This is a genomic window from Nocardioides alpinus (assembly GCF_900112035.1).
Taxonomy (GTDB): domain Bacteria; phylum Actinomycetota; class Actinomycetes; order Propionibacteriales; family Nocardioidaceae; genus Nocardioides; species Nocardioides alpinus.
In genome coordinates this window covers 1-57,671 of record NZ_FOKC01000013.1, presented here as the reverse complement: position 1 = coordinate 57,671, position 57,671 = coordinate 1, and the positions used below count along the sequence as shown (strand labels likewise).

At 67.9% G+C, this 57,671-nt stretch carries 51 protein-coding genes (1 of these 51 running past the window's edge); 30 read left to right on the top strand and 21 right to left on the bottom strand.

Features of this window, described 5'->3' with window-relative positions; all coding sequences use genetic code 11:
- Positions 1 to 1,601, bottom strand: the 5' portion of a protein-coding gene (locus tag BM127_RS19340; RefSeq protein WP_091201340.1) for a LamG-like jellyroll fold domain-containing protein. The gene continues 2,779 nt to the left of window position 1, outside the view; only the first 1,601 of its 4,380 coding nucleotides appear in the window; its start codon is at positions 1,599 to 1,601; its stop codon lies off the left edge, out of view.
- Between the two features lie 191 nt (positions 1,602 to 1,792).
- On the opposite strand from BM127_RS19340, the gene BM127_RS22430 reads away from it, so the two are divergent.
- Positions 1,793 to 2,881 (top strand): hypothetical protein, encoded by a 1,089-nt coding sequence (locus BM127_RS22430; RefSeq protein WP_157829608.1) that lies wholly within the window; start codon positions 1,793 to 1,795, stop codon positions 2,879 to 2,881.
- Between the two features lie 75 nt (positions 2,882 to 2,956).
- Here BM127_RS22430 and BM127_RS19325 read toward each other — a convergent pair whose 3' ends face one another.
- Entirely contained in the window at positions 2,957 to 3,130 is a 174-nt protein-coding gene (locus BM127_RS19325; RefSeq protein ID WP_091201337.1) for a CsbD family protein, read from the bottom strand.
- Positions 3,131 to 3,278: 148 nt separating this feature from the next.
- Positions 3,279 to 3,464, bottom strand: a complete 186-nt coding sequence (locus tag BM127_RS22425; RefSeq protein ID WP_101228937.1) for a hypothetical protein — start codon at positions 3,462 to 3,464, stop codon at positions 3,279 to 3,281.
- Positions 3,465 to 3,629: 165 nt separating this feature from the next.
- Between BM127_RS22425 and BM127_RS22420 the strand changes: the two genes are divergently transcribed.
- Positions 3,630 to 4,478, top strand: a complete 849-nt coding sequence (locus BM127_RS22420; protein ID WP_175507459.1) for a DICT sensory domain-containing protein — start codon at positions 3,630 to 3,632, stop codon at positions 4,476 to 4,478.
- Positions 4,479 to 4,635: 157 nt separating this feature from the next.
- Positions 4,636 to 5,091 (top strand): DUF6328 family protein, encoded by a 456-nt coding sequence (locus BM127_RS19315; protein WP_231263412.1) that lies wholly within the window; start codon positions 4,636 to 4,638, stop codon positions 5,089 to 5,091.
- A 1-nt stretch (position 5,092) separates the two neighbouring features.
- Here the strand turns inward: BM127_RS19315 and BM127_RS19310 are convergent, their stop codons facing one another.
- Positions 5,093 to 5,530, bottom strand: coding sequence for an SRPBCC family protein (locus BM127_RS19310; RefSeq protein ID WP_091201332.1), 438 nt, complete (start codon positions 5,528 to 5,530; stop codon positions 5,093 to 5,095).
- 116 nt (positions 5,531 to 5,646) lie between these two features.
- Here BM127_RS19310 and BM127_RS19305 point away from each other — a divergent pair, with 116 nt between their 5' ends.
- The 4 genes from BM127_RS19305 to BM127_RS19290 are packed head-to-tail and all read left to right on the top strand — an operon-like array spanning position 5,647 to position 9,429.
- Positions 5,647 to 6,207, top strand: a complete 561-nt coding sequence (locus BM127_RS19305; protein ID WP_091201330.1) for a TetR/AcrR family transcriptional regulator — start codon at positions 5,647 to 5,649, stop codon at positions 6,205 to 6,207.
- Positions 6,204 to 7,685, top strand: coding sequence for an MFS transporter (locus BM127_RS19300; RefSeq protein ID WP_217642340.1), 1,482 nt, complete (start codon positions 6,204 to 6,206; stop codon positions 7,683 to 7,685). The genes BM127_RS19305 and BM127_RS19300 overlap by 4 nt, the downstream gene beginning before the upstream one ends.
- A 59-nt stretch (positions 7,686 to 7,744) precedes the next feature.
- Positions 7,745 to 8,320, top strand: coding sequence for a TetR/AcrR family transcriptional regulator (locus BM127_RS19295; protein ID WP_091201328.1), 576 nt, complete (start codon positions 7,745 to 7,747; stop codon positions 8,318 to 8,320).
- Entirely contained in the window at positions 8,317 to 9,429 is a 1,113-nt protein-coding gene (locus BM127_RS19290) for an SGNH/GDSL hydrolase family protein (protein ID WP_091201326.1), read from the top strand. Before BM127_RS19295 ends, BM127_RS19290 begins: the two co-directional genes overlap by 4 nt.
- Positions 9,430 to 9,432: 3 nt before the next feature.
- On the opposite strand, the gene BM127_RS19285 is transcribed toward BM127_RS19290, so the two are convergent.
- Positions 9,433 to 9,690 carry a hypothetical protein gene (locus tag BM127_RS19285; protein WP_091201324.1) on the bottom strand — a complete coding sequence of 86 codons (258 nt, stop codon included), beginning with the start codon at positions 9,688 to 9,690 and terminating at the stop codon, positions 9,433 to 9,435.
- A gap of 310 nt (positions 9,691 to 10,000) precedes the next feature.
- Between BM127_RS19285 and BM127_RS19280 the strand changes: the two genes are divergently transcribed.
- From BM127_RS19280 to BM127_RS19265, 4 genes are all read left to right on the top strand, one after another.
- The gene (locus BM127_RS19280) at positions 10,001 to 11,050 is read left to right on the top strand and encodes a sugar ABC transporter substrate-binding protein (RefSeq protein ID WP_198554397.1); all 1,050 of its coding nucleotides are present in this window, start codon (positions 10,001 to 10,003) and stop codon (positions 11,048 to 11,050) included.
- Between the two features lie 111 nt (positions 11,051 to 11,161).
- Positions 11,162 to 11,938, top strand: a complete 777-nt coding sequence (locus BM127_RS19275; RefSeq protein ID WP_091201320.1) for an ATP-binding cassette domain-containing protein — start codon at positions 11,162 to 11,164, stop codon at positions 11,936 to 11,938.
- A gap of 19 nt (positions 11,939 to 11,957) precedes the next feature.
- Entirely contained in the window at positions 11,958 to 13,238 is a 1,281-nt protein-coding gene (locus BM127_RS19270) for a sugar ABC transporter permease (protein ID WP_091201318.1), read from the top strand.
- 9 nt (positions 13,239 to 13,247) lie between these two features.
- Positions 13,248 to 14,477, top strand: coding sequence for an ROK family transcriptional regulator (locus BM127_RS19265; protein WP_091201316.1), 1,230 nt, complete (start codon positions 13,248 to 13,250; stop codon positions 14,475 to 14,477).
- 21 nt (positions 14,478 to 14,498) lie between these two features.
- Here the strand turns inward: BM127_RS19265 and BM127_RS19260 are convergent, their stop codons facing one another.
- The 3 genes from BM127_RS19260 to xylB are packed head-to-tail and all read right to left on the bottom strand — an operon-like array spanning position 14,499 to position 18,267.
- Entirely contained in the window at positions 14,499 to 15,662 is a 1,164-nt protein-coding gene (locus tag BM127_RS19260) for an ROK family transcriptional regulator (protein ID WP_157829607.1), read from the bottom strand.
- Between the two features lie 2 nt (positions 15,663 to 15,664).
- Positions 15,665 to 16,831, bottom strand: coding sequence for a xylose isomerase (gene xylA / locus BM127_RS19255; protein ID WP_091201312.1), 1,167 nt, complete (start codon positions 16,829 to 16,831; stop codon positions 15,665 to 15,667).
- Positions 16,828 to 18,267, bottom strand: a complete 1,440-nt coding sequence (gene xylB, locus BM127_RS19250; protein ID WP_091201310.1) for a xylulokinase — start codon at positions 18,265 to 18,267, stop codon at positions 16,828 to 16,830. Before xylB ends, xylA begins: the two co-directional genes overlap by 4 nt.
- A gap of 60 nt (positions 18,268 to 18,327) precedes the next feature.
- Here xylB and speB point away from each other — a divergent pair, with 60 nt between their 5' ends.
- The 4 genes from speB to BM127_RS19230 all read left to right on the top strand — a co-directional run bounded on the left by speB (position 18,328) and on the right by BM127_RS19230 (position 21,829).
- Entirely contained in the window at positions 18,328 to 19,338 is a 1,011-nt protein-coding gene (gene speB / locus BM127_RS19245; RefSeq protein WP_091201307.1) for an agmatinase, read from the top strand.
- A 175-nt stretch (positions 19,339 to 19,513) separates the two neighbouring features.
- On the top strand, positions 19,514 to 20,533 hold the full coding sequence (locus BM127_RS19240; protein ID WP_139227809.1) for a hypothetical protein: 1,020 nt from the start codon (positions 19,514 to 19,516) through the stop codon (positions 20,531 to 20,533).
- A gap of 88 nt (positions 20,534 to 20,621) precedes the next feature.
- On the top strand, positions 20,622 to 21,230 hold the full coding sequence (locus BM127_RS19235; protein ID WP_091201304.1) for a ClpP family protease: 609 nt from the start codon (positions 20,622 to 20,624) through the stop codon (positions 21,228 to 21,230).
- Positions 21,227 to 21,829: a ClpP family protease gene (locus tag BM127_RS19230; RefSeq protein ID WP_091201302.1), complete on the top strand. Its 603-nt coding sequence runs from the start codon at positions 21,227 to 21,229 to the stop codon at positions 21,827 to 21,829. The genes BM127_RS19235 and BM127_RS19230 overlap by 4 nt, the downstream gene beginning before the upstream one ends.
- Before the next feature lies 1 nt (position 21,830).
- On the opposite strand, the gene BM127_RS19225 is transcribed toward BM127_RS19230, so the two are convergent.
- From BM127_RS19225 to BM127_RS19210, 4 genes are all read right to left on the bottom strand, one after another.
- On the bottom strand, positions 21,831 to 22,130 hold the full coding sequence (locus BM127_RS19225; RefSeq protein WP_091201300.1) for a helix-turn-helix domain-containing protein: 300 nt from the start codon (positions 22,128 to 22,130) through the stop codon (positions 21,831 to 21,833).
- A gap of 66 nt (positions 22,131 to 22,196) precedes the next feature.
- On the bottom strand, positions 22,197 to 22,736 hold the full coding sequence (locus tag BM127_RS19220; RefSeq protein ID WP_091201298.1) for a hemerythrin domain-containing protein: 540 nt from the start codon (positions 22,734 to 22,736) through the stop codon (positions 22,197 to 22,199).
- Positions 22,737 to 22,793: 57 nt separating this feature from the next.
- Entirely contained in the window at positions 22,794 to 23,672 is an 879-nt protein-coding gene (locus BM127_RS19215) for a hypothetical protein (protein ID WP_091201295.1), read from the bottom strand.
- A gap of 12 nt (positions 23,673 to 23,684) precedes the next feature.
- A complete protein-coding gene (locus BM127_RS19210; protein ID WP_231263413.1) occupies positions 23,685 to 24,506 on the bottom strand; it encodes a L,D-transpeptidase in 822 nt (273 codons plus the stop codon).
- Between the two features lie 337 nt (positions 24,507 to 24,843).
- Between BM127_RS19210 and BM127_RS19205 the strand changes: the two genes are divergently transcribed.
- The 4 genes from BM127_RS19205 (at position 24,844) to BM127_RS19190 (ending at position 31,719) form a co-directional block, all read left to right on the top strand.
- Positions 24,844 to 26,349, top strand: a complete 1,506-nt coding sequence (locus BM127_RS19205; protein WP_091201291.1) for a hypothetical protein — start codon at positions 24,844 to 24,846, stop codon at positions 26,347 to 26,349.
- 970 nt (positions 26,350 to 27,319) lie between these two features.
- Positions 27,320 to 28,279: an IS481 family transposase gene (locus tag BM127_RS19200; RefSeq protein ID WP_101228931.1), complete on the top strand. Its 960-nt coding sequence runs from the start codon at positions 27,320 to 27,322 to the stop codon at positions 28,277 to 28,279.
- Between the two features lie 489 nt (positions 28,280 to 28,768).
- Positions 28,769 to 30,136 carry a DUF4407 domain-containing protein gene (locus tag BM127_RS19195; protein ID WP_091201287.1) on the top strand — a complete coding sequence of 456 codons (1,368 nt, stop codon included), beginning with the start codon at positions 28,769 to 28,771 and terminating at the stop codon, positions 30,134 to 30,136.
- The gene (locus tag BM127_RS19190) at positions 30,133 to 31,719 is read left to right on the top strand and encodes a hypothetical protein (protein ID WP_091201285.1); all 1,587 of its coding nucleotides are present in this window, start codon (positions 30,133 to 30,135) and stop codon (positions 31,717 to 31,719) included. Before BM127_RS19195 ends, BM127_RS19190 begins: the two co-directional genes overlap by 4 nt.
- Before the next feature lie 1,332 nt (positions 31,720 to 33,051).
- Here the strand turns inward: BM127_RS19190 and BM127_RS19185 are convergent.
- Together BM127_RS19185 and BM127_RS19180 are read right to left on the bottom strand one after the other, a co-directional pair.
- Positions 33,052 to 33,969: a protein phosphatase 2C domain-containing protein gene (locus BM127_RS19185; protein ID WP_091201283.1), complete on the bottom strand. Its 918-nt coding sequence runs from the start codon at positions 33,967 to 33,969 to the stop codon at positions 33,052 to 33,054.
- A gap of 62 nt (positions 33,970 to 34,031) precedes the next feature.
- A complete protein-coding gene (locus tag BM127_RS19180) occupies positions 34,032 to 34,772 on the bottom strand; it encodes a vWA domain-containing protein (RefSeq protein ID WP_091201282.1) in 741 nt (246 codons plus the stop codon).
- Between the two features lie 497 nt (positions 34,773 to 35,269).
- On the opposite strand from BM127_RS19180, the gene BM127_RS19170 reads away from it, so the two are divergent.
- Positions 35,270 to 36,712, top strand: coding sequence for a type IV secretory system conjugative DNA transfer family protein (locus BM127_RS19170; protein WP_091201278.1), 1,443 nt, complete (start codon positions 35,270 to 35,272; stop codon positions 36,710 to 36,712).
- A gap of 740 nt (positions 36,713 to 37,452) precedes the next feature.
- Here BM127_RS19170 and BM127_RS19160 read toward each other — a convergent pair.
- The 6 genes from BM127_RS19160 to BM127_RS22415 form a co-directional block, all read right to left on the bottom strand.
- Complete coding sequence (locus BM127_RS19160; RefSeq protein WP_091201274.1) at positions 37,453 to 38,700, bottom strand: vWA domain-containing protein; 1,248 nt, start codon at positions 38,698 to 38,700, stop codon at positions 37,453 to 37,455.
- Positions 38,700 to 39,830: an AAA family ATPase gene (locus BM127_RS19155; RefSeq protein ID WP_091201272.1), complete on the bottom strand. Its 1,131-nt coding sequence runs from the start codon at positions 39,828 to 39,830 to the stop codon at positions 38,700 to 38,702. Before BM127_RS19155 ends, BM127_RS19160 begins: the two co-directional genes overlap by 1 nt.
- Positions 39,808 to 40,908 (bottom strand): hypothetical protein, encoded by a 1,101-nt coding sequence (locus BM127_RS19150; protein WP_091201270.1) that lies wholly within the window; start codon positions 40,906 to 40,908, stop codon positions 39,808 to 39,810. The genes BM127_RS19155 and BM127_RS19150 overlap by 23 nt, the downstream gene beginning before the upstream one ends.
- Positions 40,898 to 42,322 (bottom strand): hypothetical protein, encoded by a 1,425-nt coding sequence (locus BM127_RS19145; RefSeq protein ID WP_139227807.1) that lies wholly within the window; start codon positions 42,320 to 42,322, stop codon positions 40,898 to 40,900. Before BM127_RS19145 ends, BM127_RS19150 begins: the two co-directional genes overlap by 11 nt.
- Before the next feature lie 444 nt (positions 42,323 to 42,766).
- Complete coding sequence (locus BM127_RS19140) at positions 42,767 to 44,080, bottom strand: hypothetical protein (RefSeq protein ID WP_091201266.1); 1,314 nt, start codon at positions 44,078 to 44,080, stop codon at positions 42,767 to 42,769.
- 59 nt (positions 44,081 to 44,139) lie between these two features.
- Entirely contained in the window at positions 44,140 to 45,582 is a 1,443-nt protein-coding gene (locus BM127_RS22415) for a hypothetical protein (RefSeq protein WP_101228927.1), read from the bottom strand.
- Positions 45,583 to 45,681: 99 nt separating this feature from the next.
- Between BM127_RS22415 and BM127_RS22410 the strand changes: the two genes are divergently transcribed.
- The 7 genes from BM127_RS22410 to BM127_RS19100 all read left to right on the top strand — a co-directional run bounded on the left by BM127_RS22410 (position 45,682) and on the right by BM127_RS19100 (position 52,519).
- On the top strand, positions 45,682 to 46,506 hold the full coding sequence (locus tag BM127_RS22410; protein ID WP_175507458.1) for a PucR family transcriptional regulator: 825 nt from the start codon (positions 45,682 to 45,684) through the stop codon (positions 46,504 to 46,506).
- A gap of 263 nt (positions 46,507 to 46,769) precedes the next feature.
- Positions 46,770 to 48,398: an ABC transporter substrate-binding protein gene (locus BM127_RS19125; RefSeq protein WP_091201260.1), complete on the top strand. Its 1,629-nt coding sequence runs from the start codon at positions 46,770 to 46,772 to the stop codon at positions 48,396 to 48,398.
- Positions 48,399 to 48,405: 7 nt separating this feature from the next.
- On the top strand, positions 48,406 to 49,350 hold the full coding sequence (locus BM127_RS19120; protein WP_091201424.1) for an ABC transporter permease: 945 nt from the start codon (positions 48,406 to 48,408) through the stop codon (positions 49,348 to 49,350).
- Positions 49,351 to 49,655: 305 nt separating this feature from the next.
- Positions 49,656 to 50,213 (top strand): ABC transporter permease, encoded by a 558-nt coding sequence (locus BM127_RS19115; protein WP_198554396.1) that lies wholly within the window; start codon positions 49,656 to 49,658, stop codon positions 50,211 to 50,213.
- A gap of 101 nt (positions 50,214 to 50,314) precedes the next feature.
- The gene (locus BM127_RS19110) at positions 50,315 to 51,271 is read left to right on the top strand and encodes an ABC transporter ATP-binding protein (RefSeq protein ID WP_198554395.1); all 957 of its coding nucleotides are present in this window, start codon (positions 50,315 to 50,317) and stop codon (positions 51,269 to 51,271) included.
- Positions 51,255 to 52,085, top strand: coding sequence for an ABC transporter ATP-binding protein (locus BM127_RS19105; protein WP_091201256.1), 831 nt, complete (start codon positions 51,255 to 51,257; stop codon positions 52,083 to 52,085). Before BM127_RS19110 ends, BM127_RS19105 begins: the two co-directional genes overlap by 17 nt.
- Complete coding sequence (locus BM127_RS19100) at positions 52,082 to 52,519, top strand: GlcG/HbpS family heme-binding protein (RefSeq protein WP_231263414.1); 438 nt, start codon at positions 52,082 to 52,084, stop codon at positions 52,517 to 52,519. Before BM127_RS19105 ends, BM127_RS19100 begins: the two co-directional genes overlap by 4 nt.
- A 518-nt stretch (positions 52,520 to 53,037) precedes the next feature.
- Here the strand turns inward: BM127_RS19100 and BM127_RS19095 are convergent.
- The gene (locus BM127_RS19095) at positions 53,038 to 53,919 is read right to left on the bottom strand and encodes a LysR family transcriptional regulator (RefSeq protein WP_091201252.1); all 882 of its coding nucleotides are present in this window, start codon (positions 53,917 to 53,919) and stop codon (positions 53,038 to 53,040) included.
- 75 nt (positions 53,920 to 53,994) lie between these two features.
- On the opposite strand from BM127_RS19095, the gene gabT reads away from it, so the two are divergent.
- The 3 genes from gabT to BM127_RS19080 all read left to right on the top strand — a co-directional run bounded on the left by gabT (position 53,995) and on the right by BM127_RS19080 (position 57,373).
- On the top strand, positions 53,995 to 55,350 hold the full coding sequence (gene gabT, locus BM127_RS19090; RefSeq protein ID WP_416143257.1) for a 4-aminobutyrate--2-oxoglutarate transaminase: 1,356 nt from the start codon (positions 53,995 to 53,997) through the stop codon (positions 55,348 to 55,350).
- A gap of 161 nt (positions 55,351 to 55,511) precedes the next feature.
- Positions 55,512 to 56,981: an NAD-dependent succinate-semialdehyde dehydrogenase gene (locus BM127_RS19085; RefSeq protein ID WP_091201250.1), complete on the top strand. Its 1,470-nt coding sequence runs from the start codon at positions 55,512 to 55,514 to the stop codon at positions 56,979 to 56,981.
- Entirely contained in the window at positions 56,978 to 57,373 is a 396-nt protein-coding gene (locus BM127_RS19080; RefSeq protein ID WP_129428253.1) for a hypothetical protein, read from the top strand. The genes BM127_RS19085 and BM127_RS19080 overlap by 4 nt, the downstream gene beginning before the upstream one ends.
- The last annotated feature ends 298 nt before the right edge of the window (positions 57,374 to 57,671 follow it).

Here is a 57,671-nt window from a genome sequence, read left to right as displayed (position 1 = left end):
GTGCCGCCGGTGGTGTAGGTCCAGGACGGGTTGACGGCCGTCGAGTCGTCGAAGGCGCCGTCGCCGTCGAGGTCCCAGGCGTACGAGATGCTGCTGCCGGCGTCGGGGTCGGCCGAGCCGCTGCCGTCGAACTGCACCGCCAGGGGCGTCTGACCGCTCGTCGGGTCGGCCTCGGCCACGGCGATCGGCGGCGTGTTCCCGCCGGCGTTGTAGCGGATGCGCTTGACCTGGCCGGTGGCGATGTCGACGGCGTACAGGTCGCCGCCGGGTCCTGCCTCGAGCTCGGCGGCGTACATCGTGCTGTCGAAGACGGTCGTGCTGCCGCCGACCACGTCGCCACCGCTGAGCTGGGCGAACCACACGCACCGCCGCGAGTAGTCGGCGAAGAAGACACCGTCGCGGTAGGACGCCGGGTAGGCCAGCGACTGGCTGCCGAACGCGACGGCGGAGACCGACGAGCCGCCGCTCGTGCACCCGGTGCCGAGCGGGGTTCCGTGGGCGTAGGCGAGGGACGGCGCCGTCACCGCGCCGGCGCCCTGGGAGTAGAGCGTCTCGCACGCAGGGGCGTCCGCGCCGTCGTAGCCGGGCTGGCGCCCCGTGCCCTCGTAGCAGGGCCAGCCGAAGTTCTCCGCCGTCCCGTCCACGGTGATCCTGTTGAGCTCCTCGAAACGGGTCCAGCCGACGTCGCCGACCCAGATCTCCGAGGTGCCGGGCCGCGCGGCGAACCGGAACGGGTTGCGCATCCCGTAGGCGACGACGCGCTTGCGCATCGGGTCGGGGTCGGAGATGAACGGGTTGCCCGGTGCCGGAGCGCCGGTGTCGGGGTCGATGCGCAGGATCGAGCCGTGCGGCACGACCGCCGTTCCCGCTGGCTGCCGGGGCGACTGCGAGCGGAGTGCGCCGCCCCAGCCGGTCACGTCCGCGCAGCGCTGCGAGCCGAGGTTGCCGGTGTCGACCTGGTTGTAGCTGGCAGCGTCACCGGAGCCGACGTAGAGGTAGCCGTCGGTGCCGAACTCCACTGTGCCGATGGTGTGGCTGCCGTACTGCTGGCACCACCCGCCGCCGAGGAGCACCGCCTCCTGTCCGGTCCACGTGCCGGTGGCCGGGTCGAGCGTGAGGCGCGTCAGCTCGGCCGACACCCGGCAGTCGTTGGCGCCGCCGTCGGTGGGGCACGGGTCGGTGTCGGACGTGGCGGTGCCGTACTTCGGCACCGTGCCGCCGGGTTCGGCGTCCTTCGTGTAGAGCGCCCAGAGGTAGGGACGGGTGGGGTACGCCGGGTCGAGCACCATGCCGAGCAGGCCGCGGTCGCCGTTGTTGTAGACCCGCAGCCGCAGGTCCGCGACCTGGCGGCTGCTCGCGTCGTTGAGGTTGTCGAAGACCTTGACGACGCCGCGGCGCTCGGCCACGAAGACCTGGCCCGTGGTGGCGAACTCCACGTTGGACGGCTGGTCGAGCCCGGTGAAGGGAAGGTTCTCGATCGCGAAGCCGGCCGGCGCTGCCTGTGACGGTGGGCTCCCTGCGACCAGCGCCGCCGTGGGCAGGAGAGGGACGAGGAGCGCGAGGAGGACCCATCTGGCGGCGTGACGTGCTGAGCTGACCATGGACCTCGCCCCTCGACCGAATGTGGCCGCGCCGCTCGTCGCGGCCCGGTTCCGAGTGCGTCGAGTGTGTGGTCCGGGTCGCAGCCCCCGGGTGTTGGCGATCCCGGGTTACCCCCAATGGGGGACGGCGCCGCCGGCCGGGGGTGGTGGGTGCGCTGGCCCGGACGGCCCGGGTCGGCGAGGATCGGTGCGTGGCCGGCGTACGGAGGGGGCGAGCGGTCCTCGTGCTGGCCACCGTCGCGACCTTCGCGCTCGCGTGCAGTGGTCCGGAGCCCGAGCCGTTCACCATCGAGTGGGTCGAGCAGGCCCTCCCCGCCCCCGACGGCGCACCGGGTCGCACCGTCGTGCGGGACGCGGTCGGGTGCGGCGACGGCTGGTGGGTCGTGGGCGCGGTCTTCCTCGACCGACCGTCCGAGACCCGCGACACCCGCCCGGCGGCGTGGTTCTCGCGGGACCGGGAGACCTGGACGTCCGTCCCCGTCGAGACCCGCACCTACTGGGGTCGTCGGGCGATCCTCAACTCGGTCGCCTGCTCGCGCGGCCGGATCGCCGCGGTCGGCGCCCGCTCCGGCGGCGCGCACGGCAACCCGCGGGTGACGACCTTCCGGACGGACGGCCAGGCGTTGGTGGACGTGCCGGCCCTCTTCACCCAGTACGGCGGCGTGAGCGCGACCAACGTCGGACCGATCGCCGGGAGCCCGACCGGGTGGCTGATCACCGGCAACCGCACCTCCGGCCCCGGGGTCTGGTTCACCGACGACCCGCGCGCGTTCACCCGCGTCGAGGCCGAGTCGGGGCTGACCGACGACGGCGACCTCGAGTCCCTCGCCCAGGGCGCGGGATGGTCGGGCGAGGAGTGGGTGGTGGTCGGGTCCGGCGCCCGCACCGGGCGGCACCTCGACCCCGACCCGCTCGCGTGGACCTCGCCGGACGGCCTGACGTGGACGCCCGAGGAGATGCCGGCCGCCGACGGCATCCAGGACGTGCACCGCGTGACACCGCTCGACGACGGGCGGCTGCTGGCCGTGGGCCGGAGCGGGACGGCTTCGCCGCGTGGGTGCGCGACGACGACGGCTGGGGCGGGTCAGTGTCCTTCGGCGCCATCGCTGAGGAGTGGCGCGGAGCGCCGTACGTCGCCTCGCTCGCGCCGACGCCGGCCGGCGTGCTGGCCACGATCAGCACCGGCAGCCGCTACGAGCTCTGGCAGACCGATGACGGTCGCGACTGGCAGCGGGTCGTCGTACCCCTCGAACCGCAGACCGCCGGCGACCACACACTGATGGCGGTCGCCGGCGATGACCTGCTGCTCGTCGCCGATGCGGGCGACGGAGGGCACGTCTGGGTGGGAGAGCGGGTCAGCCCTTGAAGACGTCCTTGACCTTCTCGCCGGCCTGCTTGAGGTTGGCGCCGGCCTGGTCGCCCTTGCCCTCGGCCTCGAGCTGCTCGTCGTCGGTCGCCTTGCCGGTGGTTTCCTTGGCCTTGCCCTTGAGCTCTTCGCCCTTGTTGCTGATCTTGTCGTCGAGACCCATGTCGTTCCTCCGAATATCGGTGGGGCTTGCGAGGTGCGGTGCGGGACCGGGATGGTCCACCTCGAACCTGCCACGCAGGTGGGCACGGAACGACACCCGTCAGGGTGGGACGCGCCCCGCCGGCCGGGGATGCCGACGGGACGCGAGATCAGGAGTCGATCGAGCGGGGCTGCGTCGAGCGCTGCTCGGCGCCGAGCGCGTGCCGCGGGGGGACGATCTGGGGGGTGGGGTGGTCGACCTCCTCGGCGCGCGCGGCGTCGAGCCTCCAGATGAAGAAGCACCCCACGACCGCGACGAGGATCGCCACCGTGCTGATGAGGATGACTGTGCCCATGAGGGCCTCCTGGTGAGTCGGGGGATCCGGAAGCAGATCTCTACAATCATGTATAAGTTATCTCCACAGGTTGTGCAAGACCTGTGGACAGGGCAGTATTTCCGACAGGCAACATCTCCGGGCGGCCAATCCCCCCGGCTGCGCAGTTCCGGAGGGGGTGGCGACATGACGAGCGGAGCGACCACGGGCTTCAGCATCGGCGTCCTCGCCTCGCGCACCGGCGTGACGCCGGGCGTCCTCCGCACGTGGGACACCCGCTTCGGCTTCCCCGCGGGCATGCGGTCCGACACCGGTCACCGTCGCTTCACCGATGCCGACGTCGACCTCGTCCGGCAGGTGCTGGAGGTCCGCGCCACGGGGCTGCCCCTGCAGATGGCGATCGACGCGGTGCGTGAGCGCCAGCAGCACGAACCCAGCGAGTCGGTGCACGCCGCGCTGGCGCGCGACTTCCCGCACCTGGCCGTCCAGCGGCTCGGCCGGCGGGCGCTCGTGGCGGTCTCGCACGCCGTCGAGGACGAGTCCATGGCGCGGGCGGAGCGCCCGGTCGTGATCGGCACCTTCCAGGAGGGGCACCGCTATACCGGCTCCCGCCACCGCTGGGACGAGCTCGCACGTACGTCGTCGTGGGCCGCCGTGGTGGCCGACTTCGACGACGCCCTGCCGGCGGACGTCTCGGCCAACCCGGCCCGGTGCCAGCTCCCGGAAGGGTCCCCGATGCGCCGCGAGTGGACCGTCGTGAGCATCAGCACGGCCCGCGCCGCGGTCGTCTCGGCCTGGGAGGTGCCGTCGCGTCCCGGCGAGGACGCGGTCTTCGAGTCGGTGATCAGCACCCACCGCCCGGTCGTGGTCGCCGCCGCCAAGGTCCTGGTCGACGTGGCCCGGGCCGCCGGCGCGACGCCGCCCCCGCACGTCGTACGACTCCTGGACGAGCAGTCCCGGCTGCCCGACACCTCGGCGGCCGATGCCGACCGCATGTGGTTGCGGGCCCTGGCCCGCCTCGATCAGCCGCGCTGACGCGCCCAACGGCGTCAGTGGTGGCGCAGGGCCTCGATCGGCTCGTCCCTCGACATCGGCGGCCTCGCCCCCGCGGCGTGGGTGCCTGCACACCCGTCGGGAGGTGGGCCCACGGGCGTGGCTGAGTAGCGTGCGGACGATGGTGCGGAGGATGGCCGTGGACGATCGCGACGAGACGCCTGACGAGCGGGCCGACCGCAACTGGAACGACCTGCTCCAGGAGCTCCGGGTCAGTCAGACGGGAGTCCAGCTGCTGGCCGGGTTCCTCGCCACGCTGCCGTTCCAGTCGCGGTTCACCGACCTCGACGCCTTCCAGCGCGGCTGGTACGTCGGGCTGCTGGCGCTCGCCTTCGCGACCGTCGGCGTGACCCTGGCGCCTGTGGCCATCCACCGTCGGGTCTTCCGGGCCGGCGTCAAGGAGGAGCTCGTCTCCGCCGGGCACCGGCTGACCGTTGCCGCGCTGGGGATGATCGCGGTGCTCCTCGGCGGGATCGTGTTCCTGGTCGTGGACGTCGTCTACGACCGTGCCGCCGCCTCGTGGTCAGCGGCGGGTGCCGTCGCGGTCCTCGCCGGTCTGCTGGTGGTCCTGCCCGCCCGCGTGGCGCGGCGGTAGATCAGCCGCGCTGGCGGTCCAGGCTCGAACGCAGCTCGTCGACGGTCTTCTTGGCGAGGAACGGGAGGTACGCCGACACGAGGGGCGAGGCCAGCCTGGCCAGGCCCGAGAAGGTCATGTCGGCCCGGTAGGTGACCTCCGAGCCACGGCCGGCAGCCCGGATCTCGAAGATGTCGTGGCCCTCGAACTGCTCGTTGGTGCCGCGCAGGTGCACGCGGGTCGGCGGGGCGAGCTCGGCCGTCGTGTAGATGATCTCGGTCGTGCGACCGAGGAACTTCGACACGTTGCGATAGGACGTCCCGACGCCACCGTCGCCACTCGTCCGCTCGCACGTCTGGGTGCCCGGGTCCCACTCCTCGGCGTTGGTGAAGTCGGCGAGGTAGGCGTACGCCACGTCGGGCAGGGCGGTCGTGGTGAAGGTGCGGGTGACAGAGGGCATCCGTCCACGCTAGCCAGCGCCCCCCTGCGCACGGGTCACCCCAACGGGTCGCACCGAGCGGTTTGAGACAATCATGTCTCACGTGAGACACTGTTGTCTCAACCGGAGGAGTGGGCATGGCTGATCGCAACGACGTGCTGGGTGCGGCCCAGCGGGTCCTCAATGCCGACCCGGGAGCCTCGATGACGGTCGTCGCGGAGGCGGCCGGCGTCAGCAGGGCCACGCTCAACCGCCACTTCGACTCACGCGAGACGCTCCTCGTCGAGCTCGGCACGCGCTCCCTCGACCAGTGGGCGCAGCGGCTCGACGCGGTCGACGTCGAGGCCGTCGCCGCGTCGGGCGATGCCGCCAGGATCCGCGCTGCGCTCGAGGACCTCGTGCTCGGCTACGTCGACGACTCCGACGCCTTCGGGTTCGCGCTGACCGACCACGTCATCCTCGCCAACGCAGCGCTCGAGGAGCGCACCCAGGCCCTCGCCGACCGCGAGGCCGTCCTCTTCGCGGCGGCCCAGGCCAGCGGGGTGCTCCGCGCGGACCTCCCCCTGCGCTGGTTCGGCCATGCGATCTACGGCCTGCTGGTCGCGGCCCGCGAAGCCGTCCGCATCGGCGACGTCGCCCGCCGCGACGCCGGCCACCTCGTCCTCTCGTCCCTCCTCGCCGGAGTGGTGCCCTCGTGACCGTCCTGCACGAGCGCTCCTCGCAGACCGCCGCCGACCCCCGCCGCTGGTGGGCCCTCGCCGTCCTCGCCGCCAGCCTGCTCGTGGTGGTGATGGACATGACCATCCTCAACGTGGCGCTGCCCGAGATGGCCGCTGAGCTGCACCTCACGTCCGTCTCGCAGCTGTGGGTCGTGGATGCGTACGCCCTCGCGCTCGCGGGACTGCTCGTGCCGATCACCGCGCTGGGTGACCGGTGGGGACGCAAGCGGATGCTCATCACCGGCTACGCCGTGTTCGCCGCCGGCTCCGTCGCGGTCCTGTGGGCCGACAGTGCGGCCGCCGTCATCGTGATCCGCGCCCTGCTCGGCATCGGCGGTGCGATGGTGATGCCCTCGACCCTGTCCCTCATCCGCTCGATCTTCGCCGACCCGCGTGAGCGCACCCTCGCCCTCAGTGTCTGGGGCGCCACCGCTGCCCTCGGCGCCGCGGTCGGGCCGGTCGTCGGTGGCGCGCTGCTCGAGGCCTTCAGCTGGCACGCCGCCTTCCTGGTCAACGTGCCGCTGATGCTCGTCGCCATCGCTGCTGCCGCCTGGCTCCTCCGGGAGAACCGCTCGCCGCGTCCCGGTCGGATCGACGCTGCCGGCATCCTGCTCTCCGCAGGCGGCATGACCGCCTTCGTCTACGCGGCCAAGCAGCTCGGCAAGCACGGGCCGTCGTTGCCCACCCTCGCCCTGCTCGTGGTCGGCGGCCTCGCGCTGGCCGTCTTCGTCAGGACGGCGCTGGCCTCGGACCGGCCGATGCTCGACGTGCGGCTCTTCGGCAACCCGGTGCTGCGGGCCGGCGTGGTCGCCGCCCTCGCCAGCAGCGCCGCGATGGTCGCGGTCCTCTTCGTCGGCAGCCAGTGGCTGCAGCTGGTCGAAGGGTGGAGCCCGCTGGAGTCCGGCATCGCCCTGCTCCCGCTGGCACTCGGCGCGATGATCGCCTCGCCGTTCGCGCCCGCGCTGGCGGCCCGGACGAGTCCGCGCATCGTCCTCACCGGCGGGTTGCTGGTGCTCTCGGCCGGCCTCGGCCTGCTGGCCGTCGTCCCGGCGACGTACCCGTGGATCGCCGTCGCGTTCACCGTCGTCGGTCTCGGTACCTCCGCCCTCGGCCTCGGGTCCGCGCTGATCATGGGCACGGCCACCGATGACCAGGCGGGGTCCGCAGCGGCTGTCGAGGAGATCACCTACGAGCTCGGTGCCGTCCTCGGCATCACGTTCCTGGGCAGCCTCGTCGGAGCGGTCTACCGGGCCGCGCTGCCGGACGGTGCCAGCGCCACCGTGCGCGAGTCGGTCGCCGGCGCCGTCGGCGGGCCGTCCTTCGACGATGCGGCCGACGCGTTCGTGCTGGCCTTCGCGTCGGTCGGGGCCGTGGGCGCCGTGCTGACCGCGCTCGCGGCGTACGCGGTCTGGCGCCTGGTGCCGGCCGACCTGTCCCTGGACGACGCGCACCACTGAGGCACTCTTTTCCTCATGCCCTAAGGTTTGATCCTCACGTCATGAGGAAAGGGGGCGCCATGCCTCGCGCAGGACTCTCGAGCGCCCGGGTCACCGATGCGGCCGCCGAGCTCGCCGACGAGGTCGGTCTCGACCGGGTCACCCTCACCGCGCTCGCGAAGAGCTTCGGAGTCGCCACGCCCAGCCTCTACAGCCACGTCCGCAGCAGCGACGACGTACGCATCCGGGTGGCGCTCCTCGCGCTCGAGGAGACGGCCGACCGGCTGGCCGACGCACTGGCCGGGGTCAGCGGTCGCGCCGCGCTCGCCGCGATGGGCGGGGTGTGGCGGTCCTACGCCACCGAGCACCCCGGCCGCTACGCCGCCACGCGGCTGCCGCTCGACGCCGCGACGGCAGCCGCGAGCGCCGGTCCTCGCCATGCCGACCTCGGTCGGGCCGCGCTGCGCGGCTATGCGCTCCCCGACGTCGACGAGACCCATGCGGTCCGCCTGCTCGGCGCCACCTTCCACGGCTACGCCGCCCTCGACGCGGCGGGCGCCTTCGGCCACCGTGCCGACGCACCCACCTCCGACGAGACGTGGGAGCGCGTCCTCGACGGCCTCGACACCCTGCTTCGCTCCTGGGAGAAGCCATGATCGACCCGACCCTCGTCGTCGGTGCGCTCGAGCTCGAGCACACCGACGGCGGCCTGCTGCCCCACCGGCTGCCCGCCTGGGCGCGCGCCCAGACCGACGACCCGCAGCTCGCGCTCGTCGAGGCCCAGCCGGCCGGCGTACGACTGGCGCTGCGCACCGATGCCACCCACCTCGAGCTCGACGTCCTGCCGACCAAGCGCCGCTACGTCGGTGCGCCGGCGCGACCCGACGGGTGGTACGACGTCCTTGTCGACGGCGTGCTCGTCCAGCGGCTGCAGGCGCCCGGCGGCCACGTGCTCGACGTCGACATGATGACCGGCGCCAGCACCTTCACCGCGGGTGAGCCGACGATGCTGGTGATCGACCTCCCGGCGGGCACCAAGGACGTCGAGGTCTGGCTGCCCCACGACGAGCAGACCGAGCTCATCGACCTGCGCGCGGACGCGGTGCTTGCGCCCGCCGACGACGACCGACCCCGGTGGGTCCACCACGGCAGCTCGATCAGCCACGGGTCCGTGGCCACCCATCCGACCGAGCCGTGGCCCGTCGTCGCGGCTCGCCTGGCCGGGCTCGACCTGGTCAACCTCGGCTTCGGCGGCAGTGCGCTGCTCGACCCCTTCGTCGCGCGCACCATCCGCGACACCCCTGCCGACCTGATCAGCCTCAAGCTCGGGATCAACGTGGTCAACCAGGACCTGGTGCGGCGCCGCGCCCTCGGCCCGGCGGTCCACGGCTACCTCGACACCATCCGCGACGGGCACCCGGACACCCCGATCCGACTCGTCTCCCCGATCCACTGCGGGATCCACGAGGCGGTCCCCGGGTCGACGGCGCCGGACATGGCTGCCCTCGCCGAGGGTCGCGTCGCCTTCGTGGCCGCCGGGGACCCGGCGGGCGTGGCCCGCGGTGCCCTGACCCTCGAGGTGGTGCGTGAGGTCCTCGCCGGGGTGGTCGAGCGACGCGGCGACCCACACCTGTCGTACGTCGACGGGCTGGCGCTCTACGGCGCCGACGACGCGGTGCGGCTCCCGCTGCCCGACCACCTGCACCCCGACTCCGTCACGCACCAGCTCATCGGCGAGCGGTTCGCGGCGCTGGGGGCCTGGTAGGTCTCATTCGCCGGCGAGTGGCATCTGATCGGCGCGTGCGAGCGCATCGGGAAGTGTCAGCCGGGTGACGGTGCCGTCGACCTTGGCGACCAGTCGCGGACCGTTGGCGATCGGGCGGTCGTCCTCGAGGCGGCCACGGCTGGTGTCGAGGACCAGCAGCAGGAACGCCGCCTCGTCCTCCCGGGCGCGGTGGCGGTCGACCCGCAGGCGGTCGTCGTCCAGGGATGCCTCCACCGCCGCGACAGCCTCGTCCAGGGTCATGGGAGGTCAAGGCCTGCGCGCGTCCGGGCATTCCGCTCGGGGCGGACGCGTCGCCCAAGGACGCGCAGTGCCACTGGTCCAGACACCTGAGACGCCATTCCCCGCGTGGCCTGAAACATTTGTGTAACAAACCGGCAACAGCCTCGAGCCGCTATGGACGTGATCGTGGTCACTCCATATGTTGTCCCGAACAACATATGCACGACGACTAGCGGAAGCATCCATGGTCAGCGTGCGATGAAATCGCTAGGAGGCGGTTCGTGTGAAGCGGAAGCACAGTTTGGTCCTGGTCCCCCTGCTCGGCCTTTCGATGGCACTCACGGCGTGCGGCGGTGACGACAGCTCGGACGACACCGGCAGCGACGCCGGCAGCGGCAGCGAGGCGGCAGCCGGCAAGATCGGCGTCATCCTCCCCGACACCGAGTCCTCGGTGCGCTGGGAGAGCGCTGACCGTCCGGCCCTCGAGGCTGCCTTCGACGAGGCGGGTGTCGAGTACGACATCCAGAACGCCGAGGGTGACGCCGAGCGGATGACCCAGATCGCCGACACCATGATCGGCAACGGCGTCACCGTCCTGGCCATCGTCAACCTCGACTCCGAGTCGGGCGCCGCGATCCAGGAGAAGGCCGCGTCGCAGGGCGTCGCCACCATCGACTACGACCGCCTCACCCTCGGTGGCTCGGCGGAGTACTACGTCTCCTTCGACAACACCGTCGTCGGGGAGCTCCAGGGTCAGGGCCTCGCGGACTGCCTCGGGGACAAGAAGGCCAACATCGTCTTCCTCAACGGTTCGCCCACGGACAACAACGCCACGCTCTTCGCCGAGGGTGCGCACAGCGTCCTCGACGGCATGAGCAACTACACGGTCGTCGGCGAGCAGGCTGTCCCGGACTGGGACAACGAGGAAGCCGCCACGATCTTCCAGCAGCTCTACACCGCCGCTGACGGCAAGGTCGACGGCGTCCTCGCCGCCAACGACGGTCTCGGTGGCGCCGCCATCAGCATCCTCGAGGGCGCTGGCCAGGACGGGAAGGTCCCGGTCACCGGCCAGGACGCCACCGTCGAGGGCCTGCAGAACGTCCTCGCGGGCACGCAGTGCATGACGGTCTACAAGTCCGCCACGCAGGAGGCCGGCGCGCTGGCCGACGTCGCGATCGCGCTCGTCAACGGCGAGGACGCCGAGGTCACCGGCACCACGGTCGACTCCTCCGACGACAGCGAGGTCCCGTCGATCCTGCTGGAGCCGCAGGCCATCACCAAGGACAACGTCGGTGACGTGATCTCCGACGGTGGCCAGAAGGCCGAGGACGTGTGCACCGGCGACTTCGCCGACCTGTGCGCCGAGGCCGGGATCTCCTGATCTCCTGAGCTGATCCCTGCAACAACCGCGGAACGACGCCCGGGCCGCACCTCGGCCCGGGCGTCGCTCCCGTGACTCGCACAACAAATTCTGCTGATCGGAGTAGGACCCATGGACCAACCGCTGCTCGAGCTTCGCGGAGTCAACAAGAGCTTCGGCGTGGTGCACGTCCTGCACGACGTCGACTTCGCCGTCTATCCCGGGCAGGTCACCGCACTCGTCGGTGACAACGGGGCCGGCAAGTCCACGCTGGTGAAGATCATCGCCGGCATCTACGGCCGCGACAGCGGCGACTACTTCTTCGACGGCCAGCAGGTCGACGTCCACGGTCCCCGTGACGTCGCTGCCCTCGGCGTCGAGGTCGTCTACCAGGACCTCGCGCTGTGCGACAACCTCGACATCGTCGAGAACATGTTCCTCGGCCGCGAGGAGACCTCCCGCTTCGGCCTCGACGAGGTGACGATGGAGACGCGGGCCCGCGAGACCCTCGCGTCCCTGTCCGTGCGCACGGTGAAGTCCGTACGCCAGAGCGTCGCAAGCCTCTCCGGCGGCCAGCGCCAGACGGTCGCGATCGCCAAGGCGGTCCTGTGGAACTCCAAGGTGGTGCTCCTCGACGAGCCCACCGCAGCGCTCGGTGTCGCGCAGACCCGGCAGGTCCTCGACCTCGTACGTCGACTGGCCGACCGCGGCCTCGGCGTCGTGCTGATCTCCCACAACATGGGCGACGTCCTCGAGGTCGCCGACCGGATCACCGCCCTCTACCTCGGACGGGTGGCCGCGGACGTCTCCTCGAAGGACGTCACCCACAGCCAGATCGTCGAGCTCATCACCGCCGGACGCTCCGGGGACCTCGGCATCGCCGAGAACCCTGCGACAGCGACCGTCTGAGAAGGACCGGAGACTCACCATGACCGTCGACACCCAGTCCACCCCCGCGCCGACCCCGGCCGCGGGTGGCTTCGACAACGACAACGTCCAGGCCGCGACCGTCGGGGACTCGGCCCGCGACTACCTCAACCGCCTCCGCGGCGGCGACATGGGTTCGCTGCCGGCGATCCTCGGGCTGATCTTCCTGTTCGTCGTCTTCGCCTCGCTCAACGACCGGTTCCTGACGACCTACAACATGGCCAACCTGGTCGTGCAGGCCGGCTCGATCATCGTGCTCGCGATGGGCATCGTCTTCGTGCTGCTCCTGGGCGAGATCGACCTGTCGGCCGGCGTCGCGGGCGGCGCCTCGGCGACGATCATCGCGCTGATGCTGATCGACTACGACTGGACCTGGTGGATGGCCACACTGGCCGGCGTCGCGGTGGGTGCCCTCATCGGCCTCGCGATCGGTTCGCTGGTCTCCTTCCTCGGCATCCCGTCCTTCGTCGTGACCCTCGCCTTCTTCCTCGCCCTCCAGGCGATCCCGCTCAAGCTGATCGGCTCCGGCGGCTCGCTGCGGTTCAACGACCCGGTGCTGCGCGGGCTCTCGATCAAGAACGTCCCGATCACCGCCGGCTGGATCGCGGCCGTGCTGATCGTCGCCGCCTTCGCGGCGCTGTCGCTCTGGCGCTTCCGCTCGCTGTCCGCCAAGGGCCTGGTCCACCAGCCCCTCGGCCTGGTGATCATCCGGATCGCCGTCCTCGCCGTGATCGTGCTGGGCCTCACGGCGCTGCTCAGCGCCAACCGCGCGCCCAATCCCGCGCTCTTCAACATCAGCGGCATCCCGTGGGTGGCGCCGGTCGTCATCGCGCTCCTGCTGTTCTGGACGTTCATCCTGACCAAGACCCGCTTCGGCCGGCACCTCTACGCCGTCGGTGGCAACGCCGAGGCCGCGCGCCGCGCCGGCATCAACGTGCAGCGCGTGCGGATCATGGCCTTCGTCATCTGTTCGTCGATGGCCGCGATCAGCGGCCTGCTGGCGGCGTCCTACACCGGCAAGGTCTCGCCGGGCTCCGGTGGCGGCAACGAGCTGCTGTACGCCGTCGGTGCGGCCGTCATCGGTGGCACCAGCCTGTTCGGTGGCCGGGGTCGCGCGATCGACGCGGTCGTCGGCGGCCTGGTCATCGCGACCATCCCCAACGGACTGGGCCTGCTCAACCAGGCGAGCTACATCAACTTCCTGGTCACCGGTGGCGTGCTGCTCCTCGCCGCGAGCGTGGACGCGATCTCGCGCCGTCGTCGCTCCTCGGCCGGCGTCTAGGTCGACCACGTGAGCCCGCAGCGGCGCACGGGCCTCGGCACCAACCAGGAGGCCATCCGGCGCCACAACCTCGGGACGCTGCTGCGCCACGTCCACGGCGCGGGACAGATGTCCCGGGCCGAGCTGACCAGCCTGATGGGGCTCAACCGGAGCACCATCGCCGGGCTGGTCGGCGAGCTGGAGTCGCTGGGGATCTCCGAGCGGGCCACCCCGCCCGAGGGGGCCCGCCAGGGGGCGGGCCGCCCGTCGGCGGGGGTCCGGATCGCCGAGGACGGGCCCTACGTCATCGCGGTCGACCTGGGCGTGGACCGGGCTGTCGTGGCCCGGGTCGGGCTCGGTGGCCGGGTCCTGCAACGGGCGCAGGCACCCGTCCACAGCCACGGGGAGGCCTGGCAGGTGGGGGCTTCGGTGGCCGCACTGATCCGCACCGTCGTGGAGGACGCGCCGATCACCGCTGCCCTCGTCGGCATCGGGATCAGCGTGCCCGGACTGGTCCGTCGTAGCGACGGCCTGATCAGGCTCGCCCCCAACCTCGAGTGGCACGACGTCTCCTTCGGCGGCATCGTGCTGGCCGCCCTCGGTCTCGACGTCCCGGTCTCGCTCGCCAACGACGCCGACCTGGGTGCGCTCGCCGAGCACACGCGCGGCGCAGCGGTGGACACCGACGAGCTCATCTACGTCTCCGGCAACGTCGGTGTCGGCGCCGGCGTGATCACCGGAGGGCACCGGCTCGAGGGGGCCGGCGGCTACGCCGGCGAGATCGGCCACCTGCGCTTCAACCCCAACGGCCGGCCCTGCCACTGCGGCAACCGGGGCTGCTGGGAGACCGAGGTGGGCGCGCACGCCATCGCCGAGGCGATCAACTGCCCGCCCGACAAGGTGGCCCAGCTCGACGAGATCCTCGACGGCTTCGACAAGCCGTCCCCCGCGCTGCGCGCGACGGGCACCGCGCTGGGCCAGGGCCTGGCGAGCATCGTCAACCTGTTCAACCCGCAGATGGTCGTCCTCGGCGGCTACTTCCGCTCGCTCTACACGCTGGTCGGCGCCGAGGTGAATGCCGGCCTCGCCGACCACGCACTGCCCGCGCCGCTCGAGTCGGTCACCCTCGCGCTGCCCGGTCTCGGGTCGGACTCACCCCTCCTCGGCGCGGCCGAGATCGCGCTGGAGCCCCTCTTCGTCGACCCGGTCGCCGCGCTCGGCGCGGCGCTCGTCGACGTACGCGGCCGGTTGGCCGGCTGAGCCGCCAGCTCGGAGCTCCGCTCAGGCGGTGAGCTCGCGCTCGCCGGCGAAGACCGGCCCGAAGGACTGCTCCGCGGCGCCGAGCGCCGCGGCCTGGATGCCGAGGGTGCTGGTCCGCAGGTCCGGACGCACCTGCACGGCCGAGGCGAGGCGCTCGTCGAGCGTACGTCGGGCGGGCTCCAGCACGAGGTCGCCGAGCGGGGCGAAGTAGCCGCCGAGGACGACCACCTCGGGGTCGAGGACGCTGCTCAGCATGGCGATCCCGAGACCCACGTCGCGCCCGACCCGCTCGAGCCCGGACCGGACGCCCGCGTCGGTGAGGGCGCGCGCGGCCACCGCCTCGGCGGTGCGGAGGGGGGTGTCGAGCTCGGTCATCGCGACGGCGGCGAGCATCGCGTGGAGGCCGATGGACGCCTCCCAGCAGCCCCGGCGCCCACACCCGCAGAGCGCGGTGGAGTCACCCACGGGCATGTGTCCGACCTCGCCGGCGAAGCCCGCTCCGCCGCGCATGACCTCGCCGTCCTGGACGATGCCGGCGCCGATGCCGACCGTGCCGGTGAGGTAGAGCGCATGGGCCGCACCCGTGGCGGCGCCGTGGTGCGACTCGGCGTACGCCGCACAGTTGGCGTCGTTGCTGACCTCGATCCGCCGGCCCGGCACCAGGGAGCCCAGGGTGTCGGCGACGTCCGGCCAGGTCACGTGGAGGTTGGGCGCCCACGCCACGGTGCGGTTGTCGCCCCGGACGAGACCCGGCACGGCGAGCATCGCGCCGACGAGGGTGCTGTCGGTGCCGACGTGCTCCGCCAGGGCGGTGCCGGCCAGCTCGCGGAGGTCGGCAGTGGTGCCGCCCGGGCGGCTGGAGCTCGACACGACGTCGCCGGCGAGGTCGAGCACGACGGCCGAGACGTAGTCGACGTTGAGCTCCAGGCCGAGCGTGACGAAGCGTTCCCCGCGGAGCGCCACCGGCCGTCCGGGCCGACCGCGCACGCCCGGGCGCGAGCCCTCCTCGGCGACCGCGCCGGCCGCCTCGAGGTCCGCGACGATCACCCCGACCGTCGCCTTCGCGAGGCCGGTGTCCTTCGCCAGCTCGACCCGCGTGGACGGGCCGAGCCGGCGCAGGGCGCGGAGGACGGCGCCGGTGTTGGAGCGCCGCAACCCCTCCGTGCTGCCGGTGGGGCGCTGCACGGTCAGCGGACGCCGTACAGGTGCTCGAGGGCGAGCTGGTCGAGCAGCTCGAAGCCACCGCCACGCTGGGCCATGACCTCGGGGTCGAGCAGCTCGGCGTCGAGCAGGCCCTGCCAACCCTCGTCGGCACCGACCGTGCTGATCTCCAGCTCGGGGACCTTGGCGGCCTCGAGGGCGGCCTGCACCTCGGGGTCGGCTCGGAACGCCTTCACCTTCTCCCGCAGGATGAGGTAGTTGCGCATGTTGGCCGCGGCCGAGACCCACACGCCGTCCTCGTCCTCGGTGCGGGTCGGCTTGAAGTCGAAGTGCACGGGACCGTCGTAGCCGCCGGCGAGCAGCGCGTCGACGACCCAGAAGGCGCCGCGCACGTTGCCGGCGCCGAAGCGGAGGTCCTGGTCGTACTTCGGGCCGTTCTGGCCGTTGAGGTCGATGTGGAAGAGCTTGCCCTGCCACATGGCCTGGGCGTAGCCGGCGGCGGCGTTCATGCCGGCCATCTCCTCGTGCCCGATCTCCGGGTTCACGCCGACCAGCTCGGGGCGCTCGAGGCGCTCGATGAAGGCCAGGGCGTGGCCGATCGTCGGGAGCAGGATGTCGCCGCGGGGCTCGTTGGGCTTGGGCTCGATCGCGAACCGCATGTCGTAGCCCTTCTCGGTCACGTAGTCACCGAGCAGGTCGAAGGCCTCCTTCATCCGGTCCAGCGCGACGCGGGTGTCCTGCGAGGCGCCGTACTCGGCACCCTCGCGGCCGCCCCAGGCGACGTAGACCTGCGCGCCGAGCTCGGCGGCGAGGTCGATGTTGCGCATCACCTTGCGCAGCGCGAAGCGGCGGATGTCGCGGTCGTTGTTGGTGAAGCCGCCGGACTTGAAGACCGGGTGGCTGAAGAGGTTGGTCGTCGCCGTGGTGACCACGAGGCCGGTGTCGGCGAGGCCCTTCTTGAAGCGGTCGATGATCTGCTCGCGCGTGGCGTCGTCGCTGCCGAACGGGATGACGTCGTCGTCGTGGAAGTTCACGCCGTACGCACCGAGCTCGGCGAGCTTCTCGAGCGAGTGGACGGTGTCCATCGGCGGGCGGGTGGCGCCGCCGAACGGGTCGACGCCCTGCCAGCCGACGGTCCAGAGGCCGAAGGAGAACTTGTCCTCGGGGGTGGGGCTGGGGATCTGGGTGCTCATGGGGTGCCTTCCGGGTGGTGGGTGCCGAGGGTGGGCCGGGTGGACCCGGAGGGGGTCCACTGGGAGGTGCGCTCGCGCAGGTCTGCGTAGACCTCGCGGACGTGGGGGGTGGGGTCGGCCTCGAGGACCGTCGTCTCCGGAGCCGGCCAGGTCGGCGGCTGCGCGGATCCGGCCAGCGCCCAGGCGGCCTGCCGGGCTGCGCCGAGGGCGACGTACTCGCCTGCCGGCGGCAGCACGACGGGACAGCCGAGGACCGCGGGGGCCAGGGCGCGCAGGGCGGCACTCTTCGTCGCACCGCCGACCATCAGCACCCGGCGGGGCTGGACGCCGGTGGCGGCGACCAGGCGGTCGACCGCGTCGGCGAGGGAGCAGAGGAGGGCTTCGTACGCCGCGCGCGCCAGGTCGGCGCGGGTCGTGGCGGGGGTGAGCCCGGTCCAGGTGCCGGCCGCGTCGGGACGGTTGGGCGTGCGCTCGCCGCCGTAGTAGGGCAGGAGGGTGACACCGCCCGCGCCGGGCCCGGACTGCAGGGCCAGCTCGGCCAGGCCGTCGTGGTCGACGCCGAGCCAGCGGGCCTGGAGGTCGAGGATCCCGGCGGCGTTCATCGTGGTGACCATGGGCAGGAAGTGACCGCTCGCGTCGGCGAAGCCAGTCACCACGCCGGTCCCGTCGGCCACCGGGGTGGCGCTGATCGCCGAGGCGACGCCGGACGTGCCGACCGAGACCAGCACGTCGCCGGGCTCGAGGGCCATGCCGAGGGCCGCGCCCATGTTGTCGCCGGTGCCGCCGGCGATGACCGCGCCGCCGGCGCCCTGCGCCGCGGCCTCGCCCGGGCCCACGATCCGCGGGAGTGCGGCGGCGTGGCCGAGGGCGAGCTCGAGCAGGTCGGGGCGCCAGTGGTCCTCGGCGGTGGCGAAGTAGCCGGTGCCCGAGGCGTCACCGCGGTCGGTGAACGCGTCGGTGCCGGGCGCGGCCAGGTGCAGGGAGACGTAGTCGTGTGGGAGCAGCACACGCGCGACCCGGGCGGCGTGGTCGGGCTCGTGGTCGCGCAGCCAGCGCAGCTTGGTGGAGGTGAAGGAGGCGACCAGGACGCTGCCGATCGCGTCAGCGCAGGCCTGCGGTCCGCCCATCTCGTCGATGAGGTCGCGGGCCGTGCCGGCCGACCGGGTGTCGTTCCACAGCAGGGCGTCGCGGACCGGGACACCGGCCTCGTCGAGCGCGACCATGCCGTGCTGCTGACCTGCCACCGACACGGCGGCGGCCCGCTCCAGCAGGCCCTCGGTCGCGGTGTCGACCGCATCCAGCCAGGCGCGGGGGTCGACCTCGGTGCCACCGGGGTGCGGTGCCGTACGCGTCTCGACGATCCGGCCGTCGTCCGCGTCGACGAGCACCGCCTTCGTCGACTGGGTCGAGGAGTCGATGCCGACGATGAGAGCCACGTCACTATTAAGTACGAGACTCGTACTAATGTCAAGACGCGTCTCCCCTAGAGTCTGGCCATGGCTCGCTACGGCGCTCAGTTCGGTCCCGACATCACCTTCCTGGGCGTGCCCGCCTGCGACCTCGACGACCCGGCGTCCTACGCCGGGGCCGACGTCGTCGTGCTCGGTGCTCCGTTCGACGGTGGCACCTCCCACCGACCCGGCACCCGGTTCGGGCCGCAGGCGATCCGGATGACCGACTACCTCCCGCACGACGGGTCGCGACCCTCGCTCGCGCTGCGCACCGACGGTCTGCAGGACCTCCGCGTGGTGGATGCCGGTGACGTCGAGATGCCGCCCGGCGACATCGAGAAGGCCCTCGGCGTCCTGGAGGTGGCCGTCGAGAAGGTGGCGCGCGCCGGTGCGATCCCGGTCGTCCTCGGCGGGGACCACTCCATCGCCTTCCCCGACGCCAAGGGGGTCGCCAACGTGCTCGGTCACGGGCGGGTCTCGATGATCCACTTCGACGCGCACGCGGACACCGGGGACATCGAGTTCGGCTCGCTGTGGGGTCACGGGCAGCCGATGCGCCGGCTGATCGAGTCGGGCGCGCTGCGCGGCGACCGCTTCCTCCAGGTCGGGCTGCGCGGCTACTGGCCCGGTCCCGAGACGCTCGACTGGATGGCCGCGGAGAAGATGCGGTCCTACGAGATGACCGAGATCGTGCACCGCGGGCTCGCCGCGTGCCTCACCGAGGCGTTCACCATCGCGACCGACGAGTGCGACGGCGTCTTCCTCTCCGTCGACATCGACGTCTGCGACCCCGGCCACGCGCCGGGCACGGGCACGCCGGAGCCCGGTGGCCTGTCGGCACGCGAGCTGCTCGACGCCGTACGCCGCATCTGCCTCGAGCTGCCCGTCGTCGGGATCGACGTCGTCGAGGTGAGCCCGCCCTACGACCACGCCGACATCACGGCTGCGCTGGCCAACCGGGTCGTTCTCGAAGCCCTGTCCGCAATCGCCCGCAGGCGGCAGGACGAGCGCGACGGCACGACCTGGGACCCGGGCCGGCCGCTGCTCGACCGCTGATCGCGGCCGTTCCGCCCGGGAGCCCGGGAGACCAGCCGTCCAGACCAGTGGACGGGCCCGCGTGCTCGCCCTTGACGGGGCAGAGGTGCGGGAGCAACATCGAAAGACGGTCGGGGCGGACGATTCGACCGGGCGCGCGACAGCCACTCGGCCGCGGATGACAGGCGGAGTGATCATGACGCGTCGTGGATTCACCGCGCTCGCCACAACGATGGCGATCGCATTCGTGCTGCCGGGCCTCCATGTGCAGGCCCAGGCTCCAGCAAGGACGGCTCCGGCCGTCACCGTGCTCAACGACGCAGCCCTCAGCGGCTACGGGTCAGGGAGCGCGATCGGACCCGACGGCGCCGTCTACGTCACCAACGGGATCAAGGGCACGCTCATCCGGATCGATCCGACGACGGGCGCGGCGAAGGTGGTCGGCCGGGGCCTGCCACCCAGGTTCATCGACATCGGTGCTGCGATGGACGTCGCCTTCCTCGGTGACCGGGCGTACGTGCTGGTCAGTGTGGCGGGGGCCTCCGTCGGAGGCCCCGACGACGTCATGGGGATCTACCGCCTCAAGGGCAACGGCAGGTTCGCCGTGTTCGCCGACCTGGGCACCTGGTCGACGAATCACCCGCCCAAGGACCCCGACTGGTTTGTCTCGCAGGGCGTCCACTACTCGATGCAGGTGTGGCGCCAGGGCTTCCTCGTCACTGATGCGCACCTGGCGCGAGTGATCCGCGTCGGTCCCACGGGGCGGATCCGCGAGCTGGTGGGGTTCGGCAGCACCGACCGGGTCCCCCTCGGGCTCGAGGTGGCCGGCGGCAAGGTCTACCTCTCGACGGCGGGGCCGATCCCGCACGTCCCGTCCACCTCCAAGGTCAACTGGGTGCGACCCGACGGATCGGTGAAGGTCATCGGCAGGTGGGGCCGGGACTACGCAGGCAACCGTGGCCTGGTCCTGGATGTCGAGCACGACCAGGGCCAGCTCTACGGGCTGCTGCAGGGCTACTGGAACCTGGAGCCGACCGATGCGAACGAAGGGTTCCCGGCCAAGCCGAGGACGGGCGAGATCGTCGTCGTCCAGCCGGACGGCACCTTCCGCACCGTGGTGGGGCGCCTCGATCGGCCCACGTCGCTCGAGCTCGTCGACGGAGTGGCGTACGTCGTCACGTTCTCGGGAGCGGTCATGCGGATCGAGGGGTACTGAGCCGGCCGCGGACCCGCTCCGCTCCGGGCGGTTCCGCGGTCGGCAGAACGCCCTGTGACAGGCGGCGTACGCCGGTCACGCTGGCTCCATGACCACGACTTCCGAACGCATCGAGGACGAGCTCGTCCGACGCCTGATGCACGACCGCATCATCGTGCTGGGCGAGGAGCTGCGGGAGGGCAACGGCAACCGGCTGATGCACCAGCTGCTGCTGCTCTCCGCCGAGGACCCGCGCGCCGACATCAGCCTCTGGATCAACTCTCCGGGTGGCTCCGTGTCGGCGATGCTGGCGATCCACGACGTGATGCGACTGATCCCCAACGACGTCACCACCGTGGCGATGGGGATGGCCGCGAGCGCGGGGCAGTTCCTGCTGTCCGCCGGCACGCCCGGGAAGAGGTACGCGCTGCCCCACTCCCGCGTGCTTCTCCACCAGGGCTCGGCCGGCATCGGCGGAACGGCGGTGGACATCGAGATCCAGGCCGACGACCTGCGGCACACCCGCGACACCGTCCTCGGGCTGATCTCGCAGCACACCGGTCAGGACCGCGACACCGTCGAGCGCGACTCGCGTCGCGACCGGTGGTTCAGCGCGGAGCAGGCGCTCGACTACGGCTTCGTCGACCAGCTGATCAGCACCGTCGACCACGTCACCCCCGGTCGGCAGCACAGCATCGGCCTGGCAGGTGTGCGATGAGCAGCTACACGATCCCGTACGTCGTCCAGCAGACGCCGCGGGGCGAGCGCACCCTCGACCTCTACTCCCGGCTCCTGTCCGAGCGGATCATCTACCTCGGCACCGAGATCGACGACGGTGTCGCCAACGCCGTCATCGCCCAGCTGCTCCACCTGTCCTCGGAGAACTCCGAGCTCCCCATCAGTCTCTACATCAACTCACCCGGCGGCTCGATCTCGGCCATGCTCGCGGTGTACGACGCCATGCAGTTCGTCCGTCCCGCCGTCGAGACGGTCTGCGTGGGCCAGGCCGCCTGGACCGCCGCCGTGCTGCTCGCGGGTGGAGCGCCGGGGAGCCGCGCGATCCTGCCGCACGGCCGGGTCGTCCTCCACCAGCCCGCGACCCAGGGTCGGGGCACCATCCCGGACCTCATCCTCGAGGCCGACGAGGTCGCGCGGGTCCGCCTGCAGCTCGAGGAGATCCTGGCCCGGCACACGGGTCGCTCGAGCGAGCAGGTACGTCAGGACACCGACCGCACCCTCGTCCTGTCGGGCTCCGAGGCCGTCGACTACGGGATCGTGGACACCGTCTACACCGAGCAGGGCCGCGCGTTCGGCTGACTCAGGCCGCGAGGCACAGAGCGTCGTACGCGTTGACGCGCCCGGCGAGCTCGCGGACCGTCAGGTCCAGTGACCCGGCGATCGCGTGGAGCATCTCCGAGGAGGGGTCCTTGAGTCCGCGCTCCACCTCCGAGAGGTACTGCATCGAGACCCCGGCCCGCTCCGCGACGTCGACGAGGCGCTCGCCGCGTCGGGTGCGCTCGAGGTGCAGCTCCCGGCCCACCAGCTCGCGCCAGAGCGGCTCGGGTGCACTCGCCGGGGCCGGGTGGTCACGTCCGGGGAACCGCAGGATCTCGCCCATGCGCTCGAACCTAGCGAGCGCGGGCGGTCCTTCCCCACTGTTTCTGCTCAGGGCAGAACGCCGTCGTCAGATGCCGAGTCCCAGCAGCCCGAGCGGCTCGGTCATCTCGGTCTCCTCGTAGGAGAAGTGCGACTCGAGGTCGCGACGCAGTTCTGCGACGGCAGTGACCAGCTCGACGACCCGCGAGGAGTCCGTGCGTACGGCCAGGGCGAGCTCGTCGACACGTTCGAGGTGGGCGTGGATGACGACGTGCTCCTCTGCCAGCCGCGTCGCCACCGGCGCGTACTCCTCCAGCGTCGCCACTGCCGGGAACATGCTCTGGTCCTCGATGGTGTGGTGCATCGTGAGGAACCGGCAGACCTGGTGGCACAGCCCGGAGACCTGCTGCGCGGTGAGCGCCGGCGCCAGCTGGTGCAGGCTCTCGCGCACGACCCCGACGTCGCCCGTGCCGTCCCGCAGCTCGACGACGGCGCTCGTGAGCTGGGCGAGCTGCTGGCGGAAGTGGTCGTGGATCATCCGCAGGTGGTCACCGGCGAGGCGCTGCCGCGGTGTCAGGTCGACCGAGCCCGCCACGCGGGGACGCGTCGAGTCGTCGATGGGCGGCACGACGCAGAGCCTACGGTCCTGCCCGACCCGGTCGGGCAGGACGAGAGCCGTCGGTCTTCAGCCGGTGACCGGCACCGACGTCTTCACCGGCGTGGGCACCGGTGCCTGGTTGGACGTGTCCTCCTCGGGCTCGGCCACAGGAGCGGCCGCGATCGGGCCGCCGCAGGTCGCGGAGGCCAGCACGGCCACCTCCTGGCCGCCCACCTCCAGCCGCAGGCCCTGGACGGTGAAGTTCTCCCTGTCGACGACCTGGTGGTTGAGGGTGATCGTCGCAACGGCGGCGAGCTCCGGGGGCAGCAGCTGCGTCTCCGGGGCGACCTGGCCGACGAGCAGGGGCTGCGGCGCACCGAGCACCTCGACGTCGGTCAGGGTGACGGTCCCGGTCATGTCGGTGCACTCGCTCTGGAGGGTTCCGACCTTGGCCAGGGACAGCAGGTCGGTGTCCAGCAGGCCGTTGCAGAACGCGGCGGCGGCCTCGGCCGTCGGCACCTCGACGACCTCACTCACCCCCGGGACCTGGGCCAGCGCGGCGTTGAGCGGGTCGATCACCTGGTTGACGTCGGTCGCCTGCTCCACGGCCGTGCACGCCTGGTTGAGGGTGGCGAGCCCGTCCTTGAGCTCCTGCGGCAGCTGGGCCACCGCGCTGCCGAGGGTGAGGTCGGTGACGGCGGCGGTGGCGCGGTCGTTGCCGGCGCTCAGTGCGAGCACGCCCCCGGAGGCCAGGGGGCCGAGCTGCGCGGGGAGCTGGCCCCCGCCGGTCTGCTCCTGGCTGCCGTCGGACTCGATCGCCGGCTGGCCCGGCGTCCCGCCGGCGGACACGCCGAAGGCCGACGAACCCGACTGGCCCTCACCGCTGGCGGTCGTGGCCGTGACGACCAGCAGCGCCGCGGTGGCCAGGGCGGTGCAGACGGCGGTGGTCTTGATCGAGGTTCTCATTGTTCCTCCGAGCTAGTTCTGATCGACGATGACGAGGGAGCCCAGGGGCACCAGGCGGAGCTGTTCGAGGGCGTCGGCCGGGACGCGTACGCAGCCGTGGCTGATCGCCTGGCCGAACACCGACGCGTCCGGCCAGCCGTGCAGGGCGACGGTCCCGGGACCGCCGCCGTAGGAGTCGAGGGTGTCGCTGTGCGACCCCAGCGGGAGGATCAGCGGGGAGTAGCCCTGGTTGGTGTCGACGACCGAGCCGAGCAGGAAGGTGCGACCTGTCGGGGTGGGGGTCTCCGGCGCTCCCACGGCGACGCTCCACGTGCCGATCACGTCCCCGTCGCGGACCAGCTCGAGCTGCCGCGATCCCAGGTGCACGCGCACGAGGTACGGCGTCTGCCGCTGCTCGAGCTGCGCGGTCCTCAGCCATCCGGTGGAGCCGTTGGGGCGGGAGGGGAGCAGCACCTGGGTCCAGCCTCGACGCTGGTCGATCACCGGGAGCCAGGTGTCGTTCATCTGCTGGGGCGTCACCTTGGCGAAGGGGCGGCGGCCGGGAGCGGCGTAGACGGCCAGCACGCGGCGAGGGTGGACGACGTCGCCGTCCGTGGCCTCGAGCGGGTGGGCGTCCTTCGGGGCGCGGGGCAGCTTCGCGTGCGTGGTCGAGGCCACGAGGGTGGCGAGGTCGACCGGGGCGCTGCGGGAGCGCTTGTCCTTCTCGTCGGCACCGCACGAGGTCAGGGCCGTCGCGAGGAGCGCAGCGAGGGCGATGACGACCACGCCGGACCGCAGCCTGCTCGTCACGCTGAGCCTGCTGTCGGCCGTGCTGGTCGAGTGAATGTTCGGCACGAGGTCCCTCCCGTCTGGGGGGATCAACGAGGGACTGCGCGGATGGTGACGGTGGTCACCGGGGCGCACCATGAAGGCAGTTGGGGGGCCACCGGCGCGGTGCCACGCGTGGATCACCTGGTGGCGGCACGGATTGCCTTCATGGTGTCGGGCAAGAACGCACGAAAAGCGGCATGCCCAGCCCTTCAAGCCTCATGGGGCCAGCGTTCGAACGCCAGGCGACGTCGGTCGAAGCGGCAAGCTGTTCTCGACTAAGGGAGCGCGTGGTTGCCGTTGGACATATCCTCGCGGAGCGGTCTTCACGGGGGAGGTCGGCTCGATCTGGAAGGTACGTCTGATGATCGATGACCGTGCCCGTCTGCAACATGCCCTACGCACTGGCGCCGAGGTCATTGCCGCCGACCTGAGCTCGGACAGCATTCCGTCGGAGCTCGTGCGGTCGGTGCTCGTCGAGGAGGCCGTCGTCCACGAGGGGAAGTACCTCGATCCGCGCGGCCTCAGGCTCACCGGCGTCACGCTCGAAGGCAACCTCGACCTGGCCAACATGCACCATCTCCCCGAGATGGTGCTCGGCAACGTGACCATTTCTGGACACCTGGACCTGAGCAACTCCACGATCAATGGTGGGCTCAACATCGAGGGTGGCGCGGTGCGGGCCCAACTGGTCGGCACAGGCCTGCGGGTCAGAAGACACGTCTACATCTGCGCGGTCGACTTCGGCTACAGCACCGACGAAGGACGCACGTTCAAGGGGATGATCCTCTTGAGCAGAGCGACAGTCGGGGAGTACCTCCAGCTGCTGGTCGACGTGGATGACGTCATCCTGTCCGACGCCAGGGTTGGTGGCGGCAACAGCGAGGTCGATGGCGATGCGGTCATCATCGGCCTTGCAGACTCGGAGTTCGGAGCAGTCGACCTGAATCGGGCATCGTTCGAGAGCTCGGTTCGACTTGAGGGCTCCTTCAGTCACGGAATCGCGATCCGCGGCGTCAATGTTCGAGGTGAGCTCGACCTTGCCTCGGCCCAGGTGACGAGCTGGATCCGGCGGGGCCGACTCACGGACGAGGCACTGTTCGTGGACGCCCGGGAGGCTGTTGCGGACACGTTCGTCCTTCCACGTGAGTCGCCTGACTCGGGCGTGGACCTCACCGACGCGAAGGTCGGTCAGTTGGTCGTGCACGTGGCAGGGAACGACAACCGTCCGGTCAGCCCGCGCATCGATGCCACGAACGGCTGGACGTTGGAGTCGCTGGAGATGATCAATCTCGACAAGCGGCCAGAACCCTCTCCGATCCCGAGAATCTCCAGCGATGAGGCGGCTGGGTTGGTCGCCTGGCTGCCGAACGGCGGCGGCGATGCCTTCCCTCTCATGGCATGGAGAGCTTTGGCCTCCGCACTGGATGGCGAAGGCCGCGAGGACGAGGGGCGCTGGCTCCGGATCGAGGCCGTCGATCGGCACAAGCGATCGACGGCGAAGTCCGTGTGGTCGAGGGCGGGCCGGATCATCACCAAGTCCACGATCGGTCACGGCTATTCGCCGTTCCGTGCACTGGGCTGGCTGGCGGGACTATGGGCGGTGGCCACGGCCTTGGCCATGATTGCCTGGCGAAGCAGCAAGGACGCGTTTGCCAACAGCACCGACGTTGTCGATCCGCCTGGTCTCTGGGAGTACCTCTACGCGCTCGACATCACCATCTCCCCGGTCGGCTCCTTCCAGTCGGAGATCTGGATGCCGACATGGTGGTGGTTGGCGTTGGCCTTCTGGGTCCTGAAGGCGGCGTCGTACGCCTTGTTCGGTCTCTTCATCGCTGGGATCACAGGCCGCGCAATGAAGGCCTCCTGAGCTCGCGAGGCGATGCGGAACTGCATCGCCCCTGACCTCTCGCCTGGGGCCCGCGTGTGTGCCGTTAATGAGAAGAACCCCACCGGGGTAAAGCGTTCCGGTGGGGTTCTTCTCGCTGAGACTCGCTGCGCGCCTGTAGGGATTCGAACCTTCTGATCCGTAAACAAGGAGGTTCTGAGAGGAAACGCGCTCCCGCGCAGCAAATCGTCGCCTCGGCCCACGCTCATCGACGCGTATCGTGCTGCATCGAAGTAGCGAGTTGTCCCCAAATGGTCCCCAGGCTGACGGGTATCCCGACCGTCTCGGCCGAGCCCAGCGCGGTCCTCTGCCCTTTCAGACAACGGCGCATTCGACTCCCCTTCGTCCGGGTGCAGAGCAACGAGTCCACGCGGACGCTCTCCCCGCCAGAGCTGGATTAACGACGGCGTCGTCCTCGCCCTTAGCGATCCGCCCACACCCTTCGGGCCGTCGGGCACGGGAGTGACTGGCACCGGAAGGATCGGATTGACCATCTGGGTGTCGCCGAGGTCCTTTCAATGCAGCATATCGAAAGCGAAGTACAGCACCGCCGACCCCACGATCGAGGAGCTCTGCCGGGCCCTATCCATGAGATTGCGCGGCACCGGCCCAGTTCTGCATCGGGCCGCGGCGAATGAAGGAACTGATGACAGGAGGAAAGGGCCCTGGGCGTCCCTTCGCGCGAGTTCAGACCGCCCCATGAAGCCTGGGGCAGCCTCAGAGTTGACCGGAGAAGACGAGGTTGGGCTCGGGGAGAGTCGATGAGAAGCGAGGACATCCTCGGCGCATTGAACTGGATCAGTCGGTTGGCGCGGGTGAGTCCTCGCAGCCCGTTGTGCTAGGTCTAGATGTACCCGGCCAGGACGTTGGTAGCAGCGAGTCAGGTTGAACGAACGAGAACCTCCGGATGGGATGTGGCTTGTCTAAGGCCCACTCCAACCCGGAGGTTCTGGTGTCCCACGGTAATGCCCGACTCACTGTCCACGGTCGGCTGCTGATCGTTCAACGCCACCAGGCCGGCATGGCCAAAGCTCACATCGCCGCAGCGATGGGTGTCTCGCGCCAGTGCGTGAAGAAGTGGATCGACCGGTTCGACCAAGAGGGGCTGGCCGGGCTGCATGATCGCTCCTCACGCCCCCACACGATGCCCACCAAGACCAGCGACGAGGTCGAGCAGAAAGTCCTGGCTGCCCGCGCCGAGCATCGCGACGGTCCCGACGTCCTCGCACCGAAGGTCGGGGTGCCCGCAAGGACGGTGTCGAGGATCCTGCGACGCCACGACGTCCCGTACCTGCGTGAGTGCGACCCGATGACCGGTGATGTCATCCGGTCCTCGAAACAGACCGCGGTCCGCTACGAACGTGAACGGCCAGGCGAGCTGGTCCACATGGACGTCAAGAAACTCGGACGCATCCCCGACGGCGGCGGTTGGCGCGCCCACGGGCGCAGCGAAGAGGTCCGCGGCCGCGGAATCGGCTACGACTACGTCCACTCACTCGTCGACGACCACTCCAGGCTGGCCTACTCCGAGATCCTGCCCGACGAGACCGGCAAGACCTGCGCGGGCTTCCTAGAACGCGCCGCCGCCTACTTCGCCACCAAGGGCATCACGAAGATCGAACGAGTCATCACCGACAACGCCCTGGCCTACCGCCAGTCCGAAGAGGTCAAGCGCGTGTGTGCCGAACTCGGAGCAACCCGGAAGTTCATCCGACCCCACTGCCCCTGGCAGAACGGAAAGGTCGAACGCCTCAACCGCACCCTGGCCACCGAATGGGCCTACCGACAGGTCTTCACCAGCAACGCCGAGCGTGCAGCTGCCCTTGCACCCTGGCTTGAGCACTACAACACTGAACGCCGCCACAGCGCACTCGGAGGCAAGCCACCGATCAGCCGACTGCTACCAACCTGATGGCCGGGTACACCTAGAGCGCCGCCTGAATGTCCGTATGGCCATCTTCGTGTGCCACTGGCCGTCTTCCCCTCGACTTCGCTCGCGGTCCCCGTAAATCCCGTTGGGCATACTAAGGATGTCCCAGGCGCCGAGGTACAGCAGCCAATCGCCGCCACCGGTGGCCTGCTCGCCATAGCCGCGTACAACGAGATGTCGCATTGCGAAGAGTTGAGTCCACGTGCCGCAATGAGCGAGTCGGAGTAGCGCTCGGGCGCATGAAGTCACTGCCAGCTACCCAGCGGGCAACTTTGTGGCCGATTCTCGGCAGGATTGTAGGTCGCTGGCGCGTGCGAGCAGGTGAGGTTTGGTCGGCGAATATCGCACGAGTTCCTCGAGGCATCAGAACTTCGCGATTCTTGAGCGCCGAGCGGCGCACGAACATAGGCTCAGCGCAGTTGATTGAGCCAAAATGGGGAGCGCTACCGCTGTGACCTGCACGATGCGACGATGACGAGCGCCGATTACCTAGCGAAGCTAGGCGGCGGGGATCTCGACGTCCTGACGAACACCGTGCCGTCGGCGCGGAACCGTTTTGCTCAGATGGGTCTCGTCCTCATCGCGACCGCGTCTGTGGCCGGCATCTCGATGTACTTCGCGTTGCACGACGCTGTTCGGGTGCACTGGCTGCCCGCCATGCTTGTCGCAGCGTGCTGGATGCTCCTGATCCTGAACCTCGACCGGGTTCTCATCGTCAGCATGGCTGGGGTTACCTCCCTTCCCCGACTTCTGATGCTGGCTTTGCCACGCTTGGCGCTAGCTTGCCTCATCGGCGCGGTCGTCTCGACCCCCTTGACCCTGCGGCTATTCGAATCCGACATCGATTTTGTGCTCGGCCAGACCAACGCCGCCGCCTCGATCAGCAACAAGGAGACCGTCGCTAACTCACCGCAACAGAAGACCGTCGACGACCTGAACAGCTCACTCCTCGAGCAGCGCAACATCCTTGAGGGCGTCGTCCCGCTCAAGACGGGGTCTGCAGAGGTGAAAGCGATCCAGCGCGAGTTGACCAGGCTCCAGGAGAGACTTCCGGGCGTGCAGCATGCTTCAGAGCAAGCTGACATCTTGGTTCAATGTGAGGGTTACGGCGGTGGACGCGAGGACTTGGACGACCCTAGTCGGTGTGCGGCCAAGCCAGGTTTCAATGGGAATTACGACCGGTATGAAGCCGAGGCTGAGGTCGCGGCGAAGGCGCTAGCGGACCTCAAAGATGAAATCACAAGGGTTCAATCGGACCTGTCGGGCGCTGAGGGAAGCCAGCGGGCGGCATCCGAGGTGCAGTTGGCTGCCCTCCAAGAGGACGCCCCCGCAAAAATCGATAAGCTGGAAGACCAGCTTGCCGTAGCCGAGGCCAACCTCGAGACGTTTACAATAGGCCTGGCGAACGAAGCGGAGGGCAACCGAGGCCTTCTGGCCCGACTGCGCGCGCTTTCTGAAGTTACCGAGACCGACCCCCTCCTCGACCTCGCTCACAAGCTCCTCTGGGCCTTGTTCGCGGCAATCGAGTTGCTTCCGATCCTCGTTAAGATCCTGTCTTCAATCGGGCCGCGCAGCGCATACGACGAGGCCGTCGCGCTGCGTGATCTCGGCATCATCGATACTGCCCGCATGCGTCGAGCCGCAAACAACAGGGTGGAGCAGGACAAAGTTGACGTCATGGTCGAAGCAGAGAAGAACATGCGCGGGCACGAGATCGTGCTGGCGAAGGAGGCAAACGTCAAGGTGGCCGACGCGATGCGCACGGTGATGGATTCTTCCTTGACGGAATGGCAAAAGCAGGTTGTGGCCAACATCAGCGTGCCCGGCCGGCAGCCGTGAGCGAAGTCCCGCAGGTTCGGTTTGGTGGTGATCAGTACCACGTGGTTTGGACGCTTGCCGTCCTGTCCCCTGGCATCGGCCTCCGCCCTATGGCCTTTATGGAGCACGCGACAACTGCGCTGGATGACCAACCCATTCTTGACGACCTCGTTGAACTGAGGGCGGTTGATCTCCCAGGTGGCCTCGATCCGCTGAGCCTCAGTTCGTGGCTCGCTGGGGCGGTCCGGCGAGAGTTCAGCCTAGCCACCATCGGTCAGTCAGCGACCTACCTCGAGATCCTGTTCCTACGGATGACATGGGAGTCTTTCGACGAGGACTACCTGGCACCCGCGATCGCCAGCCTCGAGGCCACCGACGTACCGGTCGGCGTGCGGTCAACCGCGATCGCCCGCAGGGACGGTGCGGAGGGCTGGCCCGAGGTCGAGCAGGTAACAGTCGCGTTCATCAAGGAACTCGACCTTCTCGCAGACAGGTATCAGGGGGGCATGCTGAGTGCCCTCCCGAACCCAAGTGCTGCCGCGCCGATCGAGACGTCGGTGGAAGAGGTCGACCGAGGGACTGCGCCGGACCAGCCCTTAGTCGCGCCACTCGTTGAACTCGCGGTGAGCATCGAAGACACATCGCGGCCCCTGTCAGTTGCCGCGTCGATTGCGGATTACCCTCCTGGGGAGGGTGACCGTGGTGAGTTCGAAACTGCTTTGGGTGCCGACACAGCACTAACGGGCGTGTCTCAAACCGCTACCAGTCGGACATCGAGCCGCGATTCGGCAGACCTTGAGATGACAGTTCCCCCGGCTGACGTGTTCAAGTCGAATCCTCCCAACCCTCTCGCCATACCCGCAGGCGTGTCCGAAGTCGATCGCAGCTCTGACGGCGCGAGCCCCCCTGCGCTCCCGCCCCCTGGTCCCCCTCGCGTGATCCGCTTGATCTACTTCGTGATCCTCGGCGATGCCATGGAATCTGGACTCAAGCGCCGGCAACATCGGATTCTGAGGGATCTCGTCGCGGCGTCGTCCGCAGACCGCCTGCGCGACACAGCCGCGCGGGTAGTGCTGTGTGACGACGGCATTGCCTCCCAGACTGAACTAGGGGCTGTCACGGCAACGCTGTTTGCTAGGCCCGTGGCATCGGCACAGCTTCAAGGCAGTGGTGTGCTCGATGTCGTGAAGTGCTGCCATGAACTAAAGGACCTCATCCGGCGTGATAGTGAGTCCTTGGCGTACGGCGGGCTCGGCGCAGGTGAGACCACGATCGTCGTTATTCCAGGAGATGTGCCTCCGTCCGACACGTCCACGCTCGCCGCTGTCCGCGGTTTGGGGGAGGGCGCGGATCTCCTTTGGGTGCTGGCCGGCAACGTCATGTCGATCATGCCGGAGGCCTATCTCAGGAACGATTGGGGACACGAGGTGATCCACGACCATCCTGAAGTGCACCGCGAATTCGCCCGCAAGCTCAGGATCGCCGCCACCGCCGGGATCGAGGGGGAGCTGGACGCAGGGCCTGACCTAGGCGCTCAGACAGGGCTCGGCCGCCGGCTAGCATCTCGTCTCTCACACCGTCGAAAGACTCCACCAAAGCGGTAGCAGGCCGTAGTTTCTGGACCTCTGGTGCCAGCCATACCGGTAGGTCGAGATTTGCCGCGTTGAGGGCTGGCATCACCAGCGCTGGCGTTTCTACCCGCACGCCGGAAAGGGAACGTTGTAGTTCGTCGAGGGGCGCCAATGGGCTGATCGGGCCGATTTTGGGTGGACGGGGGACGTCGATGATCACGGCGGGGAGCTCGAAAACCCTCACCCATGGTGTCTGGACTGTCGTGCTGCCGTACTTGTTCGTCGCTATTAGCTCGAGGGGCCCCGTGGCTTGAGCCGGCACTGCCATGCCAGTCGGGAACTTGGAGAAGTCAACGGTGATGTCCAGGCCGCTCGGTCCTCGAAGCGTCCCAGCGACTGCGCCGGTCACGTCCCAGGTAACGATGACATCGGTTCCACGAAGACACTTGGTCGAGTCGACATCGATCGCCGCGATCGTCGGCGGAGAGGACAGTGATGCTGACTGGCTCTGCAGTACGGCATATAGGGAAGCGGCTGTCGGGCGCTGCGAACGATCGACCGCCAGACAGTCACCTACCGTCGCAGCCACAATCTGGTCGGGGACCAGTCCGGCGAGGAGTCTGATGTCCTTCGCGGCACGTTGAGTGGCACCGGGCCCAGGTGTCATGCACCTCAGCACAACAAGGCCGGTCTTGTAGATGTCGGTCTGTTCGTCGACCGTCCGTTGGTGCGGCGGATTGCCGGACAGTTCAGGTACGGCGAAGGTTGGAGTCGTTCGACCGGTGGCGGTGGCCGAGGCGGGGGCGAACGCGAAGCCATCACAATCAAGGAACTTGACCCGAGGCGGGTTCATCGCAAAGGCGACGTTGCGGAAGCTGATGTCGCCAACAATGACGCGCCGACGGTGCAGCCAGTCGAGAACATGGACGAAGTTGGCCAAGAGCCTGAGGCGAACACCAAACGAGCTGAGATCGTCAAATTGTGTGCCGCGAGATCGGAGTTTTGCTTGATCGACCAGCAGCCACTGGAAGTCGTTGATGATCGTTTTACCGGCTCCGGGCGAAACGTGGAAGAATTCTCGGTCGATTCTGGGCATGATGACGCCGACTGTTGTGCGGCCGTCCTTCACCACGTCGACGGGCCATGCGGAAAAGGCGTCGAGCTCGGCCTTATCGGCCGGACTCAGGCTGTCTCGGAACTCTACGGCTTGCTCAGCGAACTTGATGGCATCGGTGCCAAGCACCTCTGGAAGGTACGCCTTGTACACCATGTGCGGGAAAGCCGAGTCGGGCGACCTGTCGAGGTCAAAAACTTCGCCTGCACCGCCCTTGGCCAATGGAGTCATGACACCTAGTTGTGACAGCTTCATGACTGCGCGCTTGCTCGGGCGAGGTCACCCTCCGCGTCCGTGTCCGGAGTAGCGCACGCAAGACGTTCAGACGAGTCGCCGGCAGACTCGCCCTCACCGTATTCCACTCGGAGGTCGAGCTCGGTCAACTCCTGGTCGGCCCTCGGGATCGTTGTCTCCAGACTGGCCGATGGCCAGATCGCAACCACTGTTCGGTCGTCGACGTGGGTCTTGCGGCCGAATTCGACCTGAGAAGCAAACGTATAAATGTCCGTCTCATTGGACCACCACAGAGCCAATTGCCTACGGACGTCCGCGGCGCCGAGTAGGGGTTTAGAAACACCGTCGCTCATGACGAAAACGGACTCTTCGGGGCGTAATCTAAATGCTGACGACTGAATGGACGGGTCCTGCGATGGCAGCGCCTTGGTCTTGCTCACGTCCGGATCGTCTTGGTCGCGTGTGGTGAACGCATCATCTGTGCGGTTAAACCATTCGCCGGCATACAGTGTCATCAAGGGTGAGTCGCCAACCCAAACTACCTCGACATCACCGCTGGACTCACCGCTCCCGAGGACGACGAGTGTGAACGTCGTGGCTCCGTCCCATCGATACCGGAGAGCGAGGAGCGAATTATTGACACGACGTGCTGCAGCGTCAGGCGAAACGCCCTCGGAGAGAGCGGCGGACGCCGCCTCAACTGCGGCGTCGGCGATGTGGTGCGAGTCGGGCCGACTGCCGACTCCGTCGCAAACGATGACTGCGAGACGCCCGTCCGATAGCGCCAATATGCCAAAGGAATCTTGGCGAACCACGTCGTGACCAATGTGAAGAAGGCCACGGCAACTCACGCCAATGACCACGCGGCCGTCGAACTCACACTCCGTCAGAGCGATATCGGGCCGTGTTGTCGACACGGGCCCGCCGAAACCCATTCGGTCAAACGTCTGCCCCGCGTTGCCGATGACGGGCCTATGGCCCGACCGGGGCAGAGGGCTCAAAAGACGTCTCCCCCTGCGTATTGTGACTCGGTGCTGTTGAAACCCTCGGTCGTCTCAGCCACGACATGGCGCGGGGCTCCCGAGCCGTTGGTCAATCCCGTGCTGATGATCGTTTGGGCTAAGAACTCCTTGATGCTGCGGAGTGCCTGACCAGCAGTGGTCCCGTTGCTTGCTACGAACGCACGTCCACCCTTCGGGGGGTAAGCGATTTTCGAAAGCGTGTCGAGGCGTGCATCGCGGAAACCAAACGGGATGAACCGGGGGTAGTAGCGGTTACCGGCCTTCGATGCATCGTCGTAGTGGAACTCCGTTGCGAAGTCCCTCTCCCATTCGCGATCGGTCGGGCCGCCGTCAGTCAGGAAGAAGGCACATGGACGGAAAACGCTGTAGCCCTGTGACTTGAGCCGCTGGTAGTCCTCATCCATGGTCTTGCGCAGCACGCGGAATGATTCGCCGTAGTTTGTGCCGCCTCCGGCGCCAAACTGGGTGATCGACGCGTACTCGAGGTTCCCGAGAGGGATCGCGACCTGGCTCGAACTGTTGAAAGTTAGGACCCCGATCTGAGTGAGGTCCGCGATCAGGGGCGTGTCCTTCACCTCCTGCTGCAGCTCCAGCAGCGCTTCATGCACGTTGGCCATGTCGCCTGACATGGACCCGGACGTGTCGCACACAATGTAGAACGGCATGACCAAATCGCCCTCTTGCGCGCCGTGGTCTCGGACGTCTGCGTCGTTCATTGTTCTCCCCGTAGTTGTTGTAAGGCTCGTAGCGAAGTTAAGCAAGGGCCGCAGCCCTGCCGCAGGTAATCCAAGAAAAATCGTCTGTTCGACTCTCGCTCCGCCCCGGGCCTGTCAAGATGTTGTCGTGAGTCAAGATCCGACGAAGTGCCGTTCTGCGCGGGAGCGCGTGATTGACGGAATCGTGACTGCCGAGTTGGTGGTCGACCTCCTCGGCCCGGTGGTACCGCCGCAGTCGAGCCCCATCCTGACGACGGCTCCTGCTGTCTCACAGTCGCAGAGCGTGAGCAGACATCCTTCATCGGACGTCTCGGCCTTGGTCGAGCAGCTTGCGGACAACCAGGAGCGGATCTGGGACGACGAGCGGGCGCGAGCTATGCGGCTCGCACAAGATCTGAGAGAGCCAGACGAGATCATCCCCGAGACTAAGCGTCACCGATGACCCGCTGTCACGTGATGGGCCGAGGTTGAATGCCTGGTGGGCCAGCGGTCGTGCGATGGTGCGTGGGAGTCGTTCCGTCGCAAACCTGCTGCCACGTGCGTTCATCAGCCCAGGGCCAGGGCTTTCCCGTCTGGCGCGTCGCACTGGCGTCCTAGTCGCTGGCGATGCTCCGCCCCAGGGCGTCCGCAACACGTTTCTCGACTATCGGGAGGCTCTACTACCTCGAGACTTGAAGCCCATCGAGCAGGGTGAGTTCCCGCTAGGCAAGTCTGTTCACCCTCAGAAGGGCGCTGCACAGGCATGCGCACTCTCGTGGGCAGAGCTAAACCTTCATGCTGCCGTGATCGGCCCGAGCGGCTCTGGCAAGACTCGCAACGTCCTGGTGCCGTGGTTGGTGGCCGGCACCGAAGTTGGCCTGAACGTCCTGGCGATCGATGTGCGCGGCGACCTGCTCCAGGAAATCAAGGCTCAGAAGCAACGGTGGGGCACGCCACCGCGTCAAGGCCTCTTCTACTGGGACGTCACTCAAACTCGGAACTCGCGCTCATGGAATCCACTCGGTGAGGTTCGGACCACACAGGACGCGTCGATGTTCGCCACGGCACTTCTAGGAGAACCGGCGTCACTCGCGGGCAACGATCGCTTCTTCGCAGATCGTGACCTTCGCTGGCTTCGCGGCCTGGTGTCGGTGCTCGTTGCGTCGTCGCCGCAGACACCGGAGGTCGGTCAACTGTTCCGACTCATCGTTGACCAGAAATCGTTAGGGGCGGCCGTGCGGTCAGTGCCCGGACAGGCGCACGAACTTCTTGACCTCATTAGTTTTCCGCCTGCGGAGTATCACCGCGCCACCTCCGGGCTTGCGAACAAGCTCTCCTGGATGGCAGACCCCGCCCTGCGGGCGACCTTGTCCGGCACCGGCGCGCGCTCCTTCTCATTCGATACGTACTTTTCGACGCCAGGAGCGCTCCTTGTTGTTGGTGCCCGGCTGTCCGACGGTGAGCGTTCGCTGGCGGCCGCGTCGATCATCATCAACCTGCTGCGGATGCGCGCCCTCGAACGGTTCTCGAACCACGGCCCATCCACGCTGTGGATCCTCGACGAGGTACCGAAGTACGCAAGCCGGATCCAACTCGATCAGCTTTTAGACGTCATTCGAGGCGCCGGCGGGTCGGTCGTCATGGGATTGCAGGACGTGTCGCAGTTCGGAACGGAAGTCGAGTGGTCCCGCCAACTGGCCAATTGCTCGACTGTGATTGCGATGAAGGGCGTCCGCCCTTCTTCCGTGAGCTATGTGTCAAAGCTTCTTGGGCGCCGTCAGGCACCTACGACAACCGAGAGTAGGGATTGGCAGGGGAAGATTTCCAGCACGATGAGCTTCGCCGACCTCCCGGTCCTTGGCGATCGGGAGATTGCAGAGCCCCCTGTTGGGAGGTACGGAGCTATCGTGCACTCGTCGACGCTTTCCCCGTACCCGTGGCTGGTGTCTTTTAACCAATGATCCTTACTGGTTGCCGCTGGTGCGGCGAGTTCTCGACCCAGCGCTCTGGCTCGTGCAAGTCCTGTGACAGCTCTGCGGTCGTCGGGATCGGCCAAGTCAAAGAACACTTGAAGGTTGTTGGTCGACATATGGCGCAGATTGGCTTGAATGTGCCGCTCCCGGTCGTCATAGACTTGGTTCCGACTGACTACCTGTCCGCCGCATTCGCGGTCGACTCGTCGCAGGAGATCATGCACTTAGGTCTCACGCGGTTTGAACAGACCACTGACGGTCGGGTGTTCGGCCCTATTCAGATTGCTGTCCTACATGGCCTGCCATCCACGATGTTCCGCAGGACCCTTGCCCACGAGTACGGGCACGCCTTGCTGGCAGGAGCTCCGGCGGCGACGCAGATCCCACTTCACGTGGTGGAGGGATTTGCCGAGGCACTCGCGGAAACGTACTTGGTGGAGCTGGGCGGGAATGATGCGGTCGGTCGGTGGCAGCGTTCGCGACTCGGCCGCGGTGGGCACCCGACCTACGACCAGGGGTTCCAGCTGATATCGCCAATCGTCAGGTCACATGGTGCGCGGCACGTCGCTGCTGCCCTGCGGCGAGGGCCTGGGGGGCTGTCGGCGATCGGCCTTTGATCCGTTCATCCCTGCTCTTCGTCCGATCGGGCCGCGGTCGGCTTACCACAAGGCACACCGACGCCCGAGGTGAGATCCTGGATCCGGGCGAGGCGAAGGTCTGTGTCCGCACTAGTCCAACAGGCACTCCACTCGAATCGCCCAGCCCGGGGTCGGCGGCAGGTCGGAGCGATATCTGCCGAGCAGCGCGATGATCACTGCGCAGGCCGGAGGGGGTTGGTGCGGCCAGGGTGTGCCGCCGTCGGTGAGGACGACCACCACATCGGGCCGGGGTCGTTGTTGCTCCACCGCGGTGAAGCCGACACGGAGATCGGTGCCTCCTCCTCCGCCGAGCCGTGCGTCACGGGCTCGCCGGACACGCTGGACGGTGTGGACGGCGGCGTCGCAGGAGTAGACGCTGACGTCGCTGCCGGCCACGCCTAGGGCCGCGAGTGCGCCGTCGACCTCACCGAGAGCACGGGCGAGGAGTTCGTCGTCGACGCTGGCGGAGGTGTCGATGATCATCGAGACACGGGGGACAGGTCGCCGCATTCCGGGCAGGACGATGCCCCGGACCGAGCTCGCTCGACGAGACGGGCGGGAGTAGGTGTAGTCGCCTCGGCCGGCTGCCCAGCCCACGGCGCGTCGTACGGATTGAGCCAGAAGGGGTTCCCACGCGATCTTGGGCTCGAGGATGGTCTGGGCCCACCGCCATGCCTCACCAGGTGTGTCTCCTCGGCGGCCGGCGTGCTCGCTGAAGTCGATGGCGACGGTGCGGCGGATCTCTCGCGCATCGTGGCGATCGACGCCGGCGTCGGCGTCGGGAGGTAGCTCGTGGGAGCGGGGAATGCCGTCTGCGCCGCTTCCGCACCCCTCGTGCGGGGACAGCGTCCCCGTGCTCCCGCCTTCGGATGGTGGAAGGCGGGAGAGGATCGCGTAGTACTCCTCGGCGCTGAGGCCGGTGTTGAGGCCCAGTTCGCGGGCCGACCGGCACCCCTGGGGGGTGAGGAGGTCGGAAGCCAATGTCGCCGCGATGGTGGCGTCGGTGCTCTGCTCCCAGTAAGTCGATGTCTGGACGTCGACCCGCATGTCGCGCGCACGCGACGCGTGGTCGCAGAGCAGGTGCCAGACCAGGTGGGCCAGGTCTTGCCCGACTTCAGGAACGGTCGCCTCGGTGAGCCACGCGGGATTGACGTAGAGGCGCCAGGACTCATCGACCGTCATCCGGTTGACCTCGGACGAGGGGACGGGAATCAGCGCGTAGAGCGCGGTGGCGAGGTAGGGCAGGTCCTTGGGTGAGTCGCGATCCTGCGTCTTGGTCGGGCTCGGTGCGGCGCTGATGAGCCAGAGTTTGGCCGCGGAGAGCTTGGTGAGGTCCATCAGGACCCCGGCAGCAGTCCGGCCAGGGCCAGGGCTGGGGCGAACACCTTGATCTCTGGTGGGACGGGGGCCGCGCTGGGTCGCACTCCGCCGCGGAGGAGGGAGCGCACGATCGGCACCGCAGGGTCGAGGCCGCACTGCTCGCCGGCGATCGCGCACAGCCTGATCGCGTCGGACCACCTTTGCGGGGTGCGGTCGCGGCTCACTGCAGCGAGGACTCCTTGGAGCGTGACGTAGACGCGGTCGGGCCTCATCCCGGTGAAGATCGCGAGCTCGGGAGCCGAGAGCAGGTGCTCGGGGTCGGGCAGGTCCAGGGCGGAGGCCCAGGAGAGGAACTCGTGGGCGACGGCCTCACCGACACACCCCGCGATCAGGAGGCGGCGTACGTCTGGGGTGGCCTTCACGGCTCGGGCGAAGGCGGACAGGCGTGCGGCGTAGTCCCAGGTGCGGGGCGTCGGGAAGGCGCGGCCGCGCGAGGCTGCATCGGCCGGGATGGAGCTGAGCTGGGACTCCCGGGCGCGCAGGAACCCCGAGACCAGGACCAGCTCGTCGCTGGTGAGGACGTCGAGGTCTGCGGGGCGCTCACAGACCGGGAGGCTCGGCCAGTGTCCGGTGACCAGGCCCTCGGCGTAGACCTCGAGGGGAAGTGACCAGTCGACGTGGACGAAGCGTGAGGCCGTGGGGGCGGCGAGCTCCCATCCGGCCGCAGCGACGTCGGCAGGGTTGGCGGCGGCGACGAAGGAGACCGTCTTGGGCAGCTGTAGCGAGCCCACTTCGTAGTGGGTGAGGGGACGCAGAGCAGCGGCCTGCAGGGCCGGGGACGCGGTGGAAAACTCGTCGAAGAAGGCGATCGCGGGCCCGTCGACGGCCGCGAGACGCTTGGCCCATCCGGGCGGAGCGAGATCGACCGATCCGTCCGAGGTCACCACGGGAAGACCGGCGAAGTCGGAGGGCTCGTAGTGACTGATGATGAGCGTCTCCACGTGCCACCCCTGTCCCGCGGCGGACTCGATCACTGCTGTCTTGCCCTCCCCGGGGTTGCCCCACAGCAGCACGGGAATGCGGGCGCTCACGCAGATACCCACGGCCTGGAGGGCGTTCTCGTAGTCAGTGCGCGTGCGGATCGCCATGCGATATCTCCTGGTGTGAGGCGTCGAGAAGAGGGGTGTCGGTGGATCGAGTGTCCAGTGGGGCACTGACAGTGGATCGGGAGAAGTCCCGCTTGGCCCGAGCGCCGGCCAAGAGGTGGTCCAGCTCCGGAAGCACTCCCGGAGGCGGCCGTTGCAGCAGCAGGCGTACGCAGTCCTCGAGGGGTTGCCTGAGCGTGGCTGCCAGTTCGTCGGCCAGCGTGGCGGTGATGCCGGCAGCGAGCATCTCCTGACACTGCCGGGGGGTGAGCCCGAGACCCAGCCACTCGCCGGACTCGAACGGGCGGCTGGGGTCCGGGGCTGTGCCGTCCCACAGGAGCCATGTGGCGAGGTCGGCGTCGCGCTGCCGAGCGACCTCGTGTCGGCGTGGCATCGCTCGGTCGGGGACGAACGCCAGCCCCAGGGGAAAGGAGGCGGGCAGGCGGCCGGTGACCCCAGGAGCTACATCGAGCAGCTCGGCCACCCGTGCAGGGTGCAGTCCGCAGTTCCAGAGCACCTTCAGGGCGTCTGGCTCGCGGAGCCGGTCCGCCACCGGCTCCCAGTCGCGCCGGGCGGGAGCTACGTCGATCGCCACCGGTCGCAGTGCATTGATCAGGGCGCGGGCGTGATGGGGCCTGGCGTTGCCGCGTGCTGCGAGGTGCAGCGAGCTCGTCTCGTGCGCCCTCGCGTCGATCGCCGTACGGAAGCGAAGGCCCGGGGAGCCATCGACGGGCGCCGGCGTGCAGGCGCAGGCGGTTGTCATGGACGGCTGCCAGCCGTGGACCGGGGAGAAGGCGATTTCAGGAACCTCGTGACGCGTGCTGAGCTGCCACCAGCGTTGCGCGACACGGACACCGGACTGGGCGAGCGCCAGACAGTCACAGAAACCGCCGAATGCCAGTCCCACCCGCTCAGCCTCGAGGTCGTGGGGGGTGAGCACCGTCCAGTCCTCGAGCAGAGTCGCGGTGTGGCGCTCGCCGGTGGTCGAGTCCGGGGAGGTACGGCACTCGACCTCGAAATCGACCCGGGTCCCACGAGGGAGTGGCGGCGGTGAGTCGTGCAGGCCTGACTCAGGAGTCATGCCACGTCCTCCGATGGGTTGCTATGAGCTCAGCCATGCTGCGGATGCCCCGCTCGAGCTGCACCTCCACGCCCCGCTGGGTGCCCTCCAGCGACAGGAGCACGCCCAGCTCGGTGCGCGACGGGGAGGGAGAGTAGCGCTGAGCGACTTCTACAAGACGGTCCACCGCGGCCCGGGAGGGGGAGTAGGTGGACCCGAGGCCATGCTGGTCCAGCACCTGAAAGTGTTCCACTGTCGGACGACATCCTGCGAGCGCCCAAGCGGCCAGGTCCGCACCTCCTGTGCGGAGTGCGCGGCCCGTGGTTCTGGCGAGTGCTTCGGCAGCGGTGATGCTCACTCCCTCGATGGTTAGTGCTTCGATCTGTCGCCGGCTGAGCCCGAGTGAGTACCAGTCCTGCAGGGCGCTGAGATAGGCACTGCCCTTGTCGGCCGGCACCCACGCGAGCCAGGCGGCCCCGGCCGTTTCGGGACGGCTGGCCACGGTGGCGGTGAGCCAAGTGACGTCGACGCCCGAGTAGGCGACCCCGAGGAAGAAGGCCTCGGGGAGAGGTTCGTCGATTCCTGGAGCGAGTGCTGCGAACTCGAGGACGTGCTCGGGGTGGAGCCCCGCTGCCCACAACGACTCGCTCCCCCTGAACTCGCGGACCACCCGATCAGCTCGCGCCCGGGCCTCGGCGGTTGGCGCATCGATCCCACCCCACGCACCCTCCACGGCCGCGAGCACGTTCGTGAGCGGCCGGGGGGAGACGGCGTACTGCTTGACGAGGTGCGCGGGCGAGCGCAGGTGAGTGGCGGCGTCCCGGGCGGAGGTGAAGGTGCCTCGGTGGCACCGGCATCCACGGACTGATACGGCGCTCCAGATGACGCGCTCATCCTTGGTGCGAGTCAGGCGAGCGAGCCGGCGTCGAAGAAGCAGGGGCAGGGTGCTCTGAACAGCGGGAATCACCTTGTCCACAAGCTCCAGGCACGAGGTGAAGCCTCCAAAGGCTGCTGCCACCCGCTCGGCCTCGAGATCGTGCGGGGTGCGGACCGTCCAGTCGGGCTCGATGACGACCGAGTGCTGCTTGCCGCGCGACGCAGTGCGACTCGTGCGGCACTCCACTCGAATCTCGAGGGGCCCACCATCGGGAGCCGGACCGAGGCTCTGCGTCACCGCTTCAGTCTCGTCGAGACCACCGACAGTCCACGGGCCATCAGCGGGGACGCGGCGCGCGAGCAACTCGAGGCCGTCATTCGCGGCCGTCACCGGTGCCTCCAGTCGCAGGCACGAGGTGTAGCCCCCAAACGCAGCGGCAACCCGGTCGGCTTCCAGGTCGTGCTGGGCGCGCATTGACCAGTCCGGGTACAGCGTCAGCTCGTGTGCAACCCCTGCTTCGCCGTCGGGCGAGGTGCGGCACTCCAGTCGTAGCCTCACCGAGGCAGCGAGCTCCGGCATGTCGTCGTGCCGCGCTCAGTTGTCCCGGCCGCACCGCGGGCACCGAACGGTCGCACGGTTCCAACTCGCCTTCGCGTAGAACACCTTGCGACAACCCGAGCAGGGATGGGCTCGGTGAAATCACCGGTCTTGTGGCCTGAAGCTGTCCTGGTCATGTCGTCTCCTGGGTCGATGGCGGATGTTCCGCCGCCCCCTCGACCGATCCCGCCTGCACCGCGGCGACGCGATCACCCGCAAGCTCACGACGGATGCAATATCAACCGCAGACCGCTCCCTCGGGCGACGTGGATGTTTGTCCGGTCTTCCGCTCCCCACCGCGGCCTGTGATGAAGTTTCCACCCACGAGCGAGGCCTGACGGAGGCAGAGAGCAACTATCCAAGGTGTCTCGCATTTTGCGCGCCGGCATGTGTCCAGGTGCAGGATCAGTAGTCCTCAGGCCTTGGCCCGAGTCGCAGAAGAAGCTCAAGGCTGGGGAGCAGGTCGCCGTACTCGTCGACCAGTCCCCACCCGACGTACGCCGACGTGTCGTCGTCGTCGCTCTCACCGTCTTCCGTGCGCCATGCCGTGGCCGAGAGCAGCGTCGTGGTGAGGGGACGGACTTCCTCGAGGTGTCGGCCCGTCCGGTCCGAGAGCTCCTCAAGCAGACGGTGGCCAGGAGGCAGGCCGGTGCGGTGCGTGACGGCGAAGATGTCGAGGTCCTCGTATCCGCTCTCGTCGCTGTGTCTTTCGACAATCTCCGCGAGCGCGGCCGGAGACAACGCCGCGAGCGCGGCCTCGACCGAGGCGATGGTCTCCTCTGTCGCGGCCTGGCCGGGCGGGCGCTCCGGGAAGTAGAGGCTCGTCTCCCAGGGGCCGTAGCCTCGCATGCGGTCGGAGGCGTCGAGCCGGTCGTGGAGCGCGGCCGTCTTGAGCGTCACCCGCACCGCCATCTCAAGGCGCTCGGCGTTCGTGTCTTCCGGCGTGGCGATCGACAGGGACTTGGCGAGCTCCTCGCACCGAGACACGGCGGCCGACCTGCCGGCGCCACGGGCGATGGCGGACAAGCGACTGTCGAACCAATGCTGTGACTCTCCCACGTCGCGCAGGAGGTAGGCGTTGTGAAGCAGACCTCCAACGACGACCTCGTCAGCCGTGACGAGAGACGCGGCCACGGCGCGCACCAGCGGGCTTGCTGGTCCGTAGGTGTCCGACACGGGGAAGCTGTCCGCGCCGAGCGAGGCAGCGTCGATCGTGAGGTCGTGCGGCACAGCGGCGTCCCACGGCAGCCTGCCCACGACCTCCCGGCACTTGCGGATGAGCCCGGGAAGCTCCGCAGCGCTAACGGGCAGAAGGGGGCCGAAGTCGTTGCGCCGGAGCTCCCAGCCCACACGAGCGACGGGAGTGTGCGGAGCCAGCGCGGTCGCGTGCACCGCTTCGGCCGTCTCCGGCTTGCGGACGGTGAGGACCGTGGTGCCGTTGGGCAGGTCGAACTCCATCGGCTTGTCGTACCCGAAGGTCCCCTGCTCCACCGCCGTGAGGATGCGGAAGCACGTGTTCTGCACGGAGCGCCGGCCCGCTTTCGGGCCCGGCCAGTCGAGCCCGGGGTCGATCCCGTCCGTGGGACGGGTCCACACCAGCAGCTCGTGGCCCAGGACCTCGAGCAGCCCCTCGGTGTACCCGAACTCGACCTCCCCGCTCGATCCGTCGCTCAGGTGGACGGTGTACGGCGGCATCGGGATGTCCGAGATCGAGGTCACGCGCGCATCCTCGCAGGGGCCCATCGTGCGAGGCATCAATTTCGTCCCACCTTGCCGGATCAGATGCTCATGTCGTCGTGCACGCCGACCTTGGCGAGCTCGATCGAACCGTCAGGCAGCACCCAGTAGTGGAGCCGGCGTGCGGCCGGGGTGTTGGACTGGAGGCTGACCCGCCAGGCCCGTGCCCCGTCCTCGCGCAGCCTCTGGGGCGAACCGCCGGCGTCGTCCGTACGGAGCTGGTGGAGCTCGCGGCCCCCCGACAGCGCGGCCTTCCCGGTGACAACTTCCATCACCACGTCGGCGACACGATCCGTGGCGAGACCGTGCAAGGCGTCGAGGCTCCCCAAGAAATCCGGACCCAATGAGTAGTCGCCCAAGGGGCAGTTCGGCTGCTCCGCGGTTGGGATTCGCGTGGCCCACGCCCGTTCCACGAGGAAGCGAAAACCCCGCTCCGGGTCGGCGAAGGCCGGCGCATCGGTTGTACTGGAGCTCGATCGTGACTTCCGCAGCTTCGTCCGGGACTGCTCAAGCTGCTGCGTGAGGCGGCGTACCTGGTCCTCGACTTGACGCAGCTCCGTTCGCAGGTGCTCCAGCTCGGTCGCGAACCCCTGCGCCTGTGCGTGCACCTCGTCTCGTTGTCTCTTTGCGGTGCGCACCTCTGCTTGGAGGGATGCGATGGTCAGGGACATCGACTTCGTGCTGGCGCTCTCGACCGCTGCGGCCGGTGGCCCTGCCGGGGCTTCTGCCGGTCCCGGCGTCGGGCGCGGTCGGACGGCGCGGCTGCGGTCGAACATCGCTGGACTCGGACCGGCTGGTGCCGGCGCGTTCACTGGCGCGTCGGGGACATGCGTCTCGGCGTGCGGGTCGGCCACGTCGATCTCGACGTCGAACGACACGACCTCGATGGGTGCCGTGGCAGGCACGGCCGGCTCCGAGACATCGGCCGGGATCGCCGCGACCAGCCAAGGTGGGCCGCCCGCGAAGAGGGCGGCCGCCGCGACCGGCTCCTCGTCGTCGTCGATGTCGAGCAGGCTGAGGTGCCATTCGCCCCCGGTCGCGAGGACGCGTGCCGGCAGCACCTCGCCGGGAGTCAGGAGGTCGGACAGGTCGTCGAGCGGGTTGGAGGTGACGGCACTGTGCGTCACGTCCACGGTGACGAGCGGGTGCAGGAAGACCGACGCACGGTCGGCTTCGACGGACTCGACCTGGACCAGGACAACGTCGCCGGCCGCGTACGACGAGAGCGCGACGTCCGGTTCGAGGCGGGACTCGCGTACGTCGAACCAGCGGCTGTCGGCGTCGTACAGACCCGTCACCTCCTGGCCCGGCTGGAGCGACCGTTCCAACGGCAGACCGGGGAAGGCGAGTGCGTCCGGGACGATGCCGACGCGCCCGTCCAGCTTCACCATCGCACGGTCGGCCACGATGCCGACCACGACACCTGTGAGGCGTACGCGCGCCGTTGTCTGCACGTTGTCGAAGAGGCCGGCTTCGGTCGCCATGTGGAGTGCGTCATCGATGAGAGCGGTGGTCGCCTTTGGGCCCTCCGCAGCGCTGTAGGCGAACCGCAGCGGGGACCGTCGCGGCTCGCTTGCCCATTCGTGGCCGACCGGATAGACCCGTCCGGCGCCGCCGTAGATGCCTACTTCCTTCGCAACCAGGACCAGAAGCGGCGGGTGGTGGTGAGCGACATCCTCCGCGGTGTGCCAGCCGATGTTGATCAGCTGGGCTACAGCCTTAACAGTGCACACTTGGCAGTGGTCGCCTGGGGTCGGTCACCCGAAGCCAACATCCGAGCGCTTGCCGCCTCGTTCGATGCGGGGCAACTGGTCGTGAGTGGAACGTCAGGATCGTTCGTGGGCTGGCTCGGCTCGTCCGCATTGAAGAGCGCTCTAGAAAGACAATCACACGCCGTCGAGGCCATGCCGGGAACCCACCTGGCCCTGGGTGAGGTTGAGCACGGAGTCGAAGGATTCAGATTGAGCTACAGACAAGCCCGGCAGGCGTACCGAGTGGGCAGACTCGTCGCCACACAAGTCGTTCACTACGGTGACGTCGCTTTGGAATCGCTGATGCTGAAGGATCGTCAAGAAGTCCAGGACTTTGTCTCGCGGGAACTCGGCCCCCTCCGCGACGAAGGAAGTTCACGCGACGAGTTGCTCAAGTCCACCTTGCGGGCCTACTTCCGAGCGGGACTGAACGCCGCGACGACCGCCCAGGCGATAGATGTGCACGAGAGGACGGTCGCATATCGGCTGCGGTCCATAGAGTCTCGGCTTGGAGTGAGCGTGGCCGCTCGGCGGGACGAGCTCGCTGCGGCTCTGCGCCTCGCAGATCTCCTCGACCGCAGTCCGGGCGATGACCGACGCGACTTCAGCTACAAGGACGTGGGGCTAGGGCCGGACCCAGAGATCGGCATGCCTTGAACGCGACAGCACGCAGGTTTGGGGTCAAATACCAACCAACCTGCTCACTGACACCGCTGGACTAGTCAGCGATCGTTGCCGGGTGAGACTCGGGCCGATTAGGGACATGTTCTACGGACGGAAGTGCGTGTGGCCAAAGGCAAGGCGTACGCCGCCTGGCCTACCCAGTCCAAGAGCAATTGCCTTAGTCAGGCAGTTTCCGCACCTGAAATTGCAGGAATCAGCAGAGCCGGATGGTGTTGCCGCCCTAGAAGGTGTGCGTCATGACGATCCGGCCGCGATGGCGCACCCTCATCACCTTGTCCCTTGTCGTCAGCGCAGCGCTTACGGGTTGTGGTCGTCAAACCGACGACTCGGACCGCAAGCCAAGCGAGACACTGGCGGACACCACCCCTGCCGGTACAGACGAGGTCACTTCGGCCGTCTGGGCGGTCAACGGTGACATCAAGAGCCTCGACCCGCTCTACACGTTCGACTATCCCGGCAATACAGCGGTTTCGTTGATGTGCGAGTCCCTTCTGACCACGATGCCGGACGGCTCGATCGGTCCAGGTGTTGCGAAGATCTCCAGGCCTACCGAAACGACCGTCGTCTTCGACATCAATGAGGGGGCGCGGTTCTGGGACGGCACTCCCGTGACCGCCGAGGATGTGGTCTACAGCCTCGAGCGTCAACGGGACCCAGCGCTCGGCGGGTTCTACGGCGCCTTCTTCGACAGAGTCGACACCATTTCCGCGACAGACCCCCTGCAGGTCACGTTGAACCTCACCGCGCCGGACTACTGGTTGGACGGTGAGCTCGCCGGCCGTGCGGGCGTCGTATTGCAAAAGAAGTACGTCGAGACTCGCGGGGAGTCGTACGGGACGAGCTCGGGCGGAGTGATGTGCACGGGGGCATATGAGCTCGAGTCGTGGGTGCCGGCAACGGGCATCGTGATGAAGGCCAATCCGGACCCCTGGCAAGGGGCTACGCCGCGGGTTGAGCAGTTGACCGTGAAGAGCATCGCGGACGAGGCGGCGCTCACGTCTTCGCTCTTGACCGGTGAGGTGGATGGAACCTATCGCCCTGCCGGCATGTCGACGCTGGATCAACTTCGCGCAAGCGACGATGTCGAGGTCTTCCAAGGGCCCGGTTACAACACGGATGCCCTGATCGTGAGCAGCCTGGACGGCGCGTTGGGAGATGCGCGCGTTCGTCGTGCGCTGGCCCTGGCCCTCGACAGAGAAGGCATCATCGACTCCGTCTACAAGGGGGCGGCGCAGATGCCCAAGTGGATCTCGAATTCGGGAACGTTCGGGTACGCCCCTGACGTCTTCGAAGCGGCCTACGAGCGGACCCCCACTTGGGCTCAGGACCTGTCCGAGGCGAAGGCACTCGTCGCGGAGGCGGGCGCTGAGGGAAAGACCGTGACCATCGGCATGACTGCGGGGCTCGCCCAGATCGCGGCCGCGGCAGGCGCCTACGAATCAGCTGCCGCTGCGATCGGTATGAAGGTGAAGCTCAAGGCCGTCTCCACCGAGAACTTCATTAACTTCTTCATCGATCCGAAGGCGCGCGAGGGGATCGACGGTTTTCTCACTGTCGACTACGGCGACTACGCCGACCCCGTCGCGCTGGTCGCCAGCATCGTCCTGCCTAACGGCTCCCGAAACTACGCCGGGCTCGAGGACGACAGGCTCATCGAGCTGACGACGCAGGCACGCGCCACGGCCGATCCCGAGGAGCGTGCAAAGGTCGTGGTTCAGGTCATGAACCGGTTCAACGAGGTTTTGCCGTGGATTCCCATGGTGCAACCGAACACGGTGTTGGTGATGAACCGCGAGCTCTCGGGTGCAGTGAGTTCCTTCGCCTACATGTCGGCTCAGTGGGCCGGCGAACTGGGCGGTCGGTGAAGTGCGCATGGCATTCCTCGCCAAGCGCGCGGCCATCCTGGTGGCGACCATTCTGGTGGCCAGCTTCGTGATCTTCGCGGCCATGTACATGGCTCCCGGCAAACCGATCGGTGCGCTCACGGGCGGCAGGTCCGTATCTCCCCAGGCGCTGGAGGCACTCGAGCAGCGATACCGGCTCAACGAACCATTCCTGTCCCAGTACGGGCACTGGCTCTCGAACGCGATCCGGGGTGACCTGGGCGTCTCAATTGCCACCAAGCAGGACGTGTCCGAGCTGATCGTCGAACGCGCGGGCATCACGCTGTCGCTAGTTCTATATGCAGCGGTCCTGATCGTCGTCATCGGAATCGGCTTGGGTCTCCTCGCCGGACTGCGGCCCGGATGGGTCGACACCTCCGTGGTGGTGGCGTCCTCCGCAGCCGCTGCAGTTCCAGCCTTCCTGAGCGCCATCGTCCTGACCCTCATCTTTGCGGTGACCTTGAGCTGGCTGCCAGCCCTCGGGGCTGGGGAAGGGGTAGTGGACCGATTCGTGCACCTGACACTGCCGGCGATCTCGTTGGCGTTGTCATCCATCGCGGTCGTAGCGCGGGTGACGCGTACTTCCATCCGTGAGGAGTCCAGGAAGGAACATGTGCAGACGGCGGTGAGTCGCGGCCTTCCACGACGAGCGGTGATAATCCGTCACGTCCTTCGCAATGCCGCCATCCCCATCACGACGGTCACCGGGATCACCATCGCGTCTCTCATCGCCGTGTCGGCCGTGGTCGAGTCCGCGTTCAGCCTAAACGGGCTCGGTCAATACCTGATCGTGTCGTCATCGTCCAAGGACCTTGCTGTCGTGCAGGGAATATCGCTCGTCCTGGTTCTGGCATTCGTCCTCCTGAACGTCGTGGTGGATCTGGCGTATGCCGTCCTTGATCCGCGGGTGCGACTGGGGGCGAAGGCCACGTGAGTCTTGTCGTCGCAGAACAGGCAGCGGGTTTACCAGGCCCGGCACGAACGAAGGCGCACTACCTGGGAGTTCCGGGCGTGGTAGCGGTTGTCATCTTGGCTCTTGCGGTGGTGGCCGTCGTAGCGGGACCGGCGCTCGCTCCTCACGACCCGAATGCGGGGAGTCCATCCGGCTCCTGGCTAGGACCGTCGGGGACGCACCTGCTTGGACAGGATGTTCAGGGTCGCGATGTGGCGTCGCGCCTCCTGGTCGGGGCCCGATCCTCGATGTTGGGACCTCTGGTCGTGGTAATCCTATGCATGGCGGTGGGCTCGCTCCTGGCGCTGATCGGGGCATGGCGACGCGGCGTGGTCGACACCTTGATTTCCTCGACCATGGACGTTGTCTTCGCCTTCCCCGGGATCCTGCTTGCAGCTCTGGCCTCGGCTGTTCTCAACGCCGGTTTGTGGCCGGCGGTTCTCGCGCTGTCCGTGGCGTACACGCCGTATGTAGCACGGCTTCTCCGCGGAGCGATTCTGCGTGAACGGAACCAGCTGTACGTCGCGGCTGCCGAAGTCCAAGGATTCAACACCATGACAATCTGGCGGCGGCACCTGATCCCCAACGTGGCTCCGGTGATGGTCGCGCAAGGCACCATCCTGTTCGGCTACGCGGTCCTGGACATTGCGATCCTTTCGTACCTCGGTCTAGGCATTCAGCCGCCCCGTCCCGACTGGGGAGTGATGATCTCGGAGAATCAGTCGGGGGTCTTGCAGGACTATCCGCTCCCGGCCCTCAGCGCGGGGGTGTGCATCGTCATGGTTGTGGTCGCCATGAACATCCTGGGCGAGCGGCTCCTGGGCACGAGGGGTGCCGAACGGTGACGGGTTCGCAGCCAGGCACGCCATTCGGGGTCGCGCGTCCCACGTCCTCTGCGAGTGGGCCACCCCTCGTGGAGGTAGATTCACTCAGCGTCTCGATCCAGGTGGACGGCAGTGCGCGGTCCATCCTGCGGAACGTATCGCTCACAATCGGGCGCGGTGAAGCGCTGGCCCTTGTCGGTGAATCGGGCTCCGGAAAGTCGATGACGGCCAAGGCGATAGATCGCCTGCTCCCCGCGGGTGCCCGCCAAACTGGGTCCATCTCGTTCGATGGCCAGGATGTAGCAAAGATGACGGGCGCGGCACTCCGCTCCTATCGGGCCGACGTGGCGATGATCTTCCAAGATCCGCGTGTAGCCATCAACCCCGTGCGGAGCATCGGGGACTTCATGACCGAAGTCCTGCGAACCAACACGCGGGTCCGGTCGCGAGTCGCTGCTGACCGAGCCGTGAAGATGCTGGCGCGTGTAGGGATCGCGGACGGCCAAAGGCGTCTTGAGCAATACCCGCACGAACTCTCGGGGGGTTTGCTTCAACGGGTGATGATCGCAAGCAGTCTGCTAACCGAGCCGCGCCTCCTCCTGGCCGACGAGCCAACGACCGCGCTGGACGTGTCCACACAGGCCGAAGTAATTGAGATTCTGAATGACCTTCGCCGCGAGCTAGGGCTCGCCGTCCTCTTCATCACGCACGATCTGGAACTTGCCCGTACATTTTGCGACCGTACGGCCGTGATGTACGCGGGAGAGATCGTCGAGGTGGGCGACTCCTCAGCCGTGCAGGAGGCGCCCCTTCACCCATACTCCGCCGGTTTGGCGGCGGCTCGCCCTCGGGTAGACCGACGACTGGCCCGGCTCGAAGCAATCCCGGGTCGTCCGCTGTCCGCCGTCGAAGCGCCAGACGACGCGTGCTCCTTCGCGCCTCGCTGCGTTCACCGCGTAAACGAGTGCGACGAGGGCCACCCGGAACTGAGACCACTCGGCCTCGGCATGGTGCGGTGCATCCGTGCCGGCGGAACGGCGCTCACTGAAAAGGACGTCAACCATGAAGCTCACAGATGATCTAGCGCTGGAGGTCTCCGGTCTGCGGAAGACCTACGGCAGTGTTGTTGCTGTTGACGACGTATCTTTCGCGATTCGACGCGGTGGATCACTCGGACTGGTAGGCGAATCTGGTTCTGGAAAGACCACCATCGCCAAGATCATCCTGGGCCTGGAAAGCGCGGCCGCTGGGCAAGTTCGAGCGTGCGGTCGTGATCGCACAGCGGCGGCCCGGACGCTGGGTGAGCGAAGGAGACGGGCGCGGGAGGTGCAAATCGTCTTCCAGGATCCGCACTCCAGCTTGGATCCTCGCCAGACGATTGGATCGATGCTCGAGGCGGTGGTGCGATTGCATCACCGCGACCTCATTGCGGGTGAGCGTCGGCAGCGTGTGATGGACCTGCTGGACATGGTCGGGTTGCACGAACGGCATACTGCTGCGCTCCCACGTGAGATGTCCGGGGGCCAGAGGCAACGAGCCGCGATAGCGCGTGCTCTCGCTGCTGAGCCGGAGGTCATCGTTCTCGACGAGTCCGTCGCAGCCCTTGACGTGTCCATCCAGGCGCAGGTGCTGAATCTCCTAGCGGACCTCCGCGAGCGCCTCTCGGTGACCTATCTGTTGATCAGCCACGACCTCGCAGTGGTGCGACAACTGACCGACACCGCAGTAGTGATGTGTCAAGGACAGCTCGTCGAATCAGGCACGACTGCCCAAGTGCTCGACGATCCCCAGCACATCTACACGCAACGTCTCCGCGCAAGCGTCCCGGGACCGACATGGGTCCGCAGGGTTTCGGCAACGCCATCCATTCTGGACGAGGGCGGCGCTTCGTGACCCTCTCGCTCGAGACGTGCCGCCAGATCGCGCAGTCGGTCCAACGAGAGGCGGAACGACTTCAGCTCCGTCCGCTCACAATCGTGGTCCTCGACAGCGGAGGGCACGTCGTCCTCGCTGAACGGTCGGATGCCTCGCCGATTGGCACGTTCGAGATTGCTCGGGGCAAGGCCTATGGGGCGCTCGCATTTGGCATGAACTCCCGCGACATCATGGAGCGCGCTGAACGACAGCCCTACTTCGTTGCGTCCGCGGCGGCGGCGTTGAACGGTCGCCTCATCCCCGTTCCGGGGGGCGTGTTGATCGATGATCTCGATGGTCAGCTCGTGGGAGCGGTAGGGGTGTCGGGAGACACGTCCGACAGCGATGAGTCAGTGGCGATTCATGCCATCGCGACGGTTGGCCTGCGCTCTCGTGAGACATCACGGCGATAGCGCCGCATCATGCCCCCGTTGTCCCAGCAAGGCCGGAGTCCCAGCTCGGCATACGGACCGGCTATCGGTGCAAGGCGATGTCGCTGCACCGTGAACAGCAATCCTGTCCCGGGCCGAGCGGGAAGGATTGGTCCCACCACTTCGGCCATGACTCGCACCGGATGCCGCAAGCCGTGGTGAGCGTGCCCATCTCTTTGGCGTGGATCGTCGACGTCGGCACGAGAATGACCTCTCGATTGTTGTCTTGACGTCGACTCGACTCAGCTACGACAAACCACCTGTTCATGCGCTCACCGACCGGGCTCCGAATCTGGCGGCCGTCCGCAGGGATGTACAAGAGGACACCACGACGCGGCTCGCCATCGCTTCGTCTTGTCAGTCGTGGTGCCCCGACTGTAGGAGAACGCTCGTTGAGGGGTCTGTCGGTGATCTGGGAATTCCCGAGCGGTTCTGCCGGAATCGTGGCTTCCCGACCGAGCACGTCGAGAACCGTGCCATCTGGGTCTCGACTCGTTCATTCAGATCGTCTTGTAACGCTGTTGACAGAACAGCGCGAGCCGTTCCGCCACGGACGCGAGCTGGGTCGCCGCATGGTGTTGACGGTTCCACGCCGCGTGCAGAGTCAGCTGCAGGTCGGCGCCGCCGTCGATGAGGATCCGGAGCGGAACCAGGTCGAACCGAGGATCGTCCGACAGTACGGCGACGCCCCGGCCGCTCGCTGCCAGGGCTTGGGCAACCTGGGGATGGTCGCACTCGATGACGTCCAAGGGACTCAACCCAGCGGACGCCAACCTCTCATCTACGAGGGTGCGCGCACGAAAGTGGTCGTGGAGCAACACCAGCGGCTCCCGAGCCAAGTCTGTAAGCGTGATGGATGTTTCGGCCGCCAACCGGTGACTTGGGCTGACGTAGGCCCACACAGGGAGTGACGCAACGGTGACGCTGGCGAACTGTCGCGGGGGAGGGGCGGTGATCACCGCGAGATCTCTTTCCGATCTCAGGGCCGAGAGCGCCTGGGAGTACGTAGCCTCGCGCACGGTGATCAAAGGATCCGACACGTCCAAGGTCGCCAAGAAGGGCGCGATGACGTCGGTGAGGGTGGTCGTCGGTGCGGCCATCCGGATCCGTTCCAGACGCCCCGCTGCCAACGCATCTGCGAGGGACCGAGCATTTTCTGCTGCGGCGAGCACGTCGTCGGCAGCACTGAGGAAGGCTCGCCCCGCCGCGGTCAGCATCAGCCTCCCTCGCTCGCGTTCGAACAGACGGACGCTCACTTGCCGTTCAAGCTGCTGCAGCTGCCGCGACAACGCAGGTTGGCTGATGTGCAGGTACGAGGCGGCGGCGTTGACCGTGCCGGCGTCCACAACCGCGCGAAAGCTCCGCAGCAATCGAAGGTCCACGCGTGCATTCTATGCACATGAGATATAGGTACCGCGTCGAATCGGCATTGGACTGCATGTGCATGATCGCCGAGCATGGACGGCATGACTTCTGTTCCCACGGCGACGCCGGCGAAGAGGCTCGTACGCACCGCGATGCCGGGTCCTCGATCGCTTGCACTCTCCGGACGCAAGGCAGCAGCCGTCGCGCACGGGGTCGGATCGACGATGCCCGTCTATGCGGCGCGAGCCCACGGGGGCGTGGTGGAGGATGTCGATGGCAACGTGTTGATCGATCTAGGGTCGGGGATAGCCGTCACCACGGTGGGTGCGAGCTCGCCGCGAGTTGTCGCTGCGGTGCAGGCGCAGGTCGCGGAGTTCACCCACACCTGTTTCATGGTGACGCCCTATGAGGGCTACGTAGCAGTCGCTGAACGCCTGAACGCGCTAACCCCTGGGGACCACGCGAAGCGAAGCGTCCTCTTCAACTCCGGGGCCGAGGCCGTGGAAAACGCAGTCAAGATTGCCCGCACCTACACCGGTAAGCAAGCCGTGGCTGTCTTTGACCACGCCTACCACGGTCGCACCAGCCTCACGATGGCCATGACAGCGAAGTCGATGCCTTACAAGCATGGATTCGGCCCGTTCGCACCCGAGGTCTACCGAGCTCCGCTCTCGTACCCCTACAGGGACGGGGGGCTGAGCGGCGCCGAGTCGGCAGCACGAGCGATCGACCATCTCGAGAAGCAGGTCGGGGCAGACACGCTTGCGGCTCTCGTCGTCGAGCCGATCCAAGGAGAAGGCGGCTTCATCGTGCCAGCGCCCGGATTCCTTTCGACGTTGTTGGACTGGTGTCGAAGCAACGCCGTGGTTTTCATCGCAGATGAGGTGCAGACCGGCTTCGCCCGCACCGGCGCCATGTTCGCCTCTGAGCACGAGGGACTAGTTCCCGACCTCATCGTGACCGCCAAGGGGATCGCGGGCGGGTTGCCCCTCTCTGCGGTCACTGGACGCGCCGACATGATGGATTCGGTGCACCCTGGCGGGCTAGGTGGCACCTACGGCGGGAATCCGCTCGCCTGCGCCGCCGCCTTGGCCGTCATGGACACCATCGAAGCGGACGGACTAGTCGCTCGGGCCAGCGACATCGGGGAACTCGTAGCCGGGCGTCTTCGACGCCTGCAGGCTGACGACTCTCGACTCGGCGACATCCGCGGACGGGGCGCCATGATCGCTGTCGAGCTGGTGGACGCCAGCTCTGGAGCGCCCGATCCTGGCCTTGCCAAGGCGGTGGCTGCCTTCGCCCACGGCGAGGGAGTGATCGTGCTGACCTGTGGGACCCATGGCAACGTGCTGCGGTTCCTGCCGCCTCTGAGCATTTCGGATGCCTTGATCGAGGACGCCTTCGACGTGCTCGAGAGTGCCTTCGCGAGCGTGACCTCCACCATGTGAGCAACCCCGTTCACCCTGTACATCGTTGCTGCGCCTGAGGGCGCCGAGCAGCGACCACATGGTCGAGGGGTCGATGCTCGGCTCCTCCGTCTCGCCACCTTGCGGACGTCCATCGCAGTCGATCCCGTCGCCGTCGCACACCACATGAGAGGCCTATCCGCATGACCCTGTCCGACACCATTGAGGCGCTAAATTCGAAAACTGGCATTCTCATTGCCGGCGACTGGAAGGACGGAGATCGCCAACCGTTCGAGGTGCACGACCCGGCGGACGAATCCGTTCTCGCGGTCGTGGCGGACGGAGGAGCCAGGCGAGCGGGGGAGGCGGTGGACGCTGCCGCCGCCGCCGCCGGCGTATGGGCGTCCACTAGCCCTCGGGCCCGATCTGACGCCCTGATGCGTGTCTTCCACCTGATGCTGGAGCGACTCGACGAACTCGCGGAGCTGATCTCTGCCGAAAATGGCAAGGCGATCGCTGACTCGCGAGCCGAGGTGGCTTACGCCGCCGAATTCTTCCGCTGGTACGCAGAGGAGGCTGTCCGTCCGCGCGGGGACTTCGGCTCTTCACCCACGGGCGGGGTCCGTACCGTTGTCAGCCACCGTCCCGTCGGAGTCGCTGCGCTCATCACACCCTGGAACTTCCCGGCCGCCATGGCCACCCGCAAGATTGCGCCAGCACTCGCCGCCGGCTGCACCGTGGTGCTCAAGCCGGCCTCCGAGACTCCGCTCACCGCGTTGGCCTTGGCGCGCCTCGTCGCGGACGCCGGTGTGCCTTCAGGCGTGTTGAACATCGTGCCCACAACGGAGCCCCAGGAAGTTGTGACCACCTGGATAGAGGACCCGAGGGTGCGTGCCCTGTCATTCACCGGATCGACGGGAGTAGGTAGGGCGCTGCTGGCCCAGGCTGCCCAAAGAGTCCTCAAGACATCGATGGAGCTGGGCGGAAACGCGCCCTTCATCGTGATGGCAGATGCGGACGTCTCGGCGGCTGTCGACGGTGCGATGACAGCGAAGTTCCGCGGTGGAGGTCAGGCATGCACCGCCGCCAATCGCTTCTACGTTCATGAGTCGGTAGCACGACACTTCATCGGCATGCTGAGTGAGCGTATCGAGGCGCTTCGCGTAGGTCCGGGCTCTGACCTATCGTCCCAAGTCGGACCCCTGATCTCCAGCAAGGCTGTCACAGGCATCGGAGAGCTTGTCGCGGACGCTGTGCGGCGGGGAGCCCGGGTGGCAGCCCAGGCCGATGTCCCGTCCCACCTCACAGGGCACTTCGTGGCCCCCACTCTGCTTGTCGACGTCCCTTTCGACGCCCGGGTCGTCCAAGAGGAGATCTTCGGGCCAGTGGCTCCTGTCGTCACGTGGCGGGACGTGGAGCAACTGGTCCAAATGGTCAATGAGCCAGACGTCGGCCTCGCCTCCTATATCTACTCGCGCGACCTCAAGCAGGCCATGCAGATCGCCGAGCGCATCGAGGTTGGGATGGTGGGCATCAACCGAGGGTTGGTCTCGGACCCGTCGGCTCCGTTCGGCGGCATGAAGCAGAGCGGGCTGGGTCGCGAAGGCGCGCGTGAGGGCCTCGTTGAGTACCAGGAGACGCAGTACTACAGCCTCGACTGGTCGACGCCGTGACAGGCCTGGCCAATGACCAACGCCGCCCCGAGAGTGGACCGGCATTGGTCAGTGAGGAAGTCATCACCCCGGATGACGACGGGTGCATCACTCAAGCGGATCTCTTGAAGGCGTTCGACCGACGTCGGCGACACCTCGCCCAGCTCGTGGCTCGCGATGACGGACTCTTCGCTGGCTACGACGTCCTCGAAATGCCTGCAATGCTCGGTACGGGTGGGGTGCGGGTCAGCGCTACGGTGCGCGACGACGTCGGCTCACGTCACGCAGTGGAGTACATCGCCGTACTGATGAAGCCCGAGGAAGCGAGCTTGCCGAGTGCATACTTCGTGGCCGAGATCGCGAAGCGCGAGGCCCGAGCCACGGGATGGACGCTCGTTCCGAGTCGCCGCTAGCTCGGTCCAGGGTTATGCAAGAGGGCGCTGCGCCCTAACGTGATGAGTTCGCAGTTTCACGCGGATGTCGATCCATAAAGTCGTCATTCTCATCGACGTCGTCATGGTCCCCGTCGGTCGGCGGCGAGTCACTCTGAGACGAGCCGCAATAGCTCCCGCTTGTAAGGGAGAGCGACCGCCGGGTGGGGCGACTCGAATTCACGCGCTAGGTGTACCCGGCCATCAGGTTGGTAGCAGTCGGCTGATGGGTGGGTTGCCTCCGAGTGCGCTGTGGCGGCGTTCAGTGTTGTAGTGCTCG

Bases quoted from the DNA above. Each gene is read 5' to 3' on its own strand.
- BM127_RS19325 (WP_091201337.1), bottom strand. From the start codon at position 3,130: ATGGGTCTCGACGACAAGATCAGCAACAAGGGCGAAGAGCTCAAGGGC.
- BM127_RS22425 (WP_101228937.1), bottom strand. From the start codon at position 3,464: ATGGGCACAGTCATCCTCATCAGCACGGTGGCGATCCTCGTCGCGGTC.
- BM127_RS22420 (WP_175507459.1), top strand. From the start codon at position 3,630: ATGACGAGCGGAGCGACCACGGGCTTCAGCATCGGCGTCCTCGCCTCG.
- BM127_RS19310 (WP_091201332.1), bottom strand. From the start codon at position 5,530: ATGCCCTCTGTCACCCGCACCTTCACCACGACCGCCCTGCCCGACGTG.
- BM127_RS19305 (WP_091201330.1), top strand. From the start codon at position 5,647: ATGGCTGATCGCAACGACGTGCTGGGTGCGGCCCAGCGGGTCCTCAAT.
- BM127_RS19295 (WP_091201328.1), top strand. From the start codon at position 7,745: ATGCCTCGCGCAGGACTCTCGAGCGCCCGGGTCACCGATGCGGCCGCC.
- BM127_RS19290 (WP_091201326.1), top strand. From the start codon at position 8,317: ATGATCGACCCGACCCTCGTCGTCGGTGCGCTCGAGCTCGAGCACACC.
- BM127_RS19285 (WP_091201324.1), bottom strand. From the start codon at position 9,690: ATGACCCTGGACGAGGCTGTCGCGGCGGTGGAGGCATCCCTGGACGAC.
- BM127_RS19280 (WP_198554397.1), top strand. From the start codon at position 10,001: ATGGCACTCACGGCGTGCGGCGGTGACGACAGCTCGGACGACACCGGC.
- BM127_RS19275 (WP_091201320.1), top strand. From the start codon at position 11,162: ATGGACCAACCGCTGCTCGAGCTTCGCGGAGTCAACAAGAGCTTCGGC.
- BM127_RS19270 (WP_091201318.1), top strand. From the start codon at position 11,958: ATGACCGTCGACACCCAGTCCACCCCCGCGCCGACCCCGGCCGCGGGT.
- xylA (WP_091201312.1), bottom strand. From the start codon at position 16,831: ATGAGCACCCAGATCCCCAGCCCCACCCCCGAGGACAAGTTCTCCTTC.
- speB (WP_091201307.1), top strand. From the start codon at position 18,328: ATGGCTCGCTACGGCGCTCAGTTCGGTCCCGACATCACCTTCCTGGGC.
- BM127_RS19240 (WP_139227809.1), top strand. From the start codon at position 19,514: ATGACGCGTCGTGGATTCACCGCGCTCGCCACAACGATGGCGATCGCA.
- BM127_RS19235 (WP_091201304.1), top strand. From the start codon at position 20,622: ATGACCACGACTTCCGAACGCATCGAGGACGAGCTCGTCCGACGCCTG.
- BM127_RS19230 (WP_091201302.1), top strand. From the start codon at position 21,227: ATGAGCAGCTACACGATCCCGTACGTCGTCCAGCAGACGCCGCGGGGC.
- BM127_RS19225 (WP_091201300.1), bottom strand. From the start codon at position 22,130: ATGGGCGAGATCCTGCGGTTCCCCGGACGTGACCACCCGGCCCCGGCG.
- BM127_RS19215 (WP_091201295.1), bottom strand. From the start codon at position 23,672: ATGAGAACCTCGATCAAGACCACCGCCGTCTGCACCGCCCTGGCCACC.
- BM127_RS19205 (WP_091201291.1), top strand. From the start codon at position 24,844: ATGATCGATGACCGTGCCCGTCTGCAACATGCCCTACGCACTGGCGCC.
- BM127_RS19195 (WP_091201287.1), top strand. From the start codon at position 28,769: ATGACGAGCGCCGATTACCTAGCGAAGCTAGGCGGCGGGGATCTCGAC.
- BM127_RS19185 (WP_091201283.1), bottom strand. From the start codon at position 33,969: ATGGGTTTCGGCGGGCCCGTGTCGACAACACGGCCCGATATCGCTCTG.
- BM127_RS19180 (WP_091201282.1), bottom strand. From the start codon at position 34,772: ATGAACGACGCAGACGTCCGAGACCACGGCGCGCAAGAGGGCGATTTG.
- BM127_RS19170 (WP_091201278.1), top strand. From the start codon at position 35,270: ATGGTGCGTGGGAGTCGTTCCGTCGCAAACCTGCTGCCACGTGCGTTC.
- BM127_RS19160 (WP_091201274.1), bottom strand. From the start codon at position 38,700: ATGGACCTCACCAAGCTCTCCGCGGCCAAACTCTGGCTCATCAGCGCC.
- BM127_RS19155 (WP_091201272.1), bottom strand. From the start codon at position 39,830: ATGGCGATCCGCACGCGCACTGACTACGAGAACGCCCTCCAGGCCGTG.
- BM127_RS19150 (WP_091201270.1), bottom strand. From the start codon at position 40,908: ATGACTCCTGAGTCAGGCCTGCACGACTCACCGCCGCCACTCCCTCGT.
- BM127_RS22415 (WP_101228927.1), bottom strand. From the start codon at position 45,582: ATGGCGACCGAAGCCGGCCTCTTCGACAACGTGCAGACAACGGCGCGC.
- BM127_RS19125 (WP_091201260.1), top strand. From the start codon at position 46,770: ATGACGATCCGGCCGCGATGGCGCACCCTCATCACCTTGTCCCTTGTC.
- BM127_RS19120 (WP_091201424.1), top strand. From the start codon at position 48,406: ATGGCATTCCTCGCCAAGCGCGCGGCCATCCTGGTGGCGACCATTCTG.
- BM127_RS19105 (WP_091201256.1), top strand. From the start codon at position 51,255: ATGAAGCTCACAGATGATCTAGCGCTGGAGGTCTCCGGTCTGCGGAAG.
- gabT (WP_416143257.1), top strand. From the start codon at position 53,995: ATGGACGGCATGACTTCTGTTCCCACGGCGACGCCGGCGAAGAGGCTC.
- BM127_RS19085 (WP_091201250.1), top strand. From the start codon at position 55,512: ATGACCCTGTCCGACACCATTGAGGCGCTAAATTCGAAAACTGGCATT.